General features: G+C 63.1%; 41 protein-coding genes and 1 pseudogene (2 of these 42 only partly in view). 20 read left to right on the top strand and 22 right to left on the bottom strand.

What is annotated here, in order from left to right; genetic code table 11:
- The 3 genes from LDN85_RS01645 to LDN85_RS01635 all read right to left on the bottom strand — a co-directional run.
- On the bottom strand, positions 1-373 hold the 5' portion of the coding sequence (locus tag LDN85_RS01645; protein WP_223944403.1) for a class C sortase. The gene continues 719 nt to the left of window position 1, outside the view; 373 of the gene's 1,092 nt are visible here — the first part of the coding sequence; the start codon lies at positions 371-373; the stop codon falls past the left edge of the window.
- A gap of 115 nt (positions 374-488) precedes the next feature.
- Positions 489-1,970, bottom strand: coding sequence for a SpaH/EbpB family LPXTG-anchored major pilin (locus LDN85_RS01640; RefSeq protein ID WP_223944402.1), 1,482 nt, complete (start codon positions 1,968-1,970; stop codon positions 489-491).
- 89 nt (positions 1,971-2,059) lie between these two features.
- Entirely contained in the window at positions 2,060-4,642 is a 2,583-nt protein-coding gene (locus LDN85_RS01635) for a GEVED domain-containing protein (protein WP_223944401.1), read from the bottom strand.
- 285 nt (positions 4,643-4,927) lie between these two features.
- Here LDN85_RS01635 and LDN85_RS01630 point away from each other — a divergent pair, with 285 nt between their 5' ends.
- A complete protein-coding gene (locus LDN85_RS01630; RefSeq protein ID WP_223944400.1) occupies positions 4,928-6,253 on the top strand; it encodes a BNR-4 repeat-containing protein in 1,326 nt (441 codons plus the stop codon).
- Positions 6,254-6,309: 56 nt separating this feature from the next.
- Here the strand turns inward: LDN85_RS01630 and LDN85_RS01625 are convergent, their stop codons facing one another.
- The 4 genes from LDN85_RS01625 to LDN85_RS01610 are packed head-to-tail and all read right to left on the bottom strand — an operon-like array spanning position 6,310 to position 11,652.
- Entirely contained in the window at positions 6,310-8,160 is a 1,851-nt protein-coding gene (locus LDN85_RS01625; protein WP_223944399.1) for an IucA/IucC family siderophore biosynthesis protein, read from the bottom strand.
- Positions 8,157-8,747 (bottom strand): GNAT family N-acetyltransferase, encoded by a 591-nt coding sequence (locus LDN85_RS01620; protein WP_223944398.1) that lies wholly within the window; start codon positions 8,745-8,747, stop codon positions 8,157-8,159. The genes LDN85_RS01625 and LDN85_RS01620 overlap by 4 nt, the downstream gene beginning before the upstream one ends.
- Complete coding sequence (locus LDN85_RS01615) at positions 8,744-10,093, bottom strand: lysine N(6)-hydroxylase/L-ornithine N(5)-oxygenase family protein (RefSeq protein ID WP_223944397.1); 1,350 nt, start codon at positions 10,091-10,093, stop codon at positions 8,744-8,746. Before LDN85_RS01615 ends, LDN85_RS01620 begins: the two co-directional genes overlap by 4 nt.
- Entirely contained in the window at positions 10,090-11,652 is a 1,563-nt protein-coding gene (locus LDN85_RS01610) for an aspartate aminotransferase family protein (RefSeq protein ID WP_275966474.1), read from the bottom strand. Before LDN85_RS01610 ends, LDN85_RS01615 begins: the two co-directional genes overlap by 4 nt.
- A gap of 220 nt (positions 11,653-11,872) precedes the next feature.
- Between LDN85_RS01610 and LDN85_RS01605 the strand changes: the two genes are divergently transcribed.
- Positions 11,873-12,232, top strand: coding sequence for a hypothetical protein (locus LDN85_RS01605; RefSeq protein ID WP_026547368.1), 360 nt, complete (start codon positions 11,873-11,875; stop codon positions 12,230-12,232).
- A gap of 63 nt (positions 12,233-12,295) precedes the next feature.
- On the opposite strand, the gene LDN85_RS01600 is transcribed toward LDN85_RS01605, so the two are convergent.
- The 3 genes from LDN85_RS01600 to LDN85_RS01590 all read right to left on the bottom strand — a co-directional run bounded on the left by LDN85_RS01600 (position 12,296) and on the right by LDN85_RS01590 (position 25,317).
- Positions 12,296-12,724, bottom strand: a complete 429-nt coding sequence (locus tag LDN85_RS01600; RefSeq protein ID WP_026541746.1) for a hypothetical protein — start codon at positions 12,722-12,724, stop codon at positions 12,296-12,298.
- A gap of 91 nt (positions 12,725-12,815) precedes the next feature.
- The gene (locus LDN85_RS01595; RefSeq protein WP_223944396.1) at positions 12,816-23,378 is read right to left on the bottom strand and encodes a hypothetical protein; all 10,563 of its coding nucleotides are present in this window, start codon (positions 23,376-23,378) and stop codon (positions 12,816-12,818) included.
- Positions 23,379-23,640: 262 nt separating this feature from the next.
- Entirely contained in the window at positions 23,641-25,317 is a 1,677-nt protein-coding gene (locus LDN85_RS01590) for a sigma-70 family RNA polymerase sigma factor (protein ID WP_026541745.1), read from the bottom strand.
- 144 nt (positions 25,318-25,461) lie between these two features.
- On the opposite strand from LDN85_RS01590, the gene LDN85_RS01585 reads away from it, so the two are divergent.
- Positions 25,462-26,043, top strand: coding sequence for a DUF11 domain-containing protein (locus LDN85_RS01585; RefSeq protein ID WP_051420964.1), 582 nt, complete (start codon positions 25,462-25,464; stop codon positions 26,041-26,043).
- 3 nt (positions 26,044-26,046) lie between these two features.
- On the opposite strand, the gene LDN85_RS01580 is transcribed toward LDN85_RS01585, so the two are convergent.
- Both LDN85_RS01580 and LDN85_RS01575 read right to left on the bottom strand, forming a co-directional pair.
- The gene (locus tag LDN85_RS01580) at positions 26,047-26,403 is read right to left on the bottom strand and encodes a GNAT family N-acetyltransferase (protein WP_026541744.1); all 357 of its coding nucleotides are present in this window, start codon (positions 26,401-26,403) and stop codon (positions 26,047-26,049) included.
- On the bottom strand, positions 26,400-27,722 hold the full coding sequence (locus tag LDN85_RS01575; protein ID WP_223945403.1) for an acyltransferase: 1,323 nt from the start codon (positions 27,720-27,722) through the stop codon (positions 26,400-26,402). Before LDN85_RS01575 ends, LDN85_RS01580 begins: the two co-directional genes overlap by 4 nt.
- A 200-nt stretch (positions 27,723-27,922) precedes the next feature.
- On the opposite strand from LDN85_RS01575, the gene LDN85_RS01570 reads away from it, so the two are divergent.
- On the top strand, positions 27,923-28,342 hold the full coding sequence (locus tag LDN85_RS01570) for a VOC family protein (RefSeq protein WP_223944395.1): 420 nt from the start codon (positions 27,923-27,925) through the stop codon (positions 28,340-28,342).
- 52 nt (positions 28,343-28,394) lie between these two features.
- Here the strand turns inward: LDN85_RS01570 and LDN85_RS01565 are convergent, their stop codons facing one another.
- The 5 genes from LDN85_RS01565 to LDN85_RS01545 form a co-directional block, all read right to left on the bottom strand.
- On the bottom strand, positions 28,395-28,787 hold the full coding sequence (locus LDN85_RS01565; RefSeq protein ID WP_026541741.1) for a DUF1304 domain-containing protein: 393 nt from the start codon (positions 28,785-28,787) through the stop codon (positions 28,395-28,397).
- Between the two features lie 50 nt (positions 28,788-28,837).
- Positions 28,838-29,713 (bottom strand): class II fructose-bisphosphate aldolase, encoded by an 876-nt coding sequence (locus LDN85_RS01560; protein ID WP_223944394.1) that lies wholly within the window; start codon positions 29,711-29,713, stop codon positions 28,838-28,840.
- The gene (locus LDN85_RS01555; RefSeq protein ID WP_223944393.1) at positions 29,713-31,179 is read right to left on the bottom strand and encodes a GntP family transporter; all 1,467 of its coding nucleotides are present in this window, start codon (positions 31,177-31,179) and stop codon (positions 29,713-29,715) included. The genes LDN85_RS01560 and LDN85_RS01555 overlap by 1 nt, the downstream gene beginning before the upstream one ends.
- A gap of 101 nt (positions 31,180-31,280) precedes the next feature.
- A complete protein-coding gene (locus LDN85_RS01550) occupies positions 31,281-32,183 on the bottom strand; it encodes an NAD(P)-dependent oxidoreductase (RefSeq protein WP_223944392.1) in 903 nt (300 codons plus the stop codon).
- Positions 32,184-32,218: 35 nt separating this feature from the next.
- Complete coding sequence (locus tag LDN85_RS01545) at positions 32,219-33,742, bottom strand: four-carbon acid sugar kinase family protein (protein WP_223944391.1); 1,524 nt, start codon at positions 33,740-33,742, stop codon at positions 32,219-32,221.
- Positions 33,743-33,871: 129 nt separating this feature from the next.
- On the opposite strand from LDN85_RS01545, the gene LDN85_RS01540 reads away from it, so the two are divergent.
- Together LDN85_RS01540 and LDN85_RS01535 are read left to right on the top strand one after the other, a co-directional pair.
- Positions 33,872-34,690, top strand: a complete 819-nt coding sequence (locus LDN85_RS01540) for an alpha/beta hydrolase (RefSeq protein ID WP_223944390.1) — start codon at positions 33,872-33,874, stop codon at positions 34,688-34,690.
- A gap of 75 nt (positions 34,691-34,765) precedes the next feature.
- The gene (locus LDN85_RS01535; RefSeq protein ID WP_026548031.1) at positions 34,766-35,467 is read left to right on the top strand and encodes a FadR/GntR family transcriptional regulator; all 702 of its coding nucleotides are present in this window, start codon (positions 34,766-34,768) and stop codon (positions 35,465-35,467) included.
- A 15-nt stretch (positions 35,468-35,482) separates the two neighbouring features.
- Here the strand turns inward: LDN85_RS01535 and LDN85_RS01530 are convergent, their stop codons facing one another.
- Positions 35,483-36,406, bottom strand: coding sequence for an AraC family transcriptional regulator (locus LDN85_RS01530; protein ID WP_223944389.1), 924 nt, complete (start codon positions 36,404-36,406; stop codon positions 35,483-35,485).
- A 213-nt stretch (positions 36,407-36,619) separates the two neighbouring features.
- On the opposite strand from LDN85_RS01530, the gene LDN85_RS01525 reads away from it, so the two are divergent.
- The 7 genes from LDN85_RS01525 to LDN85_RS01495 all read left to right on the top strand — a co-directional run bounded on the left by LDN85_RS01525 (position 36,620) and on the right by LDN85_RS01495 (position 44,933).
- A complete protein-coding gene (locus tag LDN85_RS01525) occupies positions 36,620-36,769 on the top strand; it encodes a hypothetical protein (RefSeq protein WP_167332903.1) in 150 nt (49 codons plus the stop codon).
- A 124-nt stretch (positions 36,770-36,893) separates the two neighbouring features.
- Positions 36,894-37,682: an SDR family oxidoreductase gene (locus LDN85_RS01520; RefSeq protein WP_026548029.1), complete on the top strand. Its 789-nt coding sequence runs from the start codon at positions 36,894-36,896 to the stop codon at positions 37,680-37,682.
- Between the two features lie 64 nt (positions 37,683-37,746).
- A complete protein-coding gene (locus tag LDN85_RS01515; RefSeq protein WP_223944388.1) occupies positions 37,747-38,988 on the top strand; it encodes a styrene monooxygenase/indole monooxygenase family protein in 1,242 nt (413 codons plus the stop codon).
- Positions 38,989-39,015: 27 nt separating this feature from the next.
- A complete protein-coding gene (locus LDN85_RS01510; RefSeq protein WP_223944387.1) occupies positions 39,016-40,800 on the top strand; it encodes a flavin reductase in 1,785 nt (594 codons plus the stop codon).
- Positions 40,801-40,823: 23 nt separating this feature from the next.
- Positions 40,824-42,476, top strand: a complete 1,653-nt coding sequence (locus tag LDN85_RS01505; RefSeq protein ID WP_223944386.1) for an NAD(P)/FAD-dependent oxidoreductase — start codon at positions 40,824-40,826, stop codon at positions 42,474-42,476.
- 7 nt (positions 42,477-42,483) lie between these two features.
- Positions 42,484-43,260, top strand: a complete 777-nt coding sequence (locus LDN85_RS01500; RefSeq protein ID WP_223944385.1) for a cyclase family protein — start codon at positions 42,484-42,486, stop codon at positions 43,258-43,260.
- The gene (locus tag LDN85_RS01495) at positions 43,257-44,933 is read left to right on the top strand and encodes a thiamine pyrophosphate-binding protein (RefSeq protein WP_223944384.1); all 1,677 of its coding nucleotides are present in this window, start codon (positions 43,257-43,259) and stop codon (positions 44,931-44,933) included. The genes LDN85_RS01500 and LDN85_RS01495 overlap by 4 nt, the downstream gene beginning before the upstream one ends.
- Here the strand turns inward: LDN85_RS01495 and LDN85_RS01490 are convergent.
- Genes LDN85_RS01490 through LDN85_RS01480 form a run of 3 tightly spaced genes read right to left on the bottom strand, consistent with a single transcriptional unit; the run spans position 44,930 to position 48,425 of the window.
- Positions 44,930-45,961 carry a LacI family DNA-binding transcriptional regulator gene (locus LDN85_RS01490; RefSeq protein WP_091552549.1) on the bottom strand — a complete coding sequence of 344 codons (1,032 nt, stop codon included), beginning with the start codon at positions 45,959-45,961 and terminating at the stop codon, positions 44,930-44,932. The genes LDN85_RS01495 and LDN85_RS01490 overlap by 4 nt on opposite strands.
- Positions 45,958-47,538: a glycoside hydrolase 43 family protein gene (locus tag LDN85_RS01485; protein WP_223944383.1), complete on the bottom strand. Its 1,581-nt coding sequence runs from the start codon at positions 47,536-47,538 to the stop codon at positions 45,958-45,960. The genes LDN85_RS01490 and LDN85_RS01485 overlap by 4 nt, the downstream gene beginning before the upstream one ends.
- 5 nt (positions 47,539-47,543) lie before the next feature.
- Positions 47,544-48,425, bottom strand: coding sequence for a DUF6807 family protein (locus LDN85_RS01480; RefSeq protein WP_223944382.1), 882 nt, complete (start codon positions 48,423-48,425; stop codon positions 47,544-47,546).
- A gap of 324 nt (positions 48,426-48,749) precedes the next feature.
- Between LDN85_RS01480 and LDN85_RS01475 the strand changes: the two genes are divergently transcribed.
- The 7 genes and pseudogenes from LDN85_RS01475 to LDN85_RS01445 all read left to right on the top strand — a co-directional run bounded on the left by LDN85_RS01475 (position 48,750) and on the right by LDN85_RS01445 (position 57,358).
- Entirely contained in the window at positions 48,750-50,060 is a 1,311-nt protein-coding gene (locus tag LDN85_RS01475; protein ID WP_026541724.1) for an extracellular solute-binding protein, read from the top strand.
- Positions 50,061-50,093: 33 nt separating this feature from the next.
- Positions 50,094-51,044 (top strand): sugar ABC transporter permease, encoded by a 951-nt coding sequence (locus LDN85_RS01470; RefSeq protein ID WP_026541723.1) that lies wholly within the window; start codon positions 50,094-50,096, stop codon positions 51,042-51,044.
- A gap of 9 nt (positions 51,045-51,053) precedes the next feature.
- On the top strand, positions 51,054-51,950 hold the full coding sequence (locus LDN85_RS01465) for a carbohydrate ABC transporter permease (RefSeq protein WP_026541722.1): 897 nt from the start codon (positions 51,054-51,056) through the stop codon (positions 51,948-51,950).
- 68 nt (positions 51,951-52,018) lie between these two features.
- Positions 52,019-54,001: a pectinesterase family protein gene (locus LDN85_RS01460; protein ID WP_223944381.1), complete on the top strand. Its 1,983-nt coding sequence runs from the start codon at positions 52,019-52,021 to the stop codon at positions 53,999-54,001.
- Position 54,002: 1 nt separating this feature from the next.
- Complete coding sequence (locus tag LDN85_RS01455) at positions 54,003-55,511, top strand: right-handed parallel beta-helix repeat-containing protein (RefSeq protein ID WP_223944380.1); 1,509 nt, start codon at positions 54,003-54,005, stop codon at positions 55,509-55,511.
- Positions 55,512-55,604: 93 nt separating this feature from the next.
- Positions 55,605-56,746 (top strand): annotated as a pseudogene (locus LDN85_RS01450) (zinc-dependent alcohol dehydrogenase).
- Between the two features lie 33 nt (positions 56,747-56,779).
- The gene (locus tag LDN85_RS01445; protein WP_026541719.1) at positions 56,780-57,358 is read left to right on the top strand and encodes a hypothetical protein; all 579 of its coding nucleotides are present in this window, start codon (positions 56,780-56,782) and stop codon (positions 57,356-57,358) included.
- Positions 57,359-57,446: 88 nt separating this feature from the next.
- Here the strand turns inward: LDN85_RS01445 and LDN85_RS01440 are convergent, their stop codons facing one another.
- Positions 57,447-57,671, bottom strand: the 3' portion of a protein-coding gene (locus LDN85_RS01440; RefSeq protein ID WP_223944379.1) for a universal stress protein. 150 nt of this gene lie beyond the right edge of the window; 225 of the gene's 375 nt are visible here — the last part of the coding sequence; the start codon falls outside the window, past its right edge; it ends in the stop codon at positions 57,447-57,449.

Below are 57,671 nucleotides of genomic sequence, written 5' to 3'. Positions count from 1 at the left end.
GAATGCTGATCCGGCCCATCATGCCGCCCGGCCCCACTGCGAGCATCTTCTTGTAGGCCTCGGACCCGGCACCGATGACAGTCTGCTCCCCCTTTTCATTGAGGGAGTAGGGATCGCGGAGGGGCCCTGCCGGGAGGCGGTCGTTGAAGGTGCGGGCCTCGTCCAGGAGCGCCTGTTGCTGCGAGGGATTGAGGTTCTCCACCGAGTCCACGTAGCCGCTGATTTCCGTGGCATGGACCCGGTCAGAGAACCAGGCGGCAGCGGTCGGATACAGGAGCACCCCCACACCGATCACAGCAGCAAGGACTATGAACAGCCGCTGTTTGCTCCAATGGTGGGGAAGGTTGCGGATACGGGCTGGGAGTTGTGGCATCTGAATCCTGGGCAGATAACGGTACATGCAGGAACCAAAGTGGGGGAAAACGCAGTTCATGCGTCTTCCCCCACCCTGTTGTTACCAGGAGCACGGCTTTGGCCGGCCCCAGGTGTTAGCTGTTGGTTGTCCTGCGTGTGCGGACGAACAGCAGGCTGGCACCGGCGACCAGGAGGAGGCCGGCTCCGTACAGCAGACCGGTTCCAACGCCACCGGTCAGCGGCAGCTCGAAGCCGCCGTTGGACGGTACGTTCTTGACCTCGAGGTCGATGCCCACAGCAGTGGTTGCTGCATCCACCAGGAAGGAGACCGGCTCTGCCAACAGCTCGTAGCCGGAGGGAGCGGTGGTTTCCACGAGGTAGTACGTGCGGTAGTCAGCCGAGCCGGGAGCAACAGCTGCGCCGTTGGCCCAACCCGAGTAACGCAGGCCGGAAATGGTCAGCGTGCCATCAGCAGCAACGGTGAAGGTGCTCGTGCCGTTGAGGGTGATGGGGTTGGTTCCGGCCAGGGCGTCAGCCTCGGTGGCGTACACCGAGAAGGAAGCACCAGCCAGTGCAGCACCGGTCTCGTTGACCTTCTGGAGGGTGATCTCGCCCCACTTGGTGACTACGGGAGGGGTGACGATCGGGCCGCCGGGCTGGCCCGGAGCGGTGGTGAAGCTGCCCAGGTTCGGGTAGATCAAGGCTTCGTTTTCGATCTCGCCAATGGTGTTGACGGTGGTGTTCACAACCAGCTGGACGCGGGTGTCGTTGTGTGCTGCAAGCACTGCCAGGCCGGCCGGCGTGAAGACTGCCGAAACAGTGTTCGTGGCGGCATCGAAGTTCACCGTGTAGTCGGTGCCCTTGGTGATGACCGTGCCATCAACCAGCGTTGCCGTGGCATCGACGTAGCTCAGCTTGGTATCGAGCTGATCAACAATCTTGTAGCCGTCGATGACTGCGTCATTGGGGATGTCACCGGTGATCGTGTAGTCGATCTGGTCGCCCAGCTTGATGTCAGGAGCATCGGTGACAGTCTTCTCTGCACCCGTGACGGAGTTCTTGGGGTATACGTGGACGTCGTAAAGCCAGTTGTCCTTGTTGTCCGGGTCCGTCAACGGAACGGAAACCAGGAACGGTGCCGAAGGCGTGACGCCGGACGGGTACGCCGTTTCCGAGACCAGGTACAGGCCAACAGGGAGGTTGCCGAAAGCAGCAGTGCCGGCAGCGTTGGTGGTGTCCGTCTGCGCAGATCCAAGCGTGAAGCCTGCCCCGGAAATGGAACCTGCCGGGTCGCTTGCCGAGAAGACGCTGCTCAGGTTGTGTGCAGCTTCCCATCCGGCGTTGCTGGACAGGTCGATGGTGTTGACCTGCTGGATGGTGAATTCGATGCCTGCCAGCGGGTTAAGGCCGGTGGTATCAACCACGGTGCCGTTGTTGGGCAAGCCGGTGGGGGTGTCCGGACGTTCAAACTTGTGAACGGTGATGGACCCCGTCTGGTCACCGTCAACAAGGGGAGCGGCCGATGCCGGAGCCATGGAGAACGACATTGCCAGCACCGCCCCCGTAATGGTGGCGGCGGCGGTCTTCAAAAGCCGCCGTGAGCTGTGATTACTCACTTCTGTCCTCTTTCTTAGTGGTGGTGCGGTGTTCGGAGGTGAACATTTTTGGCATGCGTTTCCCCGGAAGTGGTGTCACGCATGGTGCCTCAGGTGGCCGGTTGGTCTTTCCTGCGGCGGAGGTTTCCGGAAGCCAGGACGGCGGCTGCGAGCAGCGTGGCGGAGCCTGCCAAGGCAAATGGCCAATAGCCGATGCCTCCGGTTTCGGGCATCTGCAGGGCCGGTACGTCGCGCACGCTGACCAGGAAGATCCCGTCACCGTCCTGGTCCGCGCTGGTGACCACGCCGGAGCCGCTGCCTTGGCCCAGGGTGACAACGCCATCCGCTGCCACCGTGAACCTGACGGCCTCGGCCAACAGGTTGAAGCCGGCAGGGGCCTGGGTCTCTTCCAGCCAATAGGTGCCCGGCTTGATGCCTTCCACTTGGAACTGGCCTGTCTGTCCCGGGATGGCCGTCACCGTGTAGGCGGCGTTGGTTCCGGGCATGCCCGCTGCGTCGGTCTTGAGCACCCAGGACGAACCGTTCATGGCAACCCAGGAGGAGTCCGAGGACTCGCCCAGCTTCTCAATCAGGAACTTGGCGGTTACGCGATGAGTGGTGATGCATTCCGGCGCAATCGGCGTCACGCCTGTTGCACACCGGGATGGAGGGACGCTGCCACTGCCGGTCACCGTATTGATCAATTCCTCGCTCCAGACATCAGCCTTGACCACTACTGAGTAGCTCAGCGTTGCGGTGGCGCCCGCCGGGAGGGTGAAGGCCGCCGTCGTCAGGGTGGTTGAACCGTTGGCCGGATTCGCTACGGGAGTGGCCGCTGCCGTGCCGATCTTCAGCGTGGCTGATCCGGCAACGAAGGTTGCCTGGTCCAGGACGTTCGCCAGGTTGTCTGTGAGGACTACCCCGGTGATCTGTCCGCTGGTACTGGTGGCGGTCACGGTGTAGACGATTGTCTGCCCCGGGCTCACCGACGGATTAGTGACGCCGCCAACGGTGGCACCCTTGCTGATGACCCATGCCGGCGGCGCAGTAACCTGCGCCTTGCTGGTGGCCGTTACCGGGACGCCGACGGGAGGGGTTCCCGTAACCTTCGCGGTGTTGGTCAACAGACCAGACGTGACGTCGGCCTGCGTCACCACATATGTTGCGGTTGCCGTGGCTGACTGGCCGGCAAGGAGGGTTCCGGCAATTCCGGGCCAGGTGTAGGTCAAGGAGGACATGGTTCCGGTACCGGAGAACTGTGTCTCAGTGATGACCACTCCGGTCAGCGTCACGTTGCCCGTGTTGGTGGCAACGAAGGTGTAGGTTGCCGTCTGGCCTGCCACCAAGGTGGTCTTGTCCACGGACTTGACCAAGGAAATCGCCGGCGCCGGAGCGGGGGCGATGGTAAAGACGTAGTCTTCTACTTCACCCGAGTTCGATGCACCGATCGGCGACTGGATCTGTGTGGCCGTGTAGCCAATGCGGAACCTGGCGTACGTTGTGCCTGCGGTCATGCCGCCGGGAATGGTGGCCCACGTCAGGGTTGCGGAAGTGGCTCCGGCTGCAAAGGTTGCGCAGGCCCGTTCGGCGGGGTTGTCGAAAATCGCGTCCTTGTCGAAGTCGATCCATCCACAGGTTGTGCCCGCTTTGCCGGCTCCGCTGATCGCCACAGTGGTGGAGTAACTCGTTGCGCCCAAGGTCATGGGGGTGAGCACCACCCCGTTGTCCTGATCCAAGGCAGCGGTGGCACTGGCATTGGGGGAAACGGTGCCGTTGGCCACCTGTGCGTTGTCTTCGGTCACAGAGGGTCCCAGAGTGACGTCGGAAAGGACGGCAGATGCGGCGTTGTTTTGGTCGTAGCTCGTGGGGGCGTCGCCAAAGTCCTGGGGCACGGTAAGAGTCATCACGTAGTTGTCTTCGCTGTGCAGCGAAGATTGGGGGTCGTTGTCCGAGTACCCCGGGAGGGCCGATGTGGTCCTGGTGAAGACGGCGGAGACATTGAAGGTCAGGGTGGACACGAGGCCGTTGATCCGGACGGATCCACAGGCAGCAGTCGCTCCCGCATCCGGCGGTTGCGGCGTTGAGGATTGGACCACGGTGTTGCACCGCGCGGATGTGCTGTCGTTCACGGCAGTGATGGTGTTACCTGACACTGAAAGGTTTCCGCCTGACAGCTTGGTCATGGTCAGGCCGGTGGTTGCGAGCCCAAGCACGGCGTGCAGTTGGGAGATACGGTCAATGCTGCCGTTGAGCCCCTCATCCCAGGCGGAGTTGCCGCCCAACCCTGCGAGGTTCAGCACGGGGTTCCGGACTGGCTGGCTGAAGTTGATGGTGATGCTGCCCAGTCCGGAGCACGGACCAGTGGTGGCGCAGTTGTTGACAGCATCGGTGGAGAATTCCACGGTCGGCAGGGTCCCAACGAGCCCTTGGTTGTAGTCGCTGGGCACGAAGCCTCGACTGCCCAGGGTCGATCCACCAAAGACGTCAGTCAGTCCGGATGCGGAATAGGTCGTAGTAAGCCCGGATCCGGGCATGGTGGTTGTGGCAATGCCATTGGAAATGACGGGGGCCGCGGTGGGCACCTGATATGCCTGGGCCGCCGTCCCGGGGCCAAAGACCCCGAATGACAGCGTCCCAAGTAACACCATGAGCACGGCGAAGAATGCCATTGCTTTCCCAAGGGGAGACTTCAAGGGAGATTCCTTCCAGAACTCGGAGTCATCCACGTCACTGGCAGCCCCCGTTTATTGATCGAACGCCGACGAATGACACAGCTGAATGTGTGTGCAAATCGTGTGCCGCTGCTTTCAGGCAGGCGGCTTCGATCGTCAAGTACCGCAAGGCCGAAAAACGTGTCACAGTTTCTGGAATTTTTTGAGAGTCGACTTCCGGAACCTCAAAAAGTGCTGCCTGGAGTCCCCCATATGGCCGGCGGAAAGCGTTAGGATGGCCTGATTGAAACGATGCAAAGGATGGCTATGGTCAACGATGCCCCCTCCCCGCAGGACGCACTTCTCCTCAACAACAACGGCGCCTGGTGCTGGTTCCAGGATGAACGCGCACTGATAGACCCCGCCAACAACACCCTGTTGCTTGGTTCAGTGGCCTCGCCGGACGGCCCCGGGGGTGCGCGGAGGGGCGGAAACATCGAAATTGCGGTGCTCGACCTTGCTACCGGGCAAAGCCGGGTCCACGTGCTCCATGAACAGCTGGAGGCCGATGACCACAATGCCCCTGCGCTCCTGATCCGGCCGGATGGTCGCTATGTGGCGATGTATGCCAAACACAAAACGGACAACTACTCGCGCTGGCGGGTTTCGGTCCGGCCCCACGACGCCTCAGAGTGGGAGCCGGAGCAGCAGTTCGACTGGACAGAACTGGCGCAGGGCCGTGGTGCCACATATTCCAACCTGCATTTCCTGAGCATGGAGGGCAGGGTTTACAACTTTGTCCGCGCCATCAACGACGACCCCACCATGATGGTTTCCGAGGACAACGGCAGCACGTGGAGTTACGGCGGCAAGCTCTTCACACGGCCAAAGATCGGTTACGTCAACGGATACACCCGCTATGCCGGGAACGGTGCGGACAGGATCGACCTCATCACCACGGACCACCATCCGCGCGATTTCAACAACAGCATCTATCACGGCTATCTCCAGAACGACGCCCTTCACGACGCCTCGGGAACTGTGGTCAGCAAACCGGTGATCGGGTCCGAAGGCATCAACCAGACGGCATTGACCACCGTTTTCGAGGCCGGAACAACGCTCGACGGCGATGTCCTCACCCACGGTTGGACTACTGACCTGCGCTGCCAAGGCAAGGAACTGGCTGCAATCGTCACTTGCCGGGCCAACGACGTCAACGGGCCGCTGCAGCGGGAGCAAATGCTCGACGTCGACGACCACCGCCTGCTGTACGCCCGCTTTGACGGGGCGCGCTGGAAGCTGCACCCCCTCGCCGTCGCCGGTCCCGGCCTGCTGCCGCACGAGCAGGACTACACGGGTCTGGGTGCTGTGGATCCCAATGACCTGAACCGCGTCTACATCTCCACACCCATGGATCCGCGGACTGGCGAAACCACAGAGCACTATGAAATCTATCGGGGCGTCACGGCGGATTCAGGTGCCAGTTGGACATGGGAAGCCATCACTGAGGGATCCGCGGTGGACAATCTCCGCCCCATGGTGGTCCCGGGCGATGAGTCCGTACACGCCGTGTGCTGGTTCCGTGGGTCCATGAAGTCCTCCCAGAGTTACTCCACGGAGATCGTGGCGCTCACCTCATCGCCGAGGGGTTAGCTCTCGACCCTTTCAACCTCCTGAAAGTGCCGAGAGCTAACCCCTCGCGGGGATTCCTAGGCGAACTTGGCCAAGGGGTTGGCCAAGCGTCCGGCCATCTGGAGCCCGCCGGAGGGGTCCGAAATGTCCAGCATCTGCTGGTTGTTCCTCAGCTGGAGGCGGTTGAGGCAGGAGAGCTCGAAGTCCGGCGCAAAAAGATCATGCATGGCGAACTGGTCCGCAAGTTCCGGGTGGCGTTGCTGGTATTCCCGCAGCACGGCGGCCGCGGTACCCCAGAACTCGTCCTCGCGCAGCGTCCCGTCCTCCACAAGGATCGCGCCCAGGAACCGGAAGATGCAGTCGAACACGTCGGTAAAAATGGCCAGGACCATTTCCTCGGCAGGGATCTCAGCCTTGATGCGGGAGACTTCCTCGGGAAGTTCCAGCCGGTCCCCCATCACCACGATTTCCTCGGCGATGTCCTTCATGATCGCCCGGACGGGGACGCCGTCTTCGAGGATCAGGATGACGTTTTCGCCGTGCGGCATGAACGCGAGCTCGTACTCATAGAGGCAATGGACAAGGGGCACGAGGTAGGCCTCAAAGTAGCGGCGAAGCCACTCGGTGGGAGCCAGGCCGGATCGCTGAATGAGCGCAGACACCACGGAGTTTCCGGCAGCATCCATGTGCAGCAACGATGCCATGGTCGCCAGCTGCTGCCCGTCTTTGAGCAACGGCAGCGGACTTTCCCTCCACAGGGCTGAGAGCATCTTCCGGTAGGGCGAACCCTTGGCCGAAGCAGCCTCGTAGTAGTGGTTGTGGTACCCGATGGCTGCAGTCTCACGGATCATGGCCAGGCCCCGGTCCTGGAGCTCCTGGTCACTGCCGATCAGTTCCTGCAGCCAGTCATTGATGGCCGGAGTGGCCTTCATGTACTGCGGGGACAGTCCACGCATGAAGCCCATGTTCAACACGGACATAGCCGTCTTGACGTAGGCCTTTTCCGGGTAGTCGGTGTTGAAGAACGTCCGGATGGACTGCTGTGCCTGGTACGCGTCTTCGCCCGTGCCAAGGTTCACGATGTGGCGCTGGGCGATTTCTGCCGCGAAAGTCACCGTGAGCTTGTTGTCCCACTGCCAGGGGTGCACAGGCATGAGGAGGTAGTCCTCGGGGTCCAGGCCGGAGGCTGACAATTCGGCGTTGTACCAGGCGAGGGTTGCCGGACCCAGTTCGGCCTCGAAGTGCGTCCGGTAATCCAGCCCTGCGCTGGAGGTGAATACGGCCTTGCTGCGGTGCACGGCGATCCACTGCAGCTTCACAGTTGCCCCGGTTTCCGGTGCGAACGCATGGTAATCCGCGATCCCGAATCCCAGCCGGCCGTTGTTGGCCACGAAGCACGGATGGCCCTCTGTCATGCTGTGCTCGATGGCCTGGAAGTCCGCGGCCCGGTCAGCACCACCGGTGACACCAGCAGCCAATTCTGCCGAGCCGAAAGGCTTGCCCTGCTTGTAGGCGTGGCTGGCCAGCGTGCTGCTGATTTCCTCGAGGTACACGGGCAGCATTTCCTGGCGGATGGCCAGGGCCTCCTGGAATTCGGCAATGAAGTCCAGTGCATCCACCGGAAGCTCTACGCCGTCCCGCAACCGAACGATGGATTCCGCGGGGACTGACCAGTGCTCGAGTTCCAGGACCCGTGCGCGAAAACGGTATTCCGTTGCGTCGTCATCGCTGACTACCTTGTACAGCCCGACGCCGGCGCCCTCCTGCCGGATCAGCTCAGGGACCAGGATGCGCTCGTGCGAGAACTCCGCGATCGCCTTGCGGACCAGGTGCCGGTTGGCGATGGCCCAGCGCTCCGGAGTCAGGTGGGACACAGGCGCGGCTGCCTGGTCCAGGGTCTCTTCGGTGGTGCCGGCGGTGGTGGTCACAGGGATTCTCCTCTGGTCGCCGCGGCGGGCGCGGCCAGAATCGGGGTCAGGGCAGCAAGGAAATCCTCGCGGGTGCAGAAGCTCAGGAGCCCCTGCTTATGGTCTTCGGCAGGATCGACGGCGGGAAGCGTCACCACGCCGTGTGGGCGGAAGCCCACCTTTTCGTTCAGGACGTGGATCTTGTGGTTCCGGGCGTCAGGCTCGACGACGACCCGCTGGGTTGCGGGGTCGGCGAACAGTTCCGCCATAACGGACTGCATGACGGCAGTGGTGAAACCGGGCCGGGGTTCGCCACTGGGCGGTGACACCAGCAGATGCATTCCCACGTCACCGGGCTGGACCTCGTAAACGTCCGCCAATGGAGAGGAGCCGGGCCGGTACCGCTCCATCAGGAAGGCGGGAACGCCGTCGTCGAGCCCCAGGAACGCTTGGTGATGAGCGGACCCGGCAATCCTTGAGTACTCCTCCACAACGTCCTGCTCACTGGCCGAGACCATGCCCCAGAACCGTGCGTATTCTTGGCTGACCCAGCTGTGGAGGACAGGTGCGTCAGCTACCGGGTCAACGGGGCGGAATGTGATGTTCATACGGAGACCCCCGCGGTTTCGGGCAGGCCGGCAGGTTCTGCGGGAGTCACCGGAGCCGGCGCCCCAAACTGCTGGAACGCGATGCTGCGCTCGATCGGGTAGACCTCGCGGCCGGTGATTTCACGCAGGATGCACGAGTTGCGGTAGGCCGCCATGCCGAGGTCCGGAGTGACGAAGCCATGGGTGTGCAACTCGGCGTTCTGGACGAAGATTTCGCCGGGTACGACGCCGGTCCCGTAGTTGCGCTCGACGTCGAAGCGACCCTTGGCGTCACGGCGGATCCGGTCCTGGATGCCGGACAGGAAAGCAGGCTCCTTGTAGGTGTAACCGGTAGCCAGGACTACGGCCTCGGACTCAAGGCTGTAATCGCGGCCGTGTTCTTCGTGGCGCAACTGAAGAGTGTGGGTTCCCGCGGCCGGGTCCCACTCTGCTGCGGTCAGCGAGGAGTGCGTGTGCAACTGGGTGTCCACCATGCCGGAGAGGCTCTTGGTGTAGAGGAGGTCATAGATGTCATCGATCAGGTCCGAGTTGATGCCCTTGTACAGGTTCTTCTGGCTCTTGATCAGCGAATCGCGTTGCTCGCCCGGGAGTGAGTGGAAGTAGTCCACGTACTCCGGCGACGTCATCTCCAGGGTGAGCTTGGTGTACTCCAAGGGGAAGAAGCGGCCGGAGCGGGTGACCCAGTTGAGCTGGTAGCCGTACACGTCAATTTCCTGAAGCAACTCGTAGTACAGCTCGGCCGCACTCTGCCCGCTGCCCACGATCGTGATGCTCCGCTTGGACTGCAGCTCACTCTTCCTCGACAGGTAGTCGGCGTTGTGGAGGACAAGTCCGCCGGCTTCCACTATTCCTGCGCAGGAATCCGGGACGTACGGCGAGGTGCCGGTACCAAGGACCAGTTTCCGGGCGCGAAGCACCTCAGCGCCGCCCGGGCCCTGCACCGAAAGCCGGTACACGCCGTCGTCGTACGTTACATCCAGCACATCCGTGCTAAAACGAACGGATTCAAGCTGTCCTGCCACCCACTGGCAGTACTGGTTGTACTCGGCGCGCAGCGGGTAGAAGTTCTCGCGGATATAGAAGCGGTACAGGCGGCCGGTCTGCTTGAGGAAGTTCAGGAAGGAGAACGGCGACGTCGGATCGGCGAGCGTCACAAGGTCCGCCATGAACGGGACCTGCAGGTGCGCCGGTTCAAGCATCATGCCGGGGTGCCAGTCGAAGGACTCGCGACGATCCAGGAACACGCAGTCCAGGTCCCCGACCGGCTCGCTCAGGGCGGCCAGGCCCAGGTTGAAAGGTCCGACGCCGATTCCCGCGACGTCGTAGATGGTCTCTTGGGCGCTCATGCTGCGGCCTCCAAAGTGTTCGCCAGCAGGCCGTTGCCCGTTCGGCGGATAAGTTCGATGATTTCCTGGATGTCCCCCAGGCTTGCCTCGGCGTTCAGGAGGGTGAATTTCAGGTAATGGCGGCCAGCGACCTTGGTGCCGGCCACGACGGCCTCGCCCGAAGCGAAGATCGCAGCACGAATGGCCGGGTTGAGGGTGTCTGCAGCGTCCTCGTCGAGCGGGGCACCGTTCACGGCAGGGCGGTAGCGGAACACCAGGGTGCTCAGCTGCGGTGCGGCGGCCAGTTCGAATTCCGCGTCATCGGCCAGCAGCGTTCCCACCCGGGCGGTGAGGTCGATTGCCTCATCGAACAGCGCGCCGATAGCGTCGGCGCCCATGATGCGGAGGGTCAGCCACAGCTTCAGGGCATCGAAGCGGCGGGTGGTCTGGATGCTCTTGTCCACTTGGTTGGGGATCTCGGCCTTGGCCGCGCTTTCCGGGTTCAAGTAGTCGGCGTAGTAGGTGACGTGACCCATCATGGAGCCGTTGCGGACCAGGATTGCGCTGGAACTGACGGGCTGGAAGAAGGTCTTGTGGAAGTCGACAGTGACGGAATCGGCGAGGTGGATTCCGTCCAGGAGGTGGCGGTGACGGCCGGAAACGATCAGCCCTCCACCGTAGGCGCCATCCACGTGCAACCAGGAATCGTAGGCGCGGACCAAGGCGGCCATTTCGGACAGCGGGTCAACCGAACCGAAGTCCGTGGTTCCGGCAGTGGCCACGACCGCCATCGGGACCAGCCCGGCGTCGTGCGCTTCCGCCAAAGCAGCCGCGAGGGCGGTGCGATCCATGCGGTGGTCATCGGTGGTGGGTACGGCGATGACTGCGTCGAAGCCCAGCCCCAGCATGGATGCTGACTTCTGGATGCTGAAGTGGCTGTCCACGGAGGTGAAGATCCGGAGCCTGTCCAGCAGCAGCGGCAGGCGGGCGTCCCCATTGGCTGCCCGCAGCTTGGCGACGGCATGATTGCGGGCGATCAGCAGCGCCTGGAAGTTGGACTGGCTGCCGCCGGACGTGAACACTCCGTCAGCGTCGTCCGTGAAGCCAATGCGCTCCGCGGTCCAGTCAATGAGGCGGCGCTCGATCATTGTGGCGCCGGCGCTCTGGTCCCACGTATCCATGGAGGAGTTGACGGCAGAGAGGACGGCCTCCCCCACCAACGCGGGTATGACCACAGGGCAATTCAGGTGCGCTGCGTAGCGGGAATCATGGAAGTAGACAGCGTCCTTGAGGTAGAGCTCATCGAGTTCCTCCAGCGCTGCTGCAGTGTCCGGGAGCGGCTGTTCCAGATCGACGGCGCCAACCTTGGCTTTCAGCTCAGCATGCCCGACGCCGGTGAACGGCCGCGCGGTCCTCTGGACTTTGGTGGAGACAGCGTTGACTCCCTGCAGAACCTGCGCGACGTAACTGGGCGAATTTCGGGCGTTGAACAGCTGGTTGGTGGCAGCGAGGGCCAGCTCCACTTTGGAGCCAAAATCCTGCTCCTGAGCGATCCGCTCTTCGACACTGGGTGACGTCACGTCAGCTTCCTTCCATTGCGTTGGGGCGCTTGTTAGCAAGGTAAGCCTTACTTAGGTAAGCCTTTCCGTCAAACTTTTGTGACCTATTTCGCTTGGAAGGCGGTTTCTCGTATTTTTATGGTCCGGCAGCGCGTCATTGACTTTTTTTCGAGCCCCTTTGGGTGCAGAATGTGGCACTCTTTAGTGCAAGGACTATCCGCAGTCAACGGTTGGGGGACCTATGAAGGACCACGTCCACGAGCGCATCGGCTTCCGCGAAATCGACGAGCATGGCAATGCCGTGCAGGCCGTCAGCCCCCATGTGCCGGAGCCTGCGGACCGGGAACGCAGGAGAATCCCCATTAACCCGTTCATCATTGCGTTGTGGGTACTGGACGCGGGCCTTTTGTGGGTGGGAGTGTGGGCGGTGAATGAGACCGGAGCTGCGATGTCAGGACCCACGATGTTCAATATGTCGGCCCAACTGAACTTCATGCTGATGACGTACACCCCGTACGCGTTTCTGGGTGCGCTGCTTCTGACATCTACGCTCCTGTTCTGGCACGCGGTTCAGTGGCAAAAACAGCGGCCGACCAGGTAATGGATACCTGACCGGCCGCTGAGGAATGGTGCTTGCTGGAACTGCTTTGCTGGAACTGCTTGCCTAGAGGACCGTGGCCCCCAGGACGCACTTGATCTCCGTGGCGGGTTTGGTCACCTCTGCGTTGGCGACCCAGTCAAGGGCCTTGCCCGCTGCAGCGTCCTTGAAGGTTTGCTCCCCGCGGGCGAGGACTGCCGAGGTTTTCGGGTCCACCCAGCTGACGGTGATCTTGACCGTGCCCTTGGTTCCCTCAGGAGGAGTCACGGTCCCCTTCGCCGTCACTTTTCCCTGCGCAGTATCGCAGGAGGTCATCTTGGTGGCTTCGATGATGCCGGTACCGGGGTTGGCAGGTTTTGCCTCACCGGTGGTGGCGGCCTGGGTTGTAGTTGACGACGGCGACGTCCCCGCCTCGTTGCTCGGGGACGACGAACAACCGGCGAGTGCGGCTGCCGAAACAAGCACCCCCGCAATGCACGCAACAGTCTTCTTCATGGTGTGGCTACCTGGTTCTTTCTGGGTTGTACGTTGGTTGAAAATGCGCGGCAACCAGGGTTGGGGCCCCGATTGCCGCGCACTTTTTGTCCTATGCCTCGGAACGCTTGCGGCGTCCAACGAGGAACAGGAACAGCCCCGCGCCAACTACCAGCAGGCTGATGGGCAACACGGTGAGGACAGCTCCCGTGTTGGCCAACGGACCCGAAGGCTGGCTCGGAACCACCGGCGGGAAGGTCACAACAGCACTTGCAGGTGGTGTGGTGACCGGGGGTCCCGTCGGAGGCGTACCCGTTGCGGTTGCCGTGTTGGCAACCTCACCGGCGTTGATATCCGCCTGGGTGATCGCATACGTTGCCGTAGCGGTCACGGTCTCACCGGGCAGCAGGGTTCCTGCAACGCCGGGCCAGGTGTATGCCAAGGCTGAGAGGCCCGGCATCGGATCGTTGATGGAGACGTCCGTCAGCGGGACGTTTCCGGTGTTCCTGGCGGTGAACGTGTACGTGATCACGTCACCCACCTGGGTGGGGTCTCCAACAGCCGAGGCATCGGCCGTCTTGGTGAACTCCAAGCCCGCGCTCGGGGTCAACGGGGTATCCGTTTCACCCGGCGGAGGCGTTACCGGCGGACCGGTGGGAGGAGTTCCGGTGGTGGTGGCCGAGTTGGCCACGTGACCGGCATTGATGTCGGCCTGGGTGATGGCGTACGTTGCCGTAGCCGTCACCGACTGACCCGGAAGCAACTCGCCCGGGGTACCCGGCCAGGTGTACGTCAGCGCCGAGAGACCAGCCAGCGGATCCGTGATGGAGACGTTGGTGAGCTTCACATTGCCCGTGTTCTTGGCCGTGAAGTTGTAGGTAATCACTTCACCCACCTTGGACGGACCATCCGTTGCCGGAGCCACAGCTGTCTTGCTGAACTCCATGGCCGGAGCCGGGGTCAACGGAGTATCCGTCTCTCCCGGAGGAGGCGTCACCGGAGGACCAACAGGCGGTGTGCCCGTAGTGGTTGCGGAGTTCGCCACGTGGCCGGCATCAATGTCAGCCTGGGTGATGGCGTACGTTGCCGTAGCCTTCACTGTCTCACCGGGCAGCAGTGTTCCTGCAGCGCCGGGCCAGGTGTACGTCAATGCCGAGAGGCCAGCCAGCGGATCCGTGATGGATACGTTGGTCAGAGTCACGTTGCCGGTGTTCTTGGCCGTGAAGTTGTAGGTGATCTTGTCGCCTGCAACGGTGGGGTTCTGAACAGCGGCGACGTCCGCGGACTTGGTGAACTCCATGGCCGGCGCCGGGGTCAACGGGGTGTCCGTTGTTCCCGGAGGAGGCGTTACAGGAGGACCAACCGGCGGAGTACCCGTGGTCGTCGCCGAGTTGGCGACGTGACCGGCGTCGATATCAGCCACTGTGATGGCGTATGTTGCCGTAGCCGTCACGATCTGGCCCGGAAGCAACTCGCCGGGGGTACCCGGCCAGTTGTAAGCCAGTGCCGACAGGCCAGCCAGTGGATCGCTGATGGAGACGTTCTTCAGCGTCACGTTGCCGGTGTTCTTGGCCGTGAACGTGTAGGTGATCAGGTCACCTGCAACGGACGGATCGTGAACAGCCGAGGCGTCAGCCGACTTGGTGAACTCCATTGCCGGCGCCGGGGTCAACGGAGTATCCGTGGTTCCCGGAGGAGGCGTTACCGGCGGACCGGTAGGAGGAGTGCCAGTGGTCGTGGCGCTGTTCGCGACGTGACCGGCGTCGATATCAGCCTGGGTGATGGCGTACGTGGCCGAAGCCGTTACCGTCTGACCGGGCAGGAGGGTTCCTGCAGCTCCAGGCCAGGTGTACGTCAGTGCCGAGAGGCCAGCCAGCGGATCCGTGATGGAAACGTTGGTCAGTGTCACGTTGCCCGTGTTCTTCGCGGAGAAGGTGTACGTGATCACGTCACCGGCCTTTGAAGGATCCTGGACAGCCGAGGCGTCAGCCGACTTGGTGAACTCCATCGCCGGAGCCGGGGTCAACGGAGTATCCGTGGTTCCCGGAGGAGGCGTTACCGGCGGACCGGTAGGAGGAGTGCCCGTAGTCGTGGCGCTGTTGGCGACATGACCGGCGTCGATATCAGCCTGCGTGATGGCGTACGTTGCCGAAGCCGTTACCGTCTGACCCGGAAGCAACTCACCCGGGGTACCGGGCCAGGTGTACGTCAGTGCCGAAAGACCAGCCAAAGGATCGGTGATCGTGACGTTCTTCAGCGTGACGTTGCCAGTGTTCTTCGCGGAGAAGGCATACGTGATGACGTCGCCCACCTTGGAAGGATCCTGGACTGCCGAATCATCCGCAGACTTGCTGAACTCCATCGCAGGCTTCGGGGTCAACGGAGTATCCGTGGTTCCCGGAGGAGGCGTCACCGGCGGGCCGGTGGGAGGAGTGCCGGTGGTGGTCGCCGCGTTGGCAACATGTCCGGCGTCGATATCAGCCTGTGTGATGGCGTACGTTGCCGTAGCCGTCACCGACTGACCCGGGAGCAGCTCGCCCGGAGTGCCCGGCCAAACGTACTCAAGGGCGGACAAACCGGCCAGCGGGTCCGTGATGGACACGTTGGTGAGGTTGACGTTGCCGGTGTTCTTTGCCGTGAACGTGTAAGTGATCTTGTCACCTGCAACGGACGGGTCCTGAACAGCGGAGGCGTCAGCGGTCTTGGTGAACTGCATCGCCGGAGCCGGGGTCAACGGGGTGTCCGTTGTTCCCGGAGGAGGCGTTACCGGCGGACCAACAGGCGGAGTGCCCGTAGTTGTTGCCGCGTTCACCACATGGCCTGCGTTGATATCAGCCTGGGTGATCGCGTACGTTGCCGTAGCGGTCACCGTCTGGCCCGGCTGCAACTCGCCCGGAGTACCCGGCCAGGTGTAAGCCAGTGCCGAAAGGCCAGCCAAAGGATCGTCAATGGTGACGTTCTTCAGCGTGACATTGCCGGAGTTCTTCGCCGTGAAGGTGTAAGTGATCTGGTCACCAACAACTGCAGGTTTCTGAATGGCCGAGGCATCCGAGCTCTTGGTGAACTCCATGGCCGGGCCCGGGGTCAACGGAGTATCCGTGGTTCCCGGAGGAGGCGTGACAGGAGGACCAACAGGAGGGGTACCCGTGGTGGTGGCGCTGTTGGCAACATGGCCGGCATCAATATCAGCCTGCGTGATGCCATACGACGCCGAAGCCGTCACCGTCTGGCCCGGCAGCAACTCGCCCGGAGTACCCGGCCAGGTGTAAGCCAGTGCCGAGAGGCCAGCCAGCGGATCCGTGATGGAAACGTTGGTCAGCGTGACGTTGCCCGTGTTCTTGGCCGTAAAGGTGTAGACGATGCGATCGCCCACAACCGAGGGGTCCTGAACACCGGAAGCGTCGGCCGTCTTGGTGAACTCCATGGCCGGTGCCGGGGTCAACGGGGTGTCCGTGGTTCCCGGAGGAGGCGTCACAGGAGGACCAACCGGCGGGGTGCCGGTGGTTGTCGCCGAGTTGGCGACGTGACCTGCATTGATGTCAGCCTGGGTAATTGCATACGTTGCCGTAGCGGTTACCGTCTGACCGGCTTGCAGCTCTCCGGGGGTACCCGGCCAGGTGTAGGTCAGAGCCGAGAGGCCAGCCAGCGGGTCAGTGATGACCACACCGGTGAGCTTCACGTTGCCCGTGTTCTTCGCGGAGAAGGTGTACGTGATCACGTCACCAACCTTTGAAGGATCCTGGACAGCCGAAGCATCAGCAGACTTGCTGAACTCCATTGCCGGAGCCGGGGTCAACGGAGTATCCGTAGTTCCCGGAGGAGGCGTTACCGGCGGACCGGTAGGAGGAGTACCCGTAGTCGTCGCCGCATTGGCAACATGTCCGGCGTCGATATCAGCCTGGGTGACGGCGTACGTTGCCGTAGCCGTCACGGTCTGGCCCGGAAGCAACTCGCCGGGGGTACCCGGCCAGGTGTATTCAAGGGCAGACAAGCCGGCCAGCGGGTCATTGATGACCACACCGGTGAGCTTCACGTTGCCAGTGTTTTTCGAGGTGAAGGTGTACGTAATAACGTCGCCAACCTTCGAAGGATCCTGGACAGCCGAAGCGTCGGCAGACTTGCTGAACTCCATCGCCGGAGCCGGAGTCAACGGAGTATCCGTAGTTCCCGGAGGAGGCGTTACCGGCGGACCGGTAGGAGGAGTGCCGGTAGTCGTGGCGCTGTTGGCGACATGACCGGCGTCGATATCAGCCTGGGTAATCGCATACGTTGCCGTAGCGGTCACTGTCTGACCTGCTTGCAGCTCGCCCGGAGTACCCGGCCAGGTGTAGGCCAGCGCCGAGAGGCCAGCCAGCGGATCCGTGATGGATACGTTGGTGAGCTTCACGTTGCCTGTGTTCTTGGCCGTGAAGGTGTAGGTGATTTGATCGCCCACAACCGAGGGGTCCTGAATGCCCGAGGCATCCGCGGACTTGGTGAACTGCATTGCCGGAGCCGGGGTCAACGGAGTATCCGTAGTTCCCGGAGGAGGCGTTACCGGCGGACCGGTAGGAGGAGTACCCGTAGTCGTCGCCGCATTGGCAACATGTCCGGCGTCGATATCAGCCTGCGTGATGGCGTACGTTGCCGTAGCCGTCACGGTCTGGCCCGGAAGCAACTCGCCGGGGGTACCCGGCCAGGTGTAAGCCAGCGCGGAGAGGCCAGCCAGCGGATCCGCGATGGATACGTTGGTGAGCTTGACGTTGCCAGTGTTCTTCGCGGAGAAGGTGTACGTAATGACGTCACCAACCTGTGAAGGATCCTTGACTGCCGAGGCATCTGCGGACTTGCTGAACTCCATCGCCGGAGCCGGGGTCAACGGAGTATCCGTGGTTCCCGGAGGGGGCGTTACCGGCGGACCGGTGGGAGGAGTGCCGGTAGTCGTGGCGCTGTTGGCGACATGACCGGCGTCGATATCAGCCTGTGTGATGGCGTACGTTGCCGTAGCCGTCACCGATTGGCCCGGAAGCAACTCGCCCGGAGTGCCCGGCCAGGTGTACGTCAGGGCTGACAGACCAGCCAGCGGGTCATTGATGACAACACCCGTCAGCTTCACGTTTCCGCTGTTCTTCGCCGTGAACGTGTAGGTGATCAGGTCACCTGCAACGGACGGGTTCTGGATAGCGGAGGCGTCGGCCGACTTGGTGAATTGCATCGCCGGAGCCGGAGTCAACGGGGTATCCGTTGTTCCCGGAGGAGGCGTTACAGGGGGACCAACCGGCGGAGTGCCGGTGGTGGTGGCCGCATTGGCGACATGGCCGGCGTCGATATCAGCCTGGGTGATGGCGTACGTTGCCGTAGCCGTCACGGTCTGGCCAGGCAGGAGGGTTCCTGCCACGCCGGGCCACGTGTAGGTCAGAGCCGAGAGACCAGCCAGCGGATCCGTGATGGACACGTTGGTCAGGGTCACGTTGCCGCTGTTCTTCGCCGTGAAGGAGTAAGTGATCAGGTCACCAACAACTGCCGGGTTCTGGATAGCGGAGGCGTCCGAGGACTTGGTGAACTCCATGGCCGGGCCCGGGGTCAACGGAGTATCCGTAGTTCCCGGAGGAGGCGTGACAGGAGGACCAACCGGCGGAGTACCCGTGGTGGTGGCGCTGTTGGCAACATGGCCGGCATCAATATCAGCCTGCGTGATGCCATACGACGCCGAAGCCGTCACCGTCTGGCCCGGCAGCAACTCGCCCGGAGTACCCGGCCAGGTATAAGCCAGTGCCGACAGACCAGCCAGCGGATCCGTGATGGAAACGTTGGTCAGGGTCACGTTGCCGCTGTTCTTCGCCGTGAAGGTGTAGACGATGCGATCGCCCACAACTGAAGGGTCCTGAACACCGGAAGCGTCAGCGGATTTGCTGAATTCCATGGCCGGAGCCGGAGTCAGCGGGGTATCAGTACCGGCCGGAGGAGGCGTCACTGCGGGACCGGTGGGCGGAGTGCCCACGGTGGTTGCAGTGTTCGCGACATGGCCCGCATTGATGTCGGCCTGGGTGATCGCATACGTTGCCGTAGCGGTCACTGTCTGGCCCGGAAGCAACTCGCCGGGGGTACCCGGCCAGGTGTATTCCAGTGCCGAGAGGCCCGGCAGCGGGTCGTTGATGACCACACCAGTGAGCTTCACATTGCCGGTGTTTTTGGACGTGAACGTGTAGGTGATCTGGTCACCCACAACAGACGGATCCTGGATATCCGAAGCGTCAGCCGTCTTGGTGAACTCCATGGCCGGAGCCGGGGTCAACGGGGTATCCGTCGTTCCCGGAGGAGGCGTTACAGGAGGACCAACCGGAGGAGTTCCGGTGGTGGTCGCCGCATTGGCGACGTGACCGGCGTCGATATCAGCCTGCGTGATGCTGTACGTTGCCGTAGCTGTGACGGTCTGGCCCGGAAGCAACTCGCCCGGGGTTCCCGGCCAGGTGTACGTCAGTGCCGAAAGACCAGCCAGCGGATCCGTGATGGATACGTTGGTGAGCTTCACGTTGCCGGTGTTCTTCGAGGTGAACGTGTAGGTGATCTGGTCACCCACAACAGACGGATCCTTGACAGCCGAAGCATCAGCGGACTTGCTGAACTCCATGGCCGGAGCCGGGGTCAACGGAGTATCCGTCGTTCCCGGAGGAGGCGTTACAGGAGGACCAACCGGAGGAGTTCCGGTGGTGGTCGCCGCATTGGCGACGTGACCGGCGTCGATATCAGCCTGCGTGATGCTGTACGTTGCCGTGGCCGTGACGGTCTGGCCCGGAAGCAACTCGCCCGGGGTTCCCGGCCAGGTGTACGTCAGAGCCGAAAGACCAGCCAGCGGATCCGTGATGGATACGTTGGTGAGCTTCACGTTGCCCGTGTTCTTCGAGGTGAACGTGTAGGTGATCTGATCCCCTACAACGGACGGATCCTGGATAGCCGAAGCATCAGCAGACTTGCTGAACTCCAAGGCGGGGCCAGGAGTCAACGGGGTGTCCGTACCAGCCGGAGGCGGCGTCACAGCCGGACCAGTGGGCGGAGTGCCCGTGGTGGTCGCGACGTTGGCGACATGGCCGGCGTCGATATCAGCCTGAGTGATGGCGTACGTTGCCGTAGCCGTCACCGACTGACCCGGAAGCAACTCGCCCGGAGTTCCCGGCCAGGTGTACGTCAATGCAGACAAACCCGCGAGAGGGTCGTTGATGACCACGCCAGTGAGCTTGACGTTGCCCGTGTTCTTCGAGGTGAACGTGTAGGTGATCTGATCCCCTACAACGGACGGATCCTGGATAGCCGAAGCATCAGCAGACTTGGTCAGCTCCATGGCAGGACCGGCCGTCAACGGAGTGTCCGTACCAGCCGGAGGCGGCGTCACAGCCGGACCAGTGGGCGGAGTGCCCGTGGTGGTCGCGACGTTGGCGACATGGCCGGCGTCGATATCAGCCTGCGTGATGGCGTACGTCGCCGTAGCCGTCACCGACTGACCCGGAAGCAACTCGCCCGGGGTACCCGGCCAGGTGTAGGTCAGTGCCGACAGTCCTGCCAGCGGGTCATCAATGACCACACCAGTGAGCTTGACGTTGCCCGTGTTCTTGGACGTGAACGTGTAGGTGATCTGATCGCCCACAACAGACGGATTCTGGATATCCGAAGCATCTGCCGACTTGGTGAACTCCATGGCCGGAGCCGAGGTCAACGGAGTATCCGTTGTTCCCGGAGGAGGCGTGACAGGAGGACCAACCGGCGGAGTACCCGTGGTGGTGGCCGCGTTGGCAACATGTCCGGCATCAATGTCAGCCTGGGTGATGGCGTACGTTGCCGTCGCCGTCACGGTCTGGCCCGGGAGCAGTTCCCCGGGAGTGCCCGGCCAGGTGTACGTCAGTGCCGAGAGGCCAACCAGGGGATCGCTGATGGACACGTTGGTCAGCGGGACGTTGCCCGTGTTCTTGGACGTGAACGTGTAGGTGATCTGATCGCCAACAACGGACGGGTCCTGGATGGCAGACGCATCAGCGGACTTGCTGAACTGCATGGCCGGAGTGGACGTCAACGGGGTGTCAGTGGTTCCCGGAGGAGGCGTGACAGGAGGACCAACAGGCGGGGTGCCCGTAGTGGTTGCCGAGTTCGCGACGTGACCGGCCGTGATGTCAGCCTGGGTGATGGCGTACGTTGCCGTAGCCGTCACTGTCTCACCGGGCAGGAGGGTTCCTGCTGCGCCGGGCCAGGTGTACGTCAATGCCGAGAGGCCAGCCAGCGGATCCGTGATGGACACGTTGGTCAGCGGAACGTTGCCGGTGTTCTTCGAGGTGAACGTGTAGGTGATCTGGTCACCAACAACCGACGGGTCCTGGATGCCCGAGGCGTCCGCGGACTTGCTGAACTCCATGGCCGGAGCCGGAGTCAGCGGGGTATCCGTGCCAGCCGGAGGCGGCGATACCGCGGGACCGGTGGGCGGAGTACCGGTGGTAGTCGCGGTGTTGGCGACGTGACCGGCGTTGATGTCAGCCTGAGTGATGGCATAGGTTGCCGTAGCCGTGACCGTCTGGCCGGGCAGGAGGGTTCCTGCCGCACCGGGCCAGGTGTACGTCAAGGCAGACAGGCCAGCCAACGGGTCATTGATGGACACGTTGGTCAGGGATACGTTGCCCGTGTTCTTGGACGTGAACGTGTAGGTGATCTGGTCACCAACAACAGATGGATCCTGGATATCCGAAGCATCAGCAGACTTGGTGAACTCCATGGCCGGAGCCGGAGTCAGCGGGGTATCAGTACCTGCAGGCGGCGGGGTAACAGGAGGACCTGTAGGAGGATTGCCCGTGGTGGTGGCAAGGTTGGCCACATGTCCTGCATCGATGTCCGCCTGGGTGATGGCGTAGGTAGCCATCGCCGTCACGGTTTCACCGGGCAGCAAAGTGCCCGGAGTTCCCGGCCAGGTGTAGGTCAGTGCAGACAAACCGGCCAGGGGGTCGTTGATGGTGACACCCGTCAGCGGCACGTTGCCGGTGTTTTTGGACGTGAACGTGTAGGTGATCTGGTCACCCACAACAGAGGGATCCTGGATGTCTGAAGCGTCAGCGGACTTGGTGAATTCCAACTCCGGGGCCGGGACGGCCGTGTTGGTGAGAACACAGCTGATATCGGCGCCGGCAACCGGAACCAAGGAATAAGCAGAATCCACTACCGCACCATTGGGCAGTCCGGTCTGGAGGCCGTTGGCATCAACACAGGTGATGACCTTGCTGTAACCGGAGAGGTTGGTTCCCGACTCCGTCAGGTAGTAGGTTGCACCTGCGTCGGCGACGTATTCGCCTGTGGTGCCCGTACCTGCGGTAATAGTGGAACCCGCACCGGTGGTGGTGGCGTTGGCAGTGTTGCTCACAACAGGTCCCGTAGCCGATCCGGTGCGGATCTCAGTGGTGAACTGATCCGAATCCATCAGGCGGGTGGCATCCAGCGCCTTGGTCAGTTCAAGGCGCGGAGCCTTCACTACCAAGGTGGCGTCTGCCGGCGGGTTCAGGTTGGTGGCGATGTTGGCGGGGCCGTTGACGTAAGTGCCCTCGGCAGCTGCCGTGACATCCACCGTGATGGTGCAGGACGTCATTCCCAGGGCGAGGTCGCCGCCGGTTACCGAGAAGGAATTGCTGCCGGCAACAGCGGTGGTTACCAGAGGATTGGTTCCCGCTGCCTGCACACAGGTGCCGCCAATGTTGGGGGTACCGGCAATAACTACGCCGGCAGGGAGGGAGTCGGTGATGAACCAGTCGTTCTTGGCCATCAGGTCATCCGTGTTGGTCACTGTCAGAGTGACCTTGGAGATTCCGCGCGGCCCAATAAGGGACGGGGTGAAGGACTTGTCTACCTGGGGGGTGACGTCCACGATCTGCGGAAGGTCAAAGGCTACGTCGTTGCCCGAGCCACTGGTGGCTTCATTCCTCAGTTCGAGACCGAGGGAAGGAGACGTGCCCATGGGAATCTGGAAGGCAGCCGACTGGAGCTTGGTGATTTCCGTAATGGCACCGTTGGTGGTGTTGGTTCCACAAGGATCCAAGCCGGTGCTGAGGACCTGCCGCGTGCCGTTAATCAGGAGGCTGAAGGTCTCCTTGGCATGGGTCGAGTGACAGTTGACCTGCGCGAAGTAGGCCGAGACTGCGTAGTAGTGGCCCTCAATCGCCGGAATCGTGTTGCCTTCAGTCCGGAACTGCACACCCGGGGTGATGCGGCCCGTGGGGCTGTTGGTGTACTCGGACAGGACTTGGTTGGTCGAGGATTGCGCAGCTGTCTGGCCCTGGGCCAAGCCCAGCGCGGCAGCCATTTGCCGTATCTGGTTCCAACCGTCCGGCTGGTTGTTGGTACACCCTGCATCAGTGGTTGGCAACGGCGTGGAAGAGTTCAGGATCCAGCCATCGCACTGTCCGCCGGCCGGAGTGTACGGAGTATCGGCAAAGTACGTTTCGTTGGCAGCGTCAGCGCCGCCGGTGTAGTTGAGGATGCTGATGGCACCGCTGGAGGCATTCTCGTTGGAGAAATCCTCGGTGTAGACAGGCGTTCCTGGTTGGGCAATTCCCGGCGACCCCGGGACTGTCGCCAGGGCCGGTGGCGCTAACGCGCCGCCCACCCCCAGCGACATGATGGCTGTGGCGACTACTGCCGCCAACAGCTTCTGTGGACGTGTGTGTTTCACGGTCTCTCGCTTTTCTTTGTCACGCAAGAGGCCGACTCACAGAAGCGAATCGGCATCGAGCTAGGCTACTCGCCAGTACTCCAGTGGACGGAGACGAGTCTTCGTGACGCAAAAAACGTAGGGAATCCAAAAAAGTTGAAAGACCCTGTGGAAGGACTTTGAGAAAAGGGGCCCCGACGGGTCATAAGGGTCGACGGCAGCACACAACGCAGGGCCGCCCTGGAGCGGCCCTGCGTTTGGGTAACTTACGGCTGAGGCTTGCTTAGCTGAAGGTGTTGGTGAAGTTCTTGGTCACAACGCCCTGCCCGGAGAACCGGTAGTCCAGCGTTCCTGTCGTGGCGGAAGCGGGCATGGCTACTCCCAGAACGAACGTAAGGTCATCGCCGGCCAGGGACGCGGTGCTGCAGCGGATGTTGCGGTCTCCCGACGAGACCGCGGCGCAGGTCCACCCTGCGGGTGCCACAGTTTTTCCAGCCAGGAATGTTGCCTGGTCCGGCAAGGCGAAGTCCACTTGGCCGGTGGTCGGTGTGCCCTGCCCCTGGAGCGAGAACTGCACTCCAAGTTCCCGTTCCGTAGGGTTCGCCCCCTGCGAGGCCGCGAACGTTGCGTTAACCGTTTGGGTGGCGGGTGCCCCCGGCGCGCCGGGAGGCACGGGGGTGGAGGTCACGGTACCGGAGTCCACCACAACAGCCTTCCGTGGCGCCACAACTGGTGGAACCACGACGGCGGGCGGCTGCGGCAGCGTTTCTACCGGACTGTCCGCGGAGGGCGTTTCCAGCGGAGCCACAACTGCGGGAACCTCCGGGGAGGCGGGCAAAGACTCCACGGGGCTCGGGGTTGCCGTTGGCATAGACGTTTCCTGGGCCGGCGCGAGGTTGAAGATGCCCTCCGACGCCGCCGTGGACTGGGAAGACGGGCTTGGCTGTAGGAACCACATCAAGCTTCCGGCCAAGGCCATGACGCCCACCACCAGCGCAGCAGCCAACTTCCACGCATTGCTGAGGCCCCGGATGCCATGGATGCCACTGTTCCCCGGGATGGCGGTACTTCCGGGGCTTGCGGGGATGCCCGTGCTTGCTGTGCTTCCGGTGGCTGCACCCATGGCGGTACCGCCGAGTCCGATCGCCGCCGCTCCCGCCGGGGTAAAGGTGATTCCCGTCAGCAACGGGAACAGGATGGAGCGCATACCGCCCTGGATGTCATTGAGTTCGATCAACAACGCCGTGCATTTGGCGCAGCTCTCCAGGTGCACACTGACTTTTTCCTTGGACGTACGCTTCAACGCATTCCGCGCGTACTTTCCCAACTGGCTGGCGTATTCGTCACAGGCTTCATCAACGGTCCGGCTGATGTGCTGTTGAAGGTAGGCCTGGCGGAGGCCTTCCCTTGCCCTCAGCGCCAAGGCTGAAACACCGTTCGGTGTCAGGCCAACGAAGGGAGCAGCCGCTGCAGGTTTCAGCCCTTCAATGTCCAGGTGCCACAGGACAGCTTGCCAGCGCTCCGGGAGGGATTTGAACGCCTTGGCCATCATGCTCGACTCGAGATCGCTGACTACTTGGTCGTTGTCGATCACCGGGGCGTCGAGGATGGCGTCTTCTTCCGCCATGGGCAGCCGGCGGGCTTTGCGGTTTCGATCGTGGGCGGTGCGCCGCACCACGGTGAGGAGATAGGACCGGAAGAACTCCTTTGGCCCTTTGCCTTCGGTCAGCAACTGAAAGATGGTGGCGAATGACTCGGCAACCACGTCATCGGCGTCGCTGGGGTTATCCGTTTGCGAGCGGGCCACGAATTGCGCCACTTTCATGTGCCGCTGGTAGAGGACGTCGAAGGCGTTCGTGTCACCTTCGCGGACTAAAGCGATGAGCTGCGGATCGCTGCCGGAAGCCGTCGCCGAAAGTGGTGACGCCGCATCGGCGCTGACCGCAACTACTTGATCCATAAACAATAGTGTGACATCACAAGCCGTGTGACTTGAATCGTCCGTCGCCAGCCTGTAGAGAACTCCCACTTTCGCATCACGTTTCACGCCTTGGCTGCACTAATAAACGTGACCCTGCCAAACCCTGGTGCGAATCGAGGAACCATGGACATCCGCCGCCCCCGCCCCTTCCTGAAACTGTTGCGTGCTGTCCATAAGGACGGAGCGCAGCAACCTGGCGCTATTGTCCGCGGATTGCCGCCCCACCGCTCAGCTCCACTGGCGCGCCGGAAGAATGCCGGACGTGCCACTTTGGTCTACGGAGCGGACCGGCCCGTAGCCATTCCGGGAGATACCGTCATCTTCACGGCGTGGATCACCAACAACTCCACCAGCCACCTCCGCGACGTCACATTGGTCCCCCGGTCCTTCACCAACGAAGGCATGGAGGTGTTGCGCTACAGCTCTGAGCCGGTTGAGCGCGACCTTCTCATCCCGCTCCTGGCTCCGGGCCAATCCGTGATGAGGACCTTCTCTTACCTGGTGACCGACGCAGACCATATCCACGGGGGCAGCCTGGTCAGCGCAATGCAGGTCCATGCCACCTGCCGCGGCCAGGTCGTTTTCGACGAAAACGACGCAATCGTCTCCCTCAGCGGCACACGAAAGGACTGGCCCTTCCCGGCTGAAAGGGCAGGGCAGATGCGAAAACGGCGGAAGAACGTTGAGCAGTCGGTGCCCGCGTAGGGCCTATTCGTTGTCCGGCTGGCCCACCGGCTTCTCGGCGGGCCAATCAACGTCCTGTTCGTAGCCTTCGTGCTTTTTCAGGTATGCAGCGATGTACGGGCAGTGCGGAATGATGCGCTTGCCGGAGGCCACAACATCGTCCAGGGCAAAGTGTGCGAGGACTTTTGCCAGGCCCTGGCCGTTGAACCCGGGCTTGGTTTCGGTGTGGATGAAATCGATGTGACCGGGCCGATCAAGGAACTGGGAAATCACGGCCAGCTCGCCATCTACGTGCAGCTCATAGCGGTGGAATTTGTCGTTGCGCACCGTAGTGACGCCAGGACGGAACGATTCTGCCAGTGAATCCGTGTACTCGGTCATGGTTCGAGATTGGCACTAAAACCTGGCTCTGGCAACGTGGACAGCGCTCCAACGCGCCGCCCCGCCAAGTCCGCGGCAAACGGTAGCCGGATGACCGGCGTCGGGACCCTGCCCAGCAGCAGGACCGAAAGGGCAAAGCACGCCGCTCCCCCACCCAACAATGCAAGCGTCTGTCCGTTGAAGGCTGCGTCTGCGACCGGGACTAAGACGACGACGGCGGCCGTCACCACAGCGGTACGCGAGGGCCCCCGCGCGTGGCTTGCCGCCGTCGGACGGTTCTCCAGGCGGCCAAAAAGCCACACCACCGGCACGAGCACCGCGACCACAGCCAGGAATACAGGGATCCGGGCCCACCACCACTCCCCCGTTCCCGCCAGGGGCTTGGGCAGGTCGGTGAGCAACAGCAGCCCTGACATGCCCACCAGCAGCGGAAGATGCCAAAGGTAGACCGTCATGGACCTGCGGCCCGCCACCGCAATAACGGTACGGACCCACCCGACTCCCGCAAGCCAGGTGATGCCGGGCCGGAGCATGTAGAGCGTGGCGGCCTGCGAGATGCCCAACAGCAGCATGCAAAGGTTGGGTGGGTTGATATTGACCACCATGTTTCCCGGGTACACGCCCACCCCGGTCACGAGTCCCAGCAACAAGTTGCTGGAGACAATGACCCCCACCAGCCACGTGCGGCTGCGGTGTTCGAAGAATCCGTCGGCCATCAGGAATCCCAACTGCTGGACCGCGCACCACACGAAGACCATGTTGGCAAAAGCCAGCACGGGAAGGGCGCCACGGAGGGAGTCGACGGTGATGATGAGCGCCACCAACGCTGCGAACGTCAGCAACGGTGCGCGTTCATGCAGGCGGGCCAGCAGCGGAACACTGAGCTGCGCTGTGAGGTAGGCGGCCAGGAACCATAGCGGCATGGCAGCGCCGGCGGTCATGAGCTGGATGACCTGGGGGTGGACACCCAGCAGGAGCGCCAACCACAAGCTCCCCCACATGACAGCCAGCAGCGCCATGGCGGGGCGGACCAGCCGCAGGAGACGGAGTTGGGCGAAATCGAATCCGGTACCACCGCGGGCTTTCAGGCGTCGCCATGACTGAAGTCCCGTCACGCCACCCAGCACAAAGAACAGCGGAACAATCATGAGGGCCCAGGCCACGGGAGTAAACCAGCTTTGCTCCATGAGCACATTCCCCGTGGTCACTGTCCCGTCCTTCTGCAGGACAGGGCTGACCATCATGCAATGCGCTGCCACCACAAGGAGCAGGCAAGTGAAGCGGACAAGGTCGATCGCCGGATCCCTCTGCGCCACCATGTCCCGGTCCGCGCGGGGCTGCGCTTGCGATTCCCGCTCCACGGCTCTCCCTTGGAATCCACGCCTCTGCGTGCTGTCTCCATTGTCCGCCCGGTGGAAGGGCGGAGCCAGCAGGCACGGGGTTAAGGGGTTTCGTCAATAATCCACAACGGGAAACAAAGGTCTGGACGAGGGGGTAAATCACCGGCAGGATCAGACGCATGACTACGTCGATTTTCGTGAACCTGCCCGTCAGCGACCTCGAGGCATCCAAAGCCTTCTACACAGCACTCGGTTACACCATCAACCCAAACTTCACCGATGAAACTGCCGCCTGTGTGGTCTTCAGCGACACCATCTACGCCATGCTCCTGACCCACGAGAAATTCAGCCAGTTCACCAAACAGCCCATCGCAGACACTAAGAACTCGACGGCGGCAATTGTTGCCCTTTCTGCCGACAGCCGCGAAGACGTGGATGCCTTGGCCACCAAGGCGCTGGAGGCCGGCGGATCCGAAACGTACGACGCCCAGGATCTCGGCTTCATGTACAGCCGCGCGTTCCGCGACCTGGACGGTCACCATTGGGAAGTTCTCTGGATGGACGCTGCCGCAGCGCAGGATGGTCCGCCGGAGTCGTAGCCGCGAGGAGGGCTACTGGCTGGCGGCCAAAGTCCTGCCGGCGGCCGGGTTCCTAGCTGATAGCCAGTGCCAGCACACCCAGCACGACGGCCAGCAAAGGCGTGGTTCCCTGGAGGGTCGCGGCGCGGAGGTACTTTTTGCCACTCGCTGCAAGGACCAGTGCCGCCAGGAGCATGGAGCCGCAACTGCTGAAGACCAAGGTCCAGCCCACCTGGGGTGCACCCATTGCCACGGCGATGATGCCGATCAGGGCGCCAATGGCCAGGAACAGGTTGTAGAAGCCCTGGTTGTAAGCGAGCGGCTTGGTGGTTTCAGCATCGGCTTGGGACGTGATGCTGAACGTCTTCCACGTTTTCGGCTTGGTCCAGGTGATGGACTCCATGGTGAAGATGTAGACGTGGAGCAGGGCAGCTATCGCAGCAAAAATCAGGGAGGCCAGGATCATGTTTTGATCCTAGCCTCCCTGTGATGACGGGCCCGGGCGCCGCGCTGCCGTCAGGTGCTGAGCAGCTCCAGCGTGGCCCCGGCAAACGTTGCTGCTGAGACGTTCCACCGGCCCAGCAGGCCTTGCAGATTCTCGCCATCGGCCCGGTGGGCTGTGGTTTCGGATTCGAGTGTGGCAAGAATCCCGGTGCGAAGTTCAGTGTTGAAGTTCACTTTGCCAACGTTCATGGAAGGTGCCTTTGAGAGCTCATCGGCCGGGATTCCCGAGGCACCGTGCAGCACCAGCGGGACTGCGGTCTGCGCGGCGACGTCCTGCAGGACATCCCAGCGGATGTCGGGCTCGCCCGTGTACTTTCCATGCACGTTGCCCACAGCCACAGCCAGGAGTTGGGCACCCGTCCGCTCCACGAAGTCCGCCACCTGCGCGGGGTCAGTGAGTCCCGCAACGGAAGCACCGGCGTCGAGCGCTGAATCAGCGGCGCTGAAAGCCTTGTCCTCATCGCCCGCGAGGCCGCCGAGTTCCGCTTCAATCACGACGTCGGCAGCACCGGCCGCGTCCAGCGCGGCACGGACTTGGCGGACCAGGGCGATGTTGTTCTCGTAGGGCAAGGACGAACCATCGGCCAGCACGGCGTCCGCACCGGCAGCCACGGATTCGAGAATGACCTCAAGGTCCGAGGCATGATCCAGCTGGACGGAGACCGGGACCGTGGCGTCGTCGGCCAGGCCGCGAAGGGCGGCGATGAGCCTCAAGCCGTTGGCGGTACATGCTGTTTTGGGCGCAACCAGCAGGATCACTCCCAAGCGGGCTTCCTCTGCGGCCGAAACTACAGCCAGGGCGGTGGTGAAGTCGTAGCAGGTGAAGGCGGGAACAGCGGAACCTGACGTCAGCGCCGAGCCAACCAGGTGGTCGAGTTTGGCACGCATCAGTGGCCAAGGCCTCCCACCAGGATCCAGGCGACGTATGTCAGCACGAAGCCGGCGAGGCCCAGGATGGTGGTGAGGACGGTCCAGGTCTTGAGTCCGTCGGAGACAGTGAGTCCGTAGTAGCGGATCACGGTCCAGAAGCCTGCATCCGTCACATGGGACAGGCCCAGCGCACCGAAGCCGATGGCGATCACAATGACGGCGATCTGGGCAGGAGTGTAACCGCCCTCCATTACCGCGGAGGTGAGCAGGCCGGTTGTGGTCACGATTGCCACGGTGGCCGAACCCTGCGCGGCGCGCAATGCCAGGGAGATGATGAAGCCAAGGACGATCACCGGCAGGCCGAGACTGTCCAGGGTGTGGGACAGGGCTGCGCCGATGCCCGAGGTGCGGAGGACTTCACCGAACACGCCACCGGCAGCAACAACCATCAGGATCGAAGCGATGGGAGGCAATGCGCCTTCGAAGATCTCGCCGGTTTCCTTGAGGGACCAGTTGCGGCGGACGGCGAGCAGGAAGAAGGAGAGTGCCACGGCCACCAGGAGCGCGAAGAAGGGGTTGCCGATGAACGAGGCCACGCCGTACCAGTAGTTCTCCTTGGGGATGGTCAGCGTGCCGACGGTTCCGAGGAGGATCTGGGCGATGGGTGCGGCGATCAGGAACATTATCAGGCCGGGACGTGGAGGGGCGATTGCACGGGCGCCGGGACCGTCGTGGCCAACGTGGACCAGGGACTCGGAGCCGAACTCTTCAACCTGCTTTTTGACGCCGGGCAGAAGCTCGTAGTCCTTGCGGTTCATGATGCTGGCAACCCAGTAGGACAGGAAGCCCAGGGGGATGCAGATGATGAGCGAGATCATGGTGATGAGCCCGATGTCCGCGCCGAAGACGCCTGCCCCTGCCACGATGCCCGGGTGCGGCGGGACAGCTACGTGGATGGACAGCATGATGCCGGCCATGGGCAGGCCGAACTTGATGGGGTGCACATTGGCGATCTTGGCGAAAGCGTAGACGATCGGGACCAGGACGATCACGCCTACTTCGAAGAACACGGGGATCGCCACGAGGAAGCCGACGGCGGTCAGCGCGACAGCGACGCGCTTGGCGCCGAGCTTCTGGGTGAAGTGGGTGGCCAGTGATTGCACCCCTCCCGATACTTCGATCATTCGGCCGAGGATGGCGCCAAGGGCGATCAGCAATGCGACCTTGCCCATGGTGCTGCCAACGCCGGTGGTCACCACGGTGAAGATGTCCTTCAGCGGAATCTGGGCTGCGACGCCTACCAGAATGCTGACGGCCAGCAGGGCAACGAAAGCCTGGATTTTGAAGCGGATGATCAGCACCAGCAGCAGGGCAATACCGGCTGCGGCGATGGTCAGCAGAAGGGGTGTTCCCAGCTCCACTGCGGGTTTGATGGGTGGGGCATCGGCCGCCCGGACCATCAAGGAGTTAACGAGGGGATTCATTGGGGGTGTCTCCTTTGACAAACCAGTCTAAAGAAGACCGGCGGGAGGTGGCGGCGACGGCGAAGGGGGGATCGCCGTCGTCGCGCGTTCTGGTGGGGTGCTTAGGCGGTGCGCTTTGAGGGCGCAACAACCTTGATGACGGCGGAATCGTCGGCGGCGGCGAGGCCCTGGGCCTGGCCGAGGAGGTAAAGCTGTTCTGCTGCGGCGGCAACGGGTGCGGCCAGGCCTGCGGCCCGTGTTGCCTTGCCTACGATCCCCATGTCCTTGACGAAGATGTCGAGCCGGCTCAGGACCTCGGCACCGTCTTCGGAGTAGGCCTCCAGGATGCGCGGGCCGCGGTTGGAAAGCATGAAGGAACCGGCGGCCCCGGCTTCGAGGGCCGCGAGGGTCGTGGCCTGGTCCAGGCCCAGGGCATCGGCGAGGGCCATGGCCTCGGCTGCGGCGGCAATGTGGACGCCGCAGAGGAGCTGGTTGACCGTCTTCAGCGCTTGGCCGTCGCCGGGCTTGTCTCCAACAATGCTCAGGGTGGATGCCAGCAGCTCCAGGGCCGGACGGGCCTTTTCAAGTGCCTCCGGTTCGGCGCCGACAACGATCAGCAGGTCGCCTTCTCCGGCGCGCTTCGGACCACCGGAAAGCGGCGCATCCACCAGGGCCACTCCGTATTCTGCAAGCTTCTCCACTGTGGCGGGGATGGCGTCGGTGCCCACGGTGCTGCCAAGGATCACTACAGCGCCCGGCTTCAACACCGAAGCGACGCCGTTCTCACCGAAGAGGACGTCGTTGAGTTGTTCGCCGTTGCGGACGGCCAGGAGCAGGGCGTCGGCGCCATCGGATGCCTCACGGGCTGAGGCGAAGGTCTTGATGCCGGCTGCTGCTGCGAGTTCCAGCCTGGGCTCGGCGATGTCGAAGCCGTGAACGGTGAGCTCGGAGGCGAGGCGGGTTGCCATGGGCAGGCCCATGGCGCCCAGGCCCAGGACGGTGACGGTGTAGTTGCTGCTGGTCATGGTGTTCTCCATTGAATTTTTCTGCGGCTGGGGTTCTAGAAAGTGGCGCTGAGCTTGCGGGTGACGTCGGTGAGGGATTGGTCATCGCCCACGTTGCCTGCAAAGACGATGTACGGGATGCCCTTGGCGGGGCCGTCCACCGGCTCCCAGAGCGAGACGATGCCAGGCAGCATGGGGCCGCGGACAATGGCGTGGCGGATTTCCAGGCCGTGCGCGGCCACGTCCGATGACGTGATGCCGCCCTTGGCGATGACGAACCGCGGCGGGAAGGTCTTCAGAGTCCGGTTCACCACGGCGACGACGGCGGCCGAGACGGTGCGGGCGATCTTCAGGCTCGCTGCGGGATCGTCGGTCTTGATGAGCAGGCGGCTGGTGTGGACGATGACGTCGCCTTTGTGGAGGGCGTCGACGACGTCGGAGACGACGGTTTCGATGTAGGCGTCGGCGTCTGCTTCGCCCGCGGTTTCGGTTCCGGCGATCAGTTTCTCGACGTCGATCTCAATGATCCGGGCCGAGCTGTGCTCTGCGGTCAGTGAGTTGAGCTGGCGGGTGGTGACACCCACATGGGAGCCCACCACGATCAGGCCGCCGGCTGTGGAGGGAGTGTTGCCTGCGTAGGCTTCCTCCGAGGTCAGCGCGCTGCGGATTTCCTGTCCGATCCGGCCCCTCACGAAGGGCGGGCCCACACGGTACAGGAGGTTCTTTCCCCGGCGTTCGGCTTCTTCTAGACCCAGGGCGAGGGCGCGGAAGTCGTTCTCGGTAACGATGTCGGCCACGATCGGGGTGGAGTTGGTGGCGTGCTCCAGGGCGTCGGCGATGGCCTTTGCGGAGATGGTGGGATCCTGTGCGGAAGCTCCGGCCCGGATGATGTTCAGGTCCAGGACGATCACGTCGGCGGCAGGGAATCGGCCGTGCGACTTCTCCTCCACATACTTGGCCATCTCTGAGTTGGCGAAGCCGAAGCTCGCGTCCTTGGCGAATTCCGTCTCGGCAACAGGGGTGAGGGTGCCTGCATTGCCGCCCGTCCCGCGCATGTAGTGGACGCCGCCGATGGTGACGCGGCCGGCGTCGGGAAATGCTGGAACGATCACCACGCCGTCAGTAGCTTCACCGGTTTCGGCCGCCACGGTGGCGGCGATGACGTCCGGCTCCAGGGGGTAATGGCCACGGAGGGTGGAGTCGCTGCGGCTGACGAAACCCAGGCGCAGCCGAGGACCAACCCCATTGCCGGCCGCTGCGGCAAGGGCGTTGCGCACAATCTCCTCATTCCGCGCGGCGGCTTCGGCCGGGTCCAGGCTGCGGGTATTGGTGAGGACGTAGACAGCAGGCTTGGTCTTGTTTTCGTGGATGTGGGTGAAGGCCCAGGTGAAGTCTGCAACTTCCCAGCGGGTGAGCACAGCGAGATCCGCAACGGACTGCGTGCCCGTGGGGTCGTCGTCGAGGACCACCAGGATCTTGGGTGCGGCCGCAGACGACGCCGCAACGGCGTCGGCAACCAACTGGGCGGGAATCTGGACTTCCGCCGGGAAAGCGGCCAAAACGTCGGCTTCAAGGGTCACTGTGCACTCCATCGTGGGAAATCTCTGTAGCGGTTTTGTGAATGTAAGATGTCAGACATCTAACATTTGAATTAGTGTGACACACGGCTCTTCGCGGCGCAAGGTGCTGCGCATCACTAGGCTGGGTCCATGGCTGACAGTGTTGTTCCGCTCCCGTTCGTGAAAGTCCTCACGCCGGCCATTCCCGCAGGTCAGCCGCTTCCCGTGCTGCTGATCCACGGCTGGGCATCCGGCTCGGTGTACTGGGAGCCACTCGCAGCGAAACTGCTCGACGCCGGCCGCGAAGTCTGGATCCTGGACCTCCCCGGCTACCACCCAGGCGAGTCCCTGCCTCCGGATTTCGTGTGGACGCTGGACTCGGCAGCAGCTTCCGTGGCGGCAGCCCTGGACGCCCGAAGACCAGCCCGCGCCGCGCAGGAACCGGTCCACTTGGTGGGCCACTCGATGGGCGGCAGTGTCTCGTTGACCCTTGCGGCAGCCCGCCCCGACCTGGTGGCCTCGCTGACGCTGGTGGGCATGGCACCGGTTCCGCAAAACCAGGGCTTCAAGGACGTACTCAGAACCCAGCTGAATCAGGGATTCTTCGACACCGCGACCAAAGCGAAGCTCATGAATGCCTGGTACGGGGACCTTTCCGCAGAACACATGGAGCGGCTCAGCACCGGTTTCGATGCCCCCTTCCCGGTTCTGCACGCCAGCGCGCTGGCGGCCATGACCGGCGTCGAGCCTTCAGTCCCCGGCCGCGTCCATGCGCCACTGCTGGTGATCGCCGGAACTGATGACCGGGTCCGGCCCATGGAACAGATGCGCGCCTTCGTGGCCGAAGGCCCGGGACGTCAACTGAAAGCCATCAGCGGTGCGGGCCACAACGTCCACTGGGAACGACCCCGGGAATGCGCAGAGGCACTCACCGGATTTTGGGAAACAAGCCGGCCACGGCCAGCGTAAGATGTCTGACAACCGCCCGTCCCAAGGGAAATCCGCGGGGAGCCGGACGGTCTGAAGTACAGGAAATGGGGATACATGGCACGCAAGTCACTGGTGGGCGTCGTGGCAGATGAGTTGCTGGACCGCATCATCGCGGGTGAATTTCCACCCGGAACGGTGGTCCCCGGTGAGCTCGAGCTCAGCGCCAAACACGAGGTAAGCCGCATGACCGTGCGCGAGGCCATGAAAACCCTCGAGGCGCAGCGGATTCTCAGTGTGGAGCGCGGCCGTGGCACGTTCGTCAATCCCCTGAACCAGTGGGCTTCGCTGGAAGCCGTACTCCGTGCCGCTTCTGAAGGAACCAAAGACGCCGCCGCGGCGATCCAGCTTATTGAGCTCCGCCGCATGCTCGAAACAGGCGCATGCGAGCTCGCCGCAGAGCGCATTTCCGATGCCGAACTCGCGGCCCTGACCGAACACGTCAATAAGATGCAGGCCGCCCACGACGTCAACGACCTCGCAGGCTTCGTGGAGGCAGACCTGGCCTTCCACGACGTCATTCTGCACGCCTCCGGCAACGTCTTTGTTGCCGTACTTTTCGAACCGCTGCACCGGGTCCTCGAAGCCCGCCGCACGGAGACCTCGGCTTTCCCGGAGATCCAGGAACACGCGATCGGGCATCACCGGAAGATCGCAGCCGCCCTTGAATCACGCAATCCCAACGAGGCACGCCTCGCGATGGACGCGCACATGCAACAGACGCTGGATGACCTGAAGACGTACGTGCTGGAGGCGTAACTGGCACAGGCGTAGCTAGCGGCGCAGGCTCTCGCTGGGCAGCTCGCCGAAGGCCTTAAGGTACAGCGCAGAGAAGCGCCCTTGGTGCGTGAAACCGCACAACTCCGCAACCGCCGTCACGCTTTGCTCACGGGGACTGGCCTCCAACAGCATCTCCCGGGCCCGGTCCAGGCGGATACTGCGGAGCATGTCCGACGGCGTCGCTCCCGTTTCCGCCCGCAGCGCGGTTTGGAGCGTGCGGACCGAAACACCCAGGCACTCAGCGATGTCCGGGACAGTCAGTTCTTCGAAAGCGTGCTTTTCCAGCAGTTCACGACATTCCCGGACCAGGCGGCTCTCGGAATCCACGTCCCGGGCTTCCCCGACGGCCGGCTCCATCGCCATCAGCAGGCGCGACACCATGCTGTCCGCCAATAAACCCTGGACAAAGGCGGGAGCCGTGGACTGCGGCTGGCTGATCATGTCCTCATGAAGTTCGACGACGGCCCTCAGGAATGCGCGGCCGGCCGCACCTGAAAGGTCCATGCCGTAGCCCAGTCCACCCGGCGCCGTGCCGTTGAGCTGCCAGGCAACCCGCTCCAGTGCTGAGCGTCTGACATACACAATCATGTGCGGACTGCCGCTGTCCCAGCTCATGGAGAAGGGCCTGTCCAGCGGAGGAACGGTGGCCATGGCCGGATTTGAGTCCACGGCGCTGGCACCCACTTGCATGGACGCATGCCCGGCCAAGGGGATCTGCACCAGGTGGAAATCCTGGAGGCCCTCCGGCTCAATCCGAACGTCCGCGCCGTAGTCCAGGAACTCGATTCCCACATCACCGCGGTGAAGGGAGCGCAGCTTCATGTCCACGGAGGCCTGGCGGGTCCTCGGGGCCAGCTCGTGGCTGCAGAACAGCTCAGCAATTTTGGCGTGCGCTTGGTCTACGTCGGTGGTGGCCATGGTTGGCCGCCCCCGCAGTACGTCACGAGGAAGAATCCTCACCATCCGCCACCTGCTTCACCGGTTTTCTGCTGCACGGGTCATTTTCGCTTTTCGGATGGTCCCCGCGCCGAGCGGATATTCCGGAGTCCAGCGACTCTCTAGAGTCGCTTTCAGGACCAGTATGACGCAGCTCACAGAACTGCAACAGTTACGGAAGCGAGGTGAGGACAAGTGAAGAACATCAAGCTGGTGCATGACCGGCGGGACGAATGGGATCAGAGTCACTTCGAACTCTGGGCGGCGGAGCTTCGGGCCAGGGAAACCCACCTCACTTCCGCGGCCTGGGTTGGCTGGCACGAAGAAGAGGAGGACCCTGCGTAATTCGGATAATCCCCGCACCAAATGGATATTCCGAAAGACCGCGCCTCCCTAGAGTCACTTGCAGGACAACTATGACGCACGTCATATTTCCGTAACATCATCGTCGCAGGAAAGGGTTTGGCACATGTCAGCACTCAAGGGCAGGACAGCGATAGTTACCGGTGGGGCCACCAAGGTGGGCCAGGGCGTGGTCACCGCCTTGCGGGACGCTGGAGCTGTGGTGGTGGTTGCGGATATAGACCCCGACGGCGCCTCCCTCGCCGCCGGGTTGGGCGAAGGAGTCCACTACTCCCACACAGATATCACCGACGATGCAGCCGTGGACCGGCTGGTCAGCGGGACCGCGGCCCGGCACGGCAGCCTGGACATCCTGGTCAATCTGGCCTGCACATACAAGGACGACGGCGGAGCATCAGGCCGGGCAGACTGGCTCGAAGCACTCAACGTCAACCTTGTCAGCGCGGTAGTGGCAAGCAACGCAGCCCGCCCCTACCTCAAGGCATCCGGACACGGTGCCATCATCAACTTCACCTCGATCTCCAGCTCAGTGGCCCAAACCGGTCGCTGGCTCTACCCGGCCAGCAAAGCAGCCCTGGTCCAGGTCACCCGCAGCATGGCCGTGGACTTCGCACCGGACGGCATTCGGGTCAACTCGGTCAGCCCCGGTTGGGTGTGGAGCAACATCATGGACTCCCTGAGCAACGGGAACCTCGAAAAGACCGACGCCGTGGCCGCCCCGTTCCATGCACTCAAGCGCGTTGGCCGCCCGCATGAGGTGGGCGACGTCGTCGCGTTCCTCGCCGGCGACCAGGCCAGTTTCGTGACCGGCGCGGATTGGGCCGTCGACGGCGGCTACTCCGCCCTGGGGCCGGAACGCGCCGAGGAAACCATCCCCCTCCTTGCCGCCAACTGAGAACAGCGACAGCCAAGCACAACAGCAACAGAGACCGCACAGACCAAGAGAAAAGGGCAACACCATGACGCAACGCCACATCACCATCGTCGGAGCGGGCCAGTCAGGACTGCAGCTCGGCATCGGCCTCCTCGACGCCGGGTTCCAGGTCACCACCATCTCCAACCGCACGCCTGAGGAAATCCATGATGGCAAAGTAGCCTCCAGCCAATGTATTTTCCACAACGCCCTGGAGCACGAGCGGGCCTTGGGCTTGGATTTCTGGCCGGACGCGCCCACCGTTGACGGCATTTCATTCACCATCCCCCACCCGGAGTTGCCGGGCGAGAAGGCCATCAGCTGGGCTTCCCGCCTGGACAACCACGCCAAGTCCATCGACCAGCGCGTGAAGTTCCCTAAATTCATGGAAGAGTTCACGGCACGGGGCGGCGAACTGGTGTTCGAGGACGCCGGAGTAGCCGAGCTGGAGAAGTACACGCAGAACTCGGATCTGGTGATTGTGGCGGCCGGCAAGGGCGAAATCGCGCAACTCTTCACCCGCGACGCCGAACGCAGCACCTACGACGCCCCGCAGCGCGCCTTGGCATTGACCTACGTCAAGGGCCTGAAACCCCGCGAAGAGTACTCGGCGGTCTCGTTCAACCTCATTCCCGGCGTGGGCGAATACTTCGTCTTCCCGGCCCTGACCACCACGGGTCCCTGCGAGATCATGGTGTTCGAAGGAGTTCCAGGCGGACCCATGGATACGTGGAAGGGCCTCTCCCCCGAGGAACACCTGCAGAACTCCAAAGACATCCTCAACACCTTCCTGCCGTGGGAAGCCGAACGGGCCACGGACGTGGAATTGACCGACCCCAATGGCATCCTTCAGGGACGCTTTGCCCCCACGGTCCGCCACCCCATTGCTACGCTGCCCAGCGGACGGCAGGTACTGGGCCTGGCCGACGTCGTGGTGTTGAACGATCCCATCACCGGGCAAGGCTCCAACAACGCCAGCAAGTGCGCGGCGTCGTACCTGGAAAGCATCCTCCAGCACGGAAGCGGGACGTTCGATGCCGGTTTCATGCAGGCCACGTTCGAGCGCTATTGGGATTACGCCCAGCACGTTGCACACTGGACAAATGCCCTCCTGGCTCCGCCGCCGCCCCACGTCCTTGAACTCCTTGGCGCCGCGAACAACGAGCCGGACATCGCGCACCGCTTCGCCAACGGCTTCAACCACCCGCCCGAATTCCAGGACTGGTTCATGTACCCGGACAAAGCCGCTGACTACCTTGCAGGCCTTTCCGCCGCCAAGGTTTCTTAGCACAACCCTGCTAAAAAGGACTCAACCATGCGAAAAATAGCAATCATTGGGGCAGGGGAATCGGGCGCCCAGCTGGCGCTCGGACTGCAACGGGACGGCTATGCGGTAACCCTTTTGTCCGACCGTTCCGCAGCCCAGATCCGCACCGGCAAAGTCATGTCCAGCCAGTGCATGTTTTCCACCGCCCTGGATGCCGAAGCCCAGCTGGGCACCTCCCTTAACGGGTTCTATGACTCCGGCTCCGTCCCTGAGATCACTTCCATCCGCCTCCGTGTGGATGCGGACGAGCCCATAGAGTGGGAAGCCCCCTTGGATGGCCCCGCCCGCTCAATTGATCAACGCATCAAGAGCGCCCTCTGGATCGAGACGTTCGTGGCCGCCGGGGGTGACTTCCGGATTGAGAAGGTCACCCCCCGCATGCTCGAAGAACTGGCCCGCGATTATGAGCTGGTCATTGTCAGCACTGGCAAGGGTGAGATCGGCCAGATCTTCCCGCGCGACAAGGCGAAATCGCCCTTCGACCGGCCGCAACGGGTGCTCGCGCTCAATTACGTCACGGCCGATGCCGGTGTGCCGGTCGCCGGCAATGAGTCACCGGACAGCGTCCCCAACAGCACCTCCAACAGCACCTCCAACAGCGCCGATGCCATCCGCATGTCCATGGCCCCCGGCGTCGGCGAGTTCTTTACCTTCCCCGGCCTGACCGTTTCCGGACCGTGCCGCATGATGGTGTTCGAAGGCGTGGTTGGTGGTCCCATGGACCGCTGGAGCGGCATCGAAACCCCTCAGGAACAACTGGACCGTTCGCTGGAAATCCTGCGCGAGCACTTCCCGCACGAGGCCGATAACTTCGCAACAGCCGAACTGACCGATAGCGGCGCCACGCTTCTGGGGCGCATCACGCCAACGGTGAGGTCCGCCGTCGGGGAGCTCGGGAACGGAAAGCTGGTGTTCGGGCTCGGCGACGCTGTGGTCCTCAACGATCCCCTCACCGGCCAAGGCTCAAACAATGCGACGCTGGCTGCAAAGTATTACCTCGACGCGATCATTCGCCGGGGCCAGCAGCCGTTCGACCGCAACTGGATGGAGCGGACGTTCGATGAGTTCTGGCGAGGCTGGGGCCAGTGGGCCGTGGAGTGGACCAATGATCTCCTCAAGCCGCGCCGGGACCACCAGAAGACGCTGCTCAGCGAAGCTGCGGAACACCCGGCTTTGGCAGCAGGCATCGCGGCAGGATTTGATGATCCCCGCACGTCCTACCCCTGGTGGTTCGATCCCACCGCCGCTGCCGACTTCATGCAGGCCCGCAAGGAGGAAGACACCGCGGTTTTCGACGTCCGGGACTTCAGGGGTGCGTTGGGCCAGTTCGCCACAGGCGTTACCGTGGTGACCACTGTTGCTGCAGACGGCCGAAAGGTGGGCATGACCGCGAACTCGTTCACGTCAGTCTCCATGGAACCCCCGTTGGTGCTGTGGTGCCCAGGCAAACGCTCACCCAGCCTGGGCGACTTCGAAAACGCCACCCACTTTGCCATCAACATCCTGGCCAGCGACCAGCACGTCCTGTCCCGCCAGTTCGCCACGCCGGCCACCGACAAATTCGCCGGCGCCGGGACCACCGAGGGCATCGCAGGGGTTCCGCTGCTGGACGGCGCGGTGGCCACCTTCCAGTGCCGCACGGTGTCCAGGTACGACGCCGGCGACCACGTCATCTACGTGGGTGAAGTGGAGAAATACGACTACGACGGCGGCGCTCCCCTGGTGTTCCATGCCGGTAAGTACCACGCCACAGCCAGCCACCCGGACTTCTAGCAACCCCCTTGAAAGGTGCGGACATGGACGATTCAGTTGACGTCGCGATCATAGGTTCGGGCATCAATTCCCTGGTTGCGGCAGCGGAGCTGGCGCTTGCCGGTAAGCGTGTGTGCATCATCGAACGCTCGGACCGGCTGGGTGGTTTCATTCATTCGGCGGAGCGGACGCTGCCCGGCTTCATCCATGATTCCTTCTCATCCTGGCACCCTCTGTTCGTGTCCGGCGGTGCCTACGCGGCGCTGGGAAAGGAACTGCATGCCAGGGGCTTGGAGTACTGCAACACCACCGAAGCTGTGACAGCCAGCGTTGCCGCGGATCCGGTGACCGGGGAGCATCGTGTGGTGATTGCGCAGCGGGATCCGGGTGAGACGGCTGCCGCGTTCACCCCCCCTGGCGACCAGGCTGCCTATGGGGCAATGCTGGACGACCTTGGACGGAATGCCGGCACGGTGTTCGGGGCGTTCGGGGCGGAACTCAGGTCCTTCGGGGAGGTCGCGAAGATTGCCTTTGGTGCTGTACGCCGGGGGCGTTTTGCGGGGACGGAAACATTCGTCAGGGACTCGGTGATGAGCGGCAGGAACTACACCCGCAGCCGCTTTGACGGGTGGGAAGCGGACCAGCTGTGGTCACCCTGGCTCCTGCACGCAGGGCTGGGCCCGGACCATGCAACCGGCGGTGTCATGTTGCCGGTGATGGCCATGAGCATGCACAGCTTCGGGATGCCGATCGTGAAGGGCGGGGCCTCCAGGTTCGTCGCGGCGTTTGAGTCGTTGCTGCGCGACAACGGCGTCCGGATCATGCTGGGCGCTGAGGCGGAGGAGATCCTGGTGGGGACCGGCAGCGGCTCCACGAAAGATGGCTCCGTCACCGGCGTCCGGACGTCGCAAGGAGTGGTTTCCGCAGGCACGGTGCTCGCCAACGTTTCCCCCCAGGCCCTGTACACCCGGCTCCTTCGCCAGCCACCGGCCGGCACTGCCGACGCAGCAGCCCGCTACCAGAACGGCCGGGGCGCCATGCAGATCCACCTGGCTCTGGATAAGCCTGTGGAGTGGCTTGATCCCCGGCTCAACACCGTCCCGCTGGTGCACATCAGCAGCGGCTCTGACAGCACGGGAATTGCGTGCGCCCAGGCTGAAGCAGGCCTGCTTCCCAGCGAACCCACGGTGGTGGTGGGGCAGCAATACGTGCTGGATCCATCGCGGGCTCCCGAAGGCAAGGCCACGTTGTGGCTGCAACTGCAGGAAGTCCCGTTCACGCCGGTAGGCGATGCGGCGGGCCAGTTGACCGTTGCGGAGGGCTGGACTGAGGAGTTGAAACAGGGCTACTTGGAACGGGTCCTGGCACGCCTGGAGAAGTTCGCACCGGGAACCAGGGCGACTGTCCTGGCCTCGGACATCATCGCTCCCACGGACCTGGCGGACGCGAATCCCAACGCCGTGAACGGCGACCCCTACGGAGGTTCCGCTGAGCTCTTCCAGAACCTTCTGTGGCGGCCGTTCCCCACGGCAGCCGGGCACCGCACCGCCGTCGACGGTCTTTGGCACATCGGCGCATCGACGCATCCCGGCCCTGGACTTTCCGGCGGTTCCGGACACCTGGTGGCGCAAAAACTGACCGCACCGCCTTCACGGCTTTCCCGCCTTCAAGCAGCACTTAAACCAAGCAAGCGATAGGAGAACAATGTCTGTTCTGGCCGGGCTCACTGCAGCCCTTTCGAGTGGTTCGGTGGAAATCATCGATCTCACCACGCCCCTGAGTTCTGAAACCCCCATCCTGAACCTGCCGCAGCCGTTCGCGAACACGGTGGGTTTGTCGGTCTCGCCGGTCAGTAATTTCGACGACGCCGGCCCGGCTTGGGCGTGGAACGACGTCACCGTGGGCGAACACGCCGGGACGCACCTGGACGCGCCGGTGCACTGGATCACCGGCAAGGACGGCAAGTCAGTGGACCAGATCGAACCGCACCGCCTGATGGGTCCGGTTGCGGTGATCGATAAGACCGCCGAGGTTGCCGCGGACCCGGATTTCCTGCTGGAACCGGAACATTTTGAGCAGTGGCAGGAGGAACACGGCTCTTTCCCGGAGAACTGCTGGATCATTTTCCGGACCGGTTGGGCTGCCCGCGGCACGGACCCGGCGGCTTTCGTCAACGCGGACGACGCCGGACCCCACACTCCCGGGGTCTCTGCCGCGGGCGCCAAGTGGCTCGCCGGGAACGCCTCGATCAGCGGTTTCGGTGTAGAAACGGTGGGGATCGACGCCGGCCAGGCCGGTTCGTTGGATCCGATGTTCCCCGTGCATTCGTTCCTCCTGGGAGCGGACAAGTACGGCGTGACCTCGCTGCGGAACGTGGACCGGCTCCCCGTCACCGGCGCCACCCTGGTGGTAGCGCCGCTGCCGATCGTGGGCGGCACGGGAAGCCCCAGCCGCGTGTACGCGCTGGTTGAAAAAGCATGAGCGGGCAAATACGGGTTTCCACGCTGGTGGGCAGGACGCTGGCGAAGCTCGGCGTCGGGCATGTTTTCGGGGTGGTTGGCAGCGGCAACTTCGATGTCACCGGCACCCTCATGGCCGAAGGCATCCCTTTCACCGCGGCCCGGCACGAGGGCGGCGCGGCGACCATGGCGGATGCTTACTCCCGGATGTCCAGCAAAGTGGGTGTGGTGACCACGCATCAGGGCTGCGGGCTAAGCAACGCCATCACCGGGATCGGGGAAGCAGCGAAAAGCCGGACGCCGATGATCGTGCTCACCGCCGATACCCAGGCCGCAGCCACCAGGTCCAACTTCAAGATCGACCAGGACGCCCTGGCCCGGAGCGTCGGCGCCGTGGCTGAGCGGATCCACTCCCCCGAAAGCGCTGTTGCGGACACTGTCAGGGCTTTCCGGACGGCGGTGAACGAGCGCCGCACGGTGGTCCTGAGCCTGCCGTTGGATATCCAAGGTGCCAGTTCGGCGGACGAGGTGGGTGCCGTCGTCGTGCCTGAACCCTTGAAGGTCCGCCCGGATACTGCCGGAGTGCAGCAACTGGTGGAGTTGATCGTCGCCGCGGAACGGCCCGTGTTCGTCGCCGGACGTGGCGGCAGGGGCGCAAGGGAAGAGATCCTGGAGTTGGCCCGGCACGCCGGTGCGCTGGTGGCAACCTCGGCCGTGGCCAGCGGCCTGTTCAATGGCGACTCCCACAACCTCGGCATCTCCGGCGGATTCTCCTCACCCACCACCGCGGAGCTCATCAGCAGCGCGGACCTGATTGTGGGCTGGGGATGCGCGCTGAACATGTGGACCATGCGGCACGGGAGACTGATCTCCACCGGCACCAAAGTCGTGCAGATCGACGTCGAAGATTCCGCGCTCGGCGCCAACCGGCCCATCACCCTCGGGCTCCTGGGTGACACGGCCCTGACCGCAGTGGATGCGTTGGAGGCCCTGCGTTCCGTGGAGTCCGAGCCCGTCGAAAAGTACCGCACTGAAGCCACCGCCCTGGCCATCAAGCAGGGCTCCAGGTGGCGGGACGTGGACACCGAGGACCTGTCCACCGAAACAGCCATCGATCCCCGCGTCCTCACCCGCGAACTCGACACCCTGCTCCCCACAGAGCGGATCGTGGCCGTGGACTCGGGCAACTTCATGGGCTACCCCAGCCAATACCTCGCCGTGCCCGACGAGTTCGGGTTCTGCTTCACCCAAGCGTTCCAGGCAATCGGGCTGGGCCTCTACACAGCGATCGGCGCGGCCCTGGCCCAACCACACCGGCTGCCCGTGCTGGGCGCCGGAGACGGTGGCTTCCTCATGGGCATCAGCGAACTCGAAACCGCCGCCCGCCTGAAACTGCCCCTGGTCTGCATCGTGTACAACGACGCCGCCTACGGTGCCGAAGTCCACCATTTCGCGCCGGAGCACACCGAGGACGAGCTTGCCAGCGTCGTGTTCCCGGAAACGGACATCGCCGCGATTGCCCGCGGATTCGGGGCCGAAGGCGTGACCGTCCGGACCGTGGCAGACCTGGAAGCCATCCGACCCTGGATCGCGGCCTACCAAGCCGGGACACAGGACCGGCCGCTGGTGATCGATGCGAAAATCGCCTCGGACGGCGGATCGTGGTGGCTGGCGGAGGCGTTCCAGGGCCACTAGTTAGGCGGGGCGGTGCTGGCGCGAACTACCAGCTCCGTGGCCACCTCAAGGGCTGCTGAGGAACCAAGGTCCGGCTGCTCGATCTGGTCCGCCAGAATGCCCACGGCCATCGACGCCAATTGGGCCAGGGGCTGCCGGACCGTGGTCAGGGGTGGTGAAGTCAGCGCCGCTTGGGCGATGTCGTCAAAGCCCACAACACTGAGGTCTGCCGGAATGCGCAAGGACCGCTGTGCTGCAGCGTTCATGACGCCCAGCGCCTGCAGGTCGCTGCCCGTGAAGATCGCGGTGGGCCGCTCGGGAAGGTCAAGGAGCTCGCCGCCCAGGCGAAGGCCGGACTCGATGCTGAAGTCGCCGTCGCGCACGAACTCCGGCAATACCGGCAGCCCGGCTTCGTGCAAGGCGGCGGCGTAGGCAGCGTAGCGGGCGCGGCCATGGCCGGGGCTGTGTACCCGGCCCGTAATGATGCCGATGCGCTGATGGCCCAGGCTCAACAGATGGGACACCGCTGCCAGTGCTCCGGAGAACGACGCCGGGCTGACGCTGGGAATCTGCAGCCCCTCCGACCCCTCGGGATCGATGGCGACGGCAGGAATGTTCAACGCCCGGGCTTGGTCCACCAGCGCCGACCCTTGGCGCGGCGCCAGCAGCATCACCCCGTCAAGGCGGTTGCTGGAGGGCTCCCGGAGTTTCTGCCAGTTCTCCACTGTGGCATTCACGGCCCGCGTGTACGCCACGGTATATCCGAGCCGCGCAGCGGCCGCTTCCACCCCTTCCATGGTTTCCAGGACCCAGGGGGAATCGAAGTTGTTCACCACAAGTTGCAGCAGGCCGGGCTCCGTGACGGTGTTCCGCTTGGTGTAGTCGAGCTCCTCCAACGCCTTCCGGACGCGTGCGCGCGTGGCTTCGGAGACGTGGGATCGGCCGTTCAGCACTTTGGAAACAGTGGGTACGGAGACACCCGCAGCCGCAGCCACATCAGCAATCCTGGGGCGTGGGGTGGCGGTCAACGGGGCGGTCCTTGAACTCATGGGGAAACTGCGGCGGCAATGCGCGGAGCGGTCGACCGGCGGACCGGCGAAGTTTCGACCCGCACGGGTCCAACGATAACACTGCCACTTTCGCGCGAACCCAGCGGTAAAGCCGTGAAAATCCCCAGCTCAGCCCCGATCCAGCGTCCCTCCACCACATCAAAATCCCAGAGCGGAATCTGCCAGGGATCCGTGGGACCCACCCGCCAGGCAAACGATGCCCGGGGGGTCTGGTCCGTGCGGATCTGCAGTTCGATCCGTGGCCCGGGAAGGTCCACGGCCCGCCCGACGGGAAGCTCGTGGGGACCTTCGCTGCCGGTGCCGCTGCCCAGGACGTACCCGTCGCCCGTCCGCACGATCCCCAACCAGGCGTACCGCTGGCCAAGAACCACGACGCCGGCCCTGGTGCCTGCCGGGACATCGTCAAGTTCCAGGGTGGTAGTGAAGGTGGACGGAACGCCGGGGAGGATCTGGCCCAGGACGTTGGGGAGCTCCCTGAGGTTGATGGGATCGTTGGCCTGCGGACGCAGGACCAGGTGCCCTCCTCCACAGGTGGAAAACCACTCCTTGCGGGGGTTGGCCTGCCAGTGCCACTGCGGCCCCAGTCCGGGAGTGGTGAAATTGTCGCTGGCTGGAGGTGCCACGGCTTCGGGCGAAGTACCCGCCGGATAGGGGTGGGTCAAAACCGGGGTTCCCGGTCCGCCGTCGTCCGCTGTTTTGCCCATCCATGGCCAGCCGTCCGCGTCCCAACCCATGGGTTGGAGATGGACAACCCGGCCGTAAGCTCCGCGGTCCTGGAAGTGCAGGAACCAATCCTGGCCCTCGGGAGTGGTGACCCAGGCGCCCTGGTGGGGGCCGTTCACCGGCGAATCGCCCTGCTCCAGCACCCGGCGTTCCTGATAAGGCCCGAACGGCGAGCGGGAACGGAACACCGACTGCCACCCGGTGGAGACCCCGCCGGCGGGCGCGAAGATCCAGTACCAGTCATCGCGCTTGTAGAACTTGGGGCCCTCCAGCGTGGTGAATCCGGGCAGGTCTTCGCCGTTGATGACGTGCGTCCCGTGGTCCAGCAATCGTGTGGCGTCGGGGCTCATCCGGTGGACTGTCAGCCGGTTCTTCACCCCGATGCGGCTTTTTGCCCAGCCGTGCACGAGGTACGCCTGCCCGTCGTCGTCCCACAGCGGGCACGGATCTATCAGGCCACGGCCTGCGTACAAAAGGTGCGGCGCGCTCCACGGCCCTTCGGCTTTGTCCGCGCTCAGGACGAAGATTCCATGGTCCGGGTCCGGGTAGAAGATCCAGAACTTCCCGTCGTGATAGCGGAGTGCGGGAGCCCATACGCCGCTTCCGTGGCGCACCAGGGAGTAGTGGCTTGTTTGTGGAAGTTCCGCGAGGGCATGCCCGATGTGTTCCCAATCCACCAGGTTGGTGGAGCGCAGAACGGGCAGGCCAGGGACCCGGTTGAAGCTGGAGGCAATCAGGTAATAGGTGCCCCCAACCTGGACGGCGTCCGGGTCCGGCCAGTCGGCGTTGAGGATGGGGTTGCTGTATTCGCGCGTGCGGTGTCGATTTCCCATGGTGGTCATGGTGTCCTGTCGGGTGAGTTGCTGAAGTGAAAGTGCTGCTGAAGGAGTTCCTGGGCGTGACTGCTGGTGGACACTGCGCCGTCATGGATCACTGCGTGGAGGCTGAGGATCAGTGGATTGTCCCGGTCCGCCGATGCTGCCTTGTCCCACGCGACGGCAGGGCCCGCGCCGATGTACCCCTCGGTCCTCACGAACCATGGACGCAGCTGGCTGGAGTCCTGGGCGAGGATCACGCTGGCATCCTGGCCTTGGTGCCGGAGTCCCACCACGAGCCATGGTGACAGGGAACCGTGCGCTGCCCCGGCGCCTGCCCCTGAGGAACAGAGCACATGCGACGGTGCGTCGCCGACGGGAAACCGCCAAAAGATGCCGCCGTAGCCGGCTCCCGCACGTCCCTTAACGGCCGACGACGATACGGACAGTTGCTCCACGGAACCGGCGGGGCGGATCACCGAGGTAAAGGAAAGACTCCACGTGTTAGGGGCCGGGTGCTCCCCGTAAAGGTAGCTCCGCTGTTCGCTGGCCACTGCCTCGTTGCTGTGGCTGATCCAGGTAATGGTTCCTTCTGCGCTGCCGGCTTCCGTCTGGCCTGCTCTGTGCTCCCAGCCAGAGGCGATCTGGCGCCCATGGTTGGGGAGGATCTCCGGGCCGTTCTGCGTGTACGTTGACCCTCCCCAGAAATTGCTTCCGTTCAGGTCGGAGAACGCCAGGGACAAGCCCAAGTGGTGTGGGTGGTCTTCCGGTGCGGCCTCGGTAAGGCCCACTCCGGTCATCGTCCGGATGGGGTGAAGGTAGGGCCTGGGAGCAACGATCCCCGGCAGGTCCTGCCCGGCGTTCTCCTGCATCACGCACGCTCCGTTGAGGTGGAAGCTTTCCATTCGGCCCCCTTCGGGATGTGTTGGATTGTGCAGCTGGGGCAGCTGTGGCAGTTGTGGACATCAGCATAAACACGACAGAAAGAGTTCGGCAACATGTAAAGAAAGTTTCTTATATAAATTTCTCCCGAGCTCCCTCGATGTGTTGACAGTCACAGCAATTCCTTGCTAGAAATCGTTTACTCACTACTTTTCACCTCCCGAAACTCACCACTCGCGCCAGTTGCTTGGCTCACTATCAATTTTCAGTGCAGAAAGTTTCTGCACTCATGCGGCTGGAAAGTCATCATTCACCTCTGCTCATGAACATCAGAAAGGCGTCATTCAATGAAGAAGACAGCAAGCACTCCCATCCCACGCAGGATGGTCCTGGGGGCTGCAGTGGTCGCGGCCGGCTTGGCCCTCGCCGGTTGCGGAGGAGGTGGTGGCGCACAGGCCGGCAGCGGTGGAAACGTCGAGTTGAACTTCGTGTTCTGGGGCGATGCAAACCGTGCCAAAATGACCGAAGCGGCCCTGCGGATCTTTGAGAAGAAGAACCCCGGCATCACCGTCAAGACCGAATACCAGGACAGCGGCCCCTACGCCGACAAGCTCGCCACCCGGTTCGCCGGCGGCAACCCGCCCGATGTCCTGGCCATGGCCAACCGAAGCCTCCTGGAATACGCCCAACGCGGCACCCTGGCCGATCTCAAATCGTTCCCCGAGCTGAACCTGGACAAGGTTCCCGAAACCACGCTGAGCCGCGGCGAGGTGGACGGCAAGCTCTACGGCCTGGCCACCGGCGTCACCACCATTGGCATGGTGGTCAACAAAACCATCACGGACCAGGCAGGGGTGACCATCCCGGATGACAAGACCTGGAGCTGGGAGGACTACGCCAAGTTCGCCACCGAAGTCACCGAAAAGACCGGCGGAAAAGTCTACGGGGCCGGTTACGACGTCGCCACCGAAACGGGACCCATCATCCTGGCCCGCCAACGCGGCGAAGACTTCTACACCAAGGACAACAAGCTGGGTGTCAGCGCAAAAACCATCGAGGACTGGTTCCAGTACAGCGTGGACCTCCGCAAAGCCGGGGGCTACCCACCCGCCGGGTTCTTCGAACAAATAGGCGGTTCCCCCGCCCAGTCCTACCTGGCCAAGGGCACTGTGGCTTCCCAGATCATCCCCATCAACAACTTCCGGGGCTACAACGAGGCTGTTGAAGGTGAAGTGGTCCTGCTGCGTATTCCGGGCGAAACCACCGGCGAGCGCCGGGGCTACTCCGCGGACCCCACCATGTTGTGGTCCATCGCTGCCAAGTCCAAGCACCCCAAGGAAGCAGCCAAGTTGGTGGACTTCCTGACCAACGATGCCGAGGGCGCCGCCGAGGTCCTTACCCAGCGCGGCGTCCCCATCAACCCGGAGGTGGCCGAGGCCATCACCCCCAAGTTGAGTGCCGATGACAAGACGTTCGTGGACATGATGGCCGCCATCCAGGAAGACGAACTCCCTGCTGCCTACGTGTATCCGAAGGGCGCCAGCGTTGTGGCCGACACCCTCAAGCAGTTGACCACTGAAGTGGAGTTCGGCCGTGTAAGTCCCGCCGATGCCGCGAAGACCTTCATGGAGAAGAGCAATGCAGCCATCAACAAGTAGCTCCGGATCCACTCCCGAGGGGACGGTGGCACCATGTCGGTTCTGACCAAACAGCCGGCCGGCTCTTCCGCCCCGGCTTTGACAGGAAACGGCAAGCCCCGCATCCGGCCTTCCCGGCGGAAAAAGCAGCGGTCCGGATATCTGTTCCTGCTCCCCTGGTTCCTGGGGATGCTGTTCACTGTCATTCCGTTCTTCGCCTCGCTGTACCTGGCCTTCACGGACTACAACCTCTTCACCGAGCCGAACTTTGTGGGGCTCGCCAACTTCCAGGCGATGTTCGAGGACCCCCGGCTCCTTCAGTCGCTGAAGGTCACCTTCATTTACACGTTCGTGTCCGTGCCGATATCCCTGGCCGTTGCGTTGCTGGTGGCTTTGGTGCTGAACCGGGGACTCCAAGGCCTGTCCATCTACCGCTCGGTGTACTACCTTCCTTCCCTGCTGGGCGGGAGCGTGGCGATCGTGATGCTGTGGCGCTACATCTTCGGCAATGACGGGATCGTCAACGGGTTCCTCGGATTGTTCGGGATCCAGGGTCCGGCATGGGTCACCGACCCGCAGTTCTCACTGAGCACCCTGATTGTGCTGAACGTGTGGACCTTCGGCTCTCCCATGGTGATTTTCCTCGCGGGCCTGCGGCAGGTGCCGGGCATGTACTACGAGGCGGCATCCATTGACGGTGCCTCCAAGTGGCGGCAGTTCCGGAGCATTACCCTGCCGCTGATCAGCCCCATCATCTTCTTCAACCTCATCATGCAGCTCATCGGCTCGTTCCAGACGTTCACCCAGGGCTACGTGATGAGTGGTGGTACGGGTGGTCCGGCTGATTCAACGCTGTTCTACAACCTGTACCTGTACCAAAAGGGCTTCACCGAGTTCGAGATGGGGTATGCCTCGGCCATGGCCTGGCTGCTGTTGATGATCATCGCGATTTTCACCGCCATCAATTTCATCGCATCCAAGTTCTGGGTCTTCTACGACAATTAAGGCAACCTCATGGCACTCCTTGATCTACCCCTCAAGCGCAAGTTGGCCAAGCAGGAACAGCCCGAAGATGCCCTGACAGGCACGCCGGCTTCCCGCTTTTCGCGGCACCTGATCCTCTGCCTGGTGGGGCTGGTGATGCTCTATCCCCTGCTGTGGCTGATCTCCAGTTCGCTGAAGCCCAGCAACGATATCTTCCGGCAGCTGGGACTGTGGCCGGAAAACTGGGACTTCTCCAACTACGCCCAGGGTTGGACCGCCCTGGACCAGCCCTTCCACGTGTACCTGATCAACTCGATGGTGATCGTGGTCTTCTCCATCATCGGCAATATCTTCTCCTGCGCGCTGGCAGCCTACGCCTTCGCCCGGATGGAGTTCACCGGTCGGAAACTGTTCTTTGCCCTCATGCTGGGAACCCTGATGTTGCCGGGCCACGTTCTGTTGGTTCCGCAGTACATCATTTTCTCCCAACTGGGATGGCTGGACACCTACCTCCCGCTGATCGTCCCCAACTTCATGGCCACCAATGCCTTCTTCATCTTCCTGATGGTGCAGTTCATGAAGTCGCTGCCCAAGGAACTGGACGACGCCGCGCAGATTGACGGCTGTGGCCCCTTCCGGACCTTCATCCGGGTGATCCTGCCGCTGTGTGTTCCGGCCATGGCCACCACGGCGATCTTTACGTTCATCTCCACCTGGAACGAGTTCTTCGGGCCGCTCCTTTATATCCAGAACCAGGATTTGTACACCGTTCCCCTGGCCCTGCGCGCGTTCATGGATTCCGAAGGCCAGAGCATGTGGGGTCCCATGTTTGCGATGTCCGTGGTGTCCATTGCACCGATTATCGGTTTCTTCATCGCCGGGCAGAAGTACTTGATCAACGGCATTGCCACCACGGGGCTTAAGTAGGCCCTCCACCACGGGGCCAGCAAGACCACTACAGACAGATCAACACTGACAAGACAAAGGAGTTTTGCATGCGCCTGCGACGCCTGCTCGGCGCGGTGACCGCCGTCGTCATTCTTGGAAGCCTTACCGCTGTGCCCGCCAGGGCAGAGTCCCAGCCCGGCGGAACCGACGCGTCGACCGAAGCCGCCGCATTATGGAAGCAGCGGCCGGACGGATTCGCGTCCTTGCCCGGCAATGGACTGGAGGGGACCACCGGTGGCCAGGCCGGGCGGCACGTCAGCGCTTCTTCACTGGAAGAGCTGAAAACCTATGCCGCGGCTGAGGAGCCTCTGGTCATCTTCGTCAAGGGCAGCATCACCGCCGCGGACTACGTCAAGATTCCGGTCTCCTCCAACAAGAGTTTCATTGGCACCGGCGCAGGCGTGGAACTGGTCAATGCCGGGTTCAAACTCATCAATGTCTCCAACGTGATCTTCCGGAACTTCACAGTCCGTGACTCCTACATTCCAGGTGACTGGGATGGAAAGCGCCCGGACAACGACCGCGACGGGATCCAGCTCGATACCTCGCACCACGTGTGGGTGGACCACATGAAGTTTGAGCGCATGGGTGACGGCATGATCGACACCCGCAAGGACTCCGATTACCTCACGTACTCGTGGAACATTTTCGCGGACAACAACAAGGCACTCGGTGTGGGCTGGACCAGCAATGCCGTCACCAAAATGACCATCCACCACAACTGGATCCGCAACACCGTCCAACGGAACTTCAGCCTGGACAACACCGCGGCAGCCCACGTTTACAACAACTACCTGCAGGACATCGGGCAGTACGGAATGATGGGCCGCAACGCCGCCAAGGTGGTCCTGGAAGGCAACTACTTCACCGCTGTTGCTGATCCCGTCGTGGCCAAGGACCCGGCAACGGAGATCGTCAACCGCGACAACGTCTTCGATGCCACCCGCGGCCGCAAGGACAACATCGGCACCGCCTTCGACCCCACGCAGTCCTACGCCTACGCCAAGGACGAGGCCACCAACGTGCCACGCCTGGTCACTTCGAGCGCCGGACCACGCGGAAACAAGGCATCAAGCACGACGACGGAAGTCACCGTCGCGCTGGACGGCACCGGCGACTTCGGCAGCGTCCAAGCCGCCATCGGCTCGATTCCCGTGGGCAATACCGAACCCCGGACCATCACTATCAAGCCGGGCTTCTACAGGGAAGCGGTCAACATTTGGGCTGACCGGCCCAACGTGACGCTGCAAGGATCAACAGGTAACCCGTCCGACGTCGTGATCTCCTACGACACCCCCGCCAACGGTGCCAAGTTCTTCGGCGGCACGTGGGGCGCAGCGGGCAGCGCCACACTCAACGTCCTGGCGCAGGACACTACCGTCCGCAACCTCACCGTGGAGAACGCCTACGACGAAGCCGTCAACGGTGGAAGCCAGGCCCTCGCGGTCAGGACCGTGGCGGACCGCGTACTCTTCGAAAACACCAGGTTCCTGGGAAACCAAGACACCTACCTCGCCGACACTGCCGGCCGGGACGCGACCGCGCGGACCTACCTGAAGGACTGCTACATCGAAGGCGACGTGGACTTCCTCTACGGCCGGGGCACCGCTGTCTTTGACGCTTGCACCATCCACTCCCTGGACCGCGGAAGCGACACCAACAACGGCTACATCGTGGCTCCGAGCACCAAGAACTCCAACCCGTACGGCTTCCTGATCGTCAACAGCACCCTCACCTCCGATGCCGCTCCCGGGACCGTTAGCCTGGGCCGGCCCTGGTTTGCCAGCAGCGATCCCGAAGCCCACCCCATGGCCGTCATCCGCGAGTCACAGCTGGGCAGCCACATCGCGGTGCAGGGTTGGTCGGACATGAGCGGGCATGCGTGGACCGAGGGCCGGTTTGCCGAGTACAACAACACGGGGCCAGGGGCTTACGTCAACGGGTTCCATCCGCAGCTCACGCCCACAGACGCCCTCAAGTTCACCAAGGAAACATTCCTGGGTGACTGGACTCCGGCGGCAGGTGCTTGAGATGACGAACGCACACAACCCGGCCATCCGACGTCGAACGCTTCTTTCCGCCGGGCTTGCCGCCGGTACCTTGGCCTCCACGGGCCTGCTGGGAGCGGCTACGCGGGCTGCCGCGGCTGAAGACGTGCTGCCGGGCTTTGGTTCCAACGGGTTCAGGGAAGCGGGACTGCCTGTCGAGCGCGGGCCCATCAACCACGGGCCCATCAACCACGGGCAAGGCGGCGCCTGGACCGTGGCACCCACCGGGTTCGCCGGCATCGCTGCGCATGGCAGGGACGGCACCACTGGCGGGGCCGGCGGCAGGGTGGTCCACGCAGGCACGCCGGATCAGCTCCGCGGGTTCGCCAAGAGCACCGAAGCACTGGTGGTGATCCTGCACGGAGAGCTGGTCTTCCCGCAGTACGAAAAACTGACAGTGACATCCAACAAATCCTTCCTCGGTGCAGGCGAAGGAGCGGCGGTGGTCAATGCCGGGTTCAAGCTGGTGAACGTGGCCAACGTGGTGTTCCGCAACTTCACTGTCCGGGATTCCTACATTCCCGGAGATTTTGTGGGAAAGCGTCCTGACAATGACAGGGACGGGATCCAGATGGACACCAGCACGCACGTCTGGGTGGACCACATGCACTTCACCCGCTTGGGCGACGGCCTGGTGGACATCCGCAAGGACTGCGACAACGTCACGCTGTCCTGGAACGTCTTCTCGGACCACAACAAGGCCCTGGGCGAGGGGTGGACCCAGAACGTGGTCACCCGGCTGACACTGCATCACAACTGGATCCGGAACACCCACCAGCGCAACGCCAGCCTGGACAACACTGCGGCCTCCCACGTCTTCAACAACTATCTGGAGGACATCTCCAGTTATGGGATGTTGGGGCGGAACGCTGCCCTGTTGGTGGTGGAGGGAAACTATTTCCGGGACGTCCGGAACCCCCTGCACCACCAAGGTCCCGGCGGCGAACTGATGGCCCGCAACAACGTCTTTGACGACTGCACGGGGAACACCGGAGAGGAACGGGGTACTGCGTTCGTGCCGCCATATTCCTACGAGCTGACTCCGCCCAAAGCGCTCCCTGCCCTGGTGCGTGCTTTCGGCGGGCCGTTGGGCGGGACCACGCCTGCGCTCCGGGAAGTGTTGACCGTGGCGCTGGATGGCACGGGCGATTATGCCAGTATCCGCGCGGCGATCGGCGCCATTCCCGCCAACAACTCCCGCCCTGTCACTGTGCTCCTGCAGCCCGGTATTTATCACGAGCCGTCGGTGATTTGGGGCGACCGCCGCAACATCACCCTGGCCGGGGCGACGGGGAACGCCCCGGACGTGATCCTGACCAACAGCGAAGGTGTCACGCTCCTGGTGGCGGCGGACGGTTCCACGCTGCGGGACCTCACCGTCACTTCCGATACCCCGCAGCCGGGCCCAGTGCTGCTGTCCACGGGAAGGGACGTCACCCGCTCCAACGTCACGGTGCTCAATGGTACGGTGCTCGACGGTGCGGCCGGGTAGATGCCGGGTAGATATGTCAAGGGTGGACATCATTAATAAGTAGCCTTAGCATTTTTACCGTATATCGAAGGCCAGCTGTTGGAGGCGGCAAAAATGCGAGCAATGGTGTACCGCGGCCCTTATAAAGTCAGGGTCGAAGAAAAAGATATCCCCCGGATCGAGCATCCCAATGACGCCATAGTCCGGGTGACGGGAGCCGCGATCTGCGGCTCGGATCTTCACCTGTATCACGGCATGATGCCCGATACGCGGGTGGGGATGACGTTCGGGCATGAATTCGTGGGCGAGGTCCACCAAGTCGGCCCGTCCGTGGAGAACCTGAAGGTGGGCGACCGCGTCATGGTTCCCTTCAATGTGTACTGCGGGTCGTGCTTCTTCTGCGCCCGCGGACTGTATTCCAACTGCCACAACGTCAACCCGAACGCGACGGCGGTGGGCGGCATTTACGGCTACTCCCACACCACCGGCGGTTACGACGGCGGCCAGGCGGAGTTCGTGCGGGTGCCGTTCGCCGACGTCGGGCCCGGCAAGATCCCCGAATGGATGGACCAGGAGGACGCGGTAATGCTCACCGACGCCCTCCCCACCGGCTACTTCGGGGCCCAGTTGGGAGACATTGAACAGGGCGACACGGTGTGGTTTTTGGTGCCGGACCGGTGGGGCTGTACGCCGCGAAGTCGTCGTGGTTGATGGGCGCGGGGCGCGTGATCGTCATTGACCACCTGGAGTACCGCTTGGAGAAGGCCCGGGAGTTTGCCCACGCCGAAACGTACAACTTCAATGAATACGACGACATTGTGGTGGAAATGAAGAAGGCCACGGACCATCTTGGCGCAGACGTGGTGATTGACGCCGTCGGAGCCGAAGCTGACGGCAACCTCACCCAACACATCACATCGTCCAAGTTCAAGCTGCAAGGCGGTTCGCCCGTTGCCTTGAACTGGGCCATCGATTCGGTCCGCAAAGGCGGAACGGTGTCGGTGGTGGGCGCTTATGGGCCGATGTTCAGCGCCGTGAAGTTCGGAGATGCCATGAACAAGGGGCTGACGCTGCGAATGAACCAATGTCCCGTGAAGCGGCAGTGGCCACGGCTGTTCGAGCACATTCAGAACGGCCACCTGAAGCCCAGCGACATCATTACGCATCGGATTCCGCTGGAACACATCGCCGAGGGGTATCACATCTTCTCGGCCAAGCTGGATGACTGCATCAAGCCGATCGTGACCACTGTCTAGGCGTCCGGATCAGGCATAGCAAGGAGGAACATCATGCCGTACACAGCAGAAAGGCCGATCCCGCGGCCAACGCCTGAAGAACTGCGGGCCAAAATTCCGGGGTGGGGCGTCGATCTGGACCCCAAGGACCGGCCGTCTTTCCCACGCGAGCAGCGCGGGATTCCCACCGGTGCGCACTGGGACTTCCCTGAGCGCCAGGAAGAGAAGTGGCCCCGGGAACGCTCTGTTGAACACAAATTCCTGACGCCTGTTTTTGGAACATCCACCCCTCCAAAGGGCGTTTCAGGTGCCATCCGGAAGTACGCCTATAAGTACAGCGTAGGACGGGCCGCGCACTGGCTGCTCCTGATCGCGGGTGACCGGGTTGATGCCTGGGAAAGCCACCTGCGGTCCTTTGGCACACTGCACCCGGACAACCCGATCACCGAAACCGGGGTGCTGAGCGAGTTCAAGAACCGCGGCATCGCTTCACGGTGGGGAAGGAAGCGGGCGGATACCAAGCACCAGTGGATGGACCCGATCATCGTCGCCGGGCCGTGGCTGCTGGTGGGCACCGGTGTGGTCCTGGCCCTCAAGGGCATCACGAAGGCCACCCGTAAGACCCGCCGCTAAGCCCAGCTACGCCGCCCGGAACCCAACTGAGTAACAGCAGAGGCCGTTGTGAACTTCCACAACGGCCTCTGCCAGGTACTTTGGTTGGCTACGCGTCTACGTCCGTGTTCACGATGTACACGTCGCACGGTGCACCGTGTGCCACGCTGTTGGCGATGCTGCCCAGGACGCGGCCCAAGCCCCTCATGCGCTTGTTGCCCACCACGATCAGCGAGGCGTTGTTGGTCTCGGCGTAGTTGATGAGGGCGTTGGCCGGTGTTCCGCGGGCCGCGAAGTACTTGATGTTGCCTGCGGGGACGTCCAGCTCCTCGGA

Source organism: Arthrobacter sp. StoSoilB20, assembly GCF_019977295.1.
GTDB classification, from domain to species: Bacteria; Actinomycetota; Actinomycetes; order Actinomycetales; family Micrococcaceae; genus Arthrobacter; species Arthrobacter nicotinovorans_A.
The sequence above is the reverse complement of the archived record's forward strand: the minus strand, read 5'-3'. Positions and strand labels throughout refer to the sequence as shown.

Bases quoted from the DNA above. Each gene is read 5' to 3' on its own strand.
- LDN85_RS01455 (WP_223944380.1), top strand. From the start codon at position 54,003: ATGACGAACGCACACAACCCGGCCATCCGACGTCGAACGCTTCTTTCC.
- LDN85_RS01540 (WP_223944390.1), top strand. From the start codon at position 33,872: ATGGCTGACAGTGTTGTTCCGCTCCCGTTCGTGAAAGTCCTCACGCCG.
- LDN85_RS01570 (WP_223944395.1), top strand. From the start codon at position 27,923: ATGACTACGTCGATTTTCGTGAACCTGCCCGTCAGCGACCTCGAGGCA.
- LDN85_RS01620 (WP_223944398.1), bottom strand. From the start codon at position 8,747: ATGAACATCACATTCCGCCCCGTTGACCCGGTAGCTGACGCACCTGTC.
- LDN85_RS01445 (WP_026541719.1), top strand. From the start codon at position 56,780: ATGCCGTACACAGCAGAAAGGCCGATCCCGCGGCCAACGCCTGAAGAA.
- LDN85_RS01555 (WP_223944393.1), bottom strand. From the start codon at position 31,179: ATGAATCCCCTCGTTAACTCCTTGATGGTCCGGGCGGCCGATGCCCCA.
- LDN85_RS01605 (WP_026547368.1), top strand. From the start codon at position 11,873: ATGAAGGACCACGTCCACGAGCGCATCGGCTTCCGCGAAATCGACGAG.
- LDN85_RS01520 (WP_026548029.1), top strand. From the start codon at position 36,894: ATGTCAGCACTCAAGGGCAGGACAGCGATAGTTACCGGTGGGGCCACC.
- LDN85_RS01585 (WP_051420964.1), top strand. From the start codon at position 25,462: ATGGACATCCGCCGCCCCCGCCCCTTCCTGAAACTGTTGCGTGCTGTC.
- LDN85_RS01505 (WP_223944386.1), top strand. From the start codon at position 40,824: ATGGACGATTCAGTTGACGTCGCGATCATAGGTTCGGGCATCAATTCC.
- LDN85_RS01460 (WP_223944381.1), top strand. From the start codon at position 52,019: ATGCGCCTGCGACGCCTGCTCGGCGCGGTGACCGCCGTCGTCATTCTT.
- LDN85_RS01600 (WP_026541746.1), bottom strand. From the start codon at position 12,724: ATGAAGAAGACTGTTGCGTGCATTGCGGGGGTGCTTGTTTCGGCAGCC.
- LDN85_RS01560 (WP_223944394.1), bottom strand. From the start codon at position 29,713: ATGCGTGCCAAACTCGACCACCTGGTTGGCTCGGCGCTGACGTCAGGT.
- LDN85_RS01515 (WP_223944388.1), top strand. From the start codon at position 37,747: ATGACGCAACGCCACATCACCATCGTCGGAGCGGGCCAGTCAGGACTG.
- LDN85_RS01465 (WP_026541722.1), top strand. From the start codon at position 51,054: ATGGCACTCCTTGATCTACCCCTCAAGCGCAAGTTGGCCAAGCAGGAA.
- LDN85_RS01490 (WP_091552549.1), bottom strand. From the start codon at position 45,961: ATGAGTTCAAGGACCGCCCCGTTGACCGCCACCCCACGCCCCAGGATT.
- LDN85_RS01590 (WP_026541745.1), bottom strand. From the start codon at position 25,317: ATGGATCAAGTAGTTGCGGTCAGCGCCGATGCGGCGTCACCACTTTCG.
- LDN85_RS01500 (WP_223944385.1), top strand. From the start codon at position 42,484: ATGTCTGTTCTGGCCGGGCTCACTGCAGCCCTTTCGAGTGGTTCGGTG.
- LDN85_RS01615 (WP_223944397.1), bottom strand. From the start codon at position 10,093: ATGAGCGCCCAAGAGACCATCTACGACGTCGCGGGAATCGGCGTCGGA.
- LDN85_RS01470 (WP_026541723.1), top strand. From the start codon at position 50,094: ATGTCGGTTCTGACCAAACAGCCGGCCGGCTCTTCCGCCCCGGCTTTG.
- LDN85_RS01630 (WP_223944400.1), top strand. From the start codon at position 4,928: ATGGTCAACGATGCCCCCTCCCCGCAGGACGCACTTCTCCTCAACAAC.
- LDN85_RS01550 (WP_223944392.1), bottom strand. From the start codon at position 32,183: ATGACCAGCAGCAACTACACCGTCACCGTCCTGGGCCTGGGCGCCATG.
- LDN85_RS01475 (WP_026541724.1), top strand. From the start codon at position 48,750: ATGAAGAAGACAGCAAGCACTCCCATCCCACGCAGGATGGTCCTGGGG.
- LDN85_RS01480 (WP_223944382.1), bottom strand. From the start codon at position 48,425: ATGGAAAGCTTCCACCTCAACGGAGCGTGCGTGATGCAGGAGAACGCC.
- LDN85_RS01485 (WP_223944383.1), bottom strand. From the start codon at position 47,538: ATGGGAAATCGACACCGCACGCGCGAATACAGCAACCCCATCCTCAAC.
- LDN85_RS01580 (WP_026541744.1), bottom strand. From the start codon at position 26,403: ATGACCGAGTACACGGATTCACTGGCAGAATCGTTCCGTCCTGGCGTC.
- LDN85_RS01575 (WP_223945403.1), bottom strand. From the start codon at position 27,722: ATGGTGGCGCAGAGGGATCCGGCGATCGACCTTGTCCGCTTCACTTGC.
- LDN85_RS01495 (WP_223944384.1), top strand. From the start codon at position 43,257: ATGAGCGGGCAAATACGGGTTTCCACGCTGGTGGGCAGGACGCTGGCG.
- LDN85_RS01535 (WP_026548031.1), top strand. From the start codon at position 34,766: ATGGCACGCAAGTCACTGGTGGGCGTCGTGGCAGATGAGTTGCTGGAC.
- LDN85_RS01510 (WP_223944387.1), top strand. From the start codon at position 39,016: ATGCGAAAAATAGCAATCATTGGGGCAGGGGAATCGGGCGCCCAGCTG.
- LDN85_RS01565 (WP_026541741.1), bottom strand. From the start codon at position 28,787: ATGATCCTGGCCTCCCTGATTTTTGCTGCGATAGCTGCCCTGCTCCAC.
- LDN85_RS01530 (WP_223944389.1), bottom strand. From the start codon at position 36,406: ATGGCCACCACCGACGTAGACCAAGCGCACGCCAAAATTGCTGAGCTG.